This is a genomic window from Allorhizobium ampelinum S4 (genome assembly GCF_000016285.1).
In the GTDB taxonomy this organism is placed as follows: Bacteria; Pseudomonadota; Alphaproteobacteria; order Rhizobiales; family Rhizobiaceae; genus Allorhizobium; species Allorhizobium ampelinum.
Map to the genome: position 1 here is coordinate 2,864,606 of NC_011989.1, position 57,304 is coordinate 2,921,909.

At 57.4% G+C, this 57,304-nt stretch carries 55 protein-coding genes and 1 pseudogene (1 of these 56 only partly in view); 20 read left to right on the forward strand and 36 right to left on the reverse strand.

Going from position 1 to position 57,304, the window contains the following annotated elements; genetic code table 11:
* The 5 genes from AVI_RS13655 to AVI_RS13675 form a co-directional block, all read left to right on the forward strand.
* A protein-coding gene (locus tag AVI_RS13655) for an ABC transporter permease (RefSeq protein ID WP_015916892.1) crosses the window boundary here: on the forward strand, positions 1 to 688 show its 3' portion. The gene continues 179 nt to the left of window position 1, outside the view; the window shows 688 of its 867 coding nt (coding positions 180-867); its start codon lies beyond the left edge, outside the window; it ends in the stop codon at positions 686 to 688.
* Between the two features lie 32 nt (positions 689 to 720).
* Positions 721 to 1,713: an ABC transporter substrate-binding protein gene (locus AVI_RS13660; RefSeq protein WP_015916893.1), complete on the forward strand. Its 993-nt coding sequence runs from the start codon at positions 721 to 723 to the stop codon at positions 1,711 to 1,713.
* Positions 1,714 to 2,360: 647 nt separating this feature from the next.
* Positions 2,361 to 3,497 (forward strand): efflux RND transporter periplasmic adaptor subunit, encoded by a 1,137-nt coding sequence (locus tag AVI_RS13665; protein ID WP_015916894.1) that lies wholly within the window; start codon positions 2,361 to 2,363, stop codon positions 3,495 to 3,497.
* A gap of 12 nt (positions 3,498 to 3,509) precedes the next feature.
* The gene (locus AVI_RS13670) at positions 3,510 to 6,815 is read left to right on the forward strand and encodes an efflux RND transporter permease subunit (protein WP_015916895.1); all 3,306 of its coding nucleotides are present in this window, start codon (positions 3,510 to 3,512) and stop codon (positions 6,813 to 6,815) included.
* A gap of 368 nt (positions 6,816 to 7,183) precedes the next feature.
* Positions 7,184 to 7,873 (forward strand): Crp/Fnr family transcriptional regulator, encoded by a 690-nt coding sequence (locus tag AVI_RS13675; RefSeq protein ID WP_041696996.1) that lies wholly within the window; start codon positions 7,184 to 7,186, stop codon positions 7,871 to 7,873.
* Between the two features lie 171 nt (positions 7,874 to 8,044).
* Here the strand turns inward: AVI_RS13675 and aidB are convergent, their stop codons facing one another.
* The 6 genes from aidB to AVI_RS13705 form a co-directional block, all read right to left on the reverse strand.
* Positions 8,045 to 8,863: an AidB family quorum-quenching N-acyl homoserine lactonase gene (gene aidB, locus AVI_RS13680; protein WP_015916897.1), complete on the reverse strand. Its 819-nt coding sequence runs from the start codon at positions 8,861 to 8,863 to the stop codon at positions 8,045 to 8,047.
* A 1-nt stretch (position 8,864) separates the two neighbouring features.
* Entirely contained in the window at positions 8,865 to 9,476 is a 612-nt protein-coding gene (ureG, locus tag AVI_RS13685; RefSeq protein ID WP_015916898.1) for an urease accessory protein UreG, read from the reverse strand.
* A 54-nt stretch (positions 9,477 to 9,530) separates the two neighbouring features.
* A complete protein-coding gene (locus tag AVI_RS13690; protein WP_015916899.1) occupies positions 9,531 to 10,223 on the reverse strand; it encodes an urease accessory protein UreF in 693 nt (230 codons plus the stop codon).
* A 6-nt stretch (positions 10,224 to 10,229) separates the two neighbouring features.
* Positions 10,230 to 10,691, reverse strand: a complete 462-nt coding sequence (gene ureE / locus AVI_RS13695) for an urease accessory protein UreE (RefSeq protein WP_041696999.1) — start codon at positions 10,689 to 10,691, stop codon at positions 10,230 to 10,232.
* Positions 10,692 to 10,888: 197 nt separating this feature from the next.
* Positions 10,889 to 11,707 carry a GGDEF domain-containing protein gene (locus AVI_RS13700; protein WP_139191449.1) on the reverse strand — a complete coding sequence of 273 codons (819 nt, stop codon included), beginning with the start codon at positions 11,705 to 11,707 and terminating at the stop codon, positions 10,889 to 10,891.
* A gap of 338 nt (positions 11,708 to 12,045) precedes the next feature.
* On the reverse strand, positions 12,046 to 12,585 hold the full coding sequence (locus AVI_RS13705) for a peroxiredoxin (RefSeq protein ID WP_015916902.1): 540 nt from the start codon (positions 12,583 to 12,585) through the stop codon (positions 12,046 to 12,048).
* A gap of 21 nt (positions 12,586 to 12,606) precedes the next feature.
* Between AVI_RS13705 and AVI_RS30580 the strand changes: the two genes are divergently transcribed.
* A complete protein-coding gene (locus AVI_RS30580) occupies positions 12,607 to 13,083 on the forward strand; it encodes a hypothetical protein (protein ID WP_139192588.1) in 477 nt (158 codons plus the stop codon).
* A 120-nt stretch (positions 13,084 to 13,203) separates the two neighbouring features.
* Entirely contained in the window at positions 13,204 to 14,463 is a 1,260-nt protein-coding gene (locus AVI_RS13710; RefSeq protein WP_187152364.1) for a glycosyltransferase family 4 protein, read from the forward strand.
* Positions 14,464 to 14,577: 114 nt separating this feature from the next.
* Here AVI_RS13710 and AVI_RS13715 read toward each other — a convergent pair whose 3' ends face one another.
* The 15 genes from AVI_RS13715 to urtA form a co-directional block, all read right to left on the reverse strand.
* A complete protein-coding gene (locus AVI_RS13715; RefSeq protein WP_041697003.1) occupies positions 14,578 to 15,120 on the reverse strand; it encodes a hypothetical protein in 543 nt (180 codons plus the stop codon).
* 150 nt (positions 15,121 to 15,270) lie between these two features.
* Positions 15,271 to 16,983 carry an urease subunit alpha gene (ureC, locus tag AVI_RS13720; RefSeq protein ID WP_015916905.1) on the reverse strand — a complete coding sequence of 571 codons (1,713 nt, stop codon included), beginning with the start codon at positions 16,981 to 16,983 and terminating at the stop codon, positions 15,271 to 15,273.
* A gap of 2 nt (positions 16,984 to 16,985) precedes the next feature.
* Positions 16,986 to 17,630: a hypothetical protein gene (locus tag AVI_RS13725; protein WP_015916906.1), complete on the reverse strand. Its 645-nt coding sequence runs from the start codon at positions 17,628 to 17,630 to the stop codon at positions 16,986 to 16,988.
* A gap of 15 nt (positions 17,631 to 17,645) precedes the next feature.
* On the reverse strand, positions 17,646 to 18,056 hold the full coding sequence (locus tag AVI_RS13730) for a lysozyme inhibitor LprI family protein (RefSeq protein WP_015916907.1): 411 nt from the start codon (positions 18,054 to 18,056) through the stop codon (positions 17,646 to 17,648).
* On the reverse strand, positions 18,053 to 18,358 hold the full coding sequence (locus AVI_RS13735; protein ID WP_015916908.1) for an urease subunit beta: 306 nt from the start codon (positions 18,356 to 18,358) through the stop codon (positions 18,053 to 18,055). Before AVI_RS13735 ends, AVI_RS13730 begins: the two co-directional genes overlap by 4 nt.
* Positions 18,359 to 18,452: 94 nt before the next feature.
* The gene (locus tag AVI_RS13740; protein ID WP_015916909.1) at positions 18,453 to 18,707 is read right to left on the reverse strand and encodes a DUF1272 domain-containing protein; all 255 of its coding nucleotides are present in this window, start codon (positions 18,705 to 18,707) and stop codon (positions 18,453 to 18,455) included.
* A gap of 4 nt (positions 18,708 to 18,711) precedes the next feature.
* Entirely contained in the window at positions 18,712 to 19,014 is a 303-nt protein-coding gene (locus AVI_RS13745; RefSeq protein WP_015916910.1) for an urease subunit gamma, read from the reverse strand.
* A 23-nt stretch (positions 19,015 to 19,037) separates the two neighbouring features.
* Positions 19,038 to 19,874 carry an urease accessory protein UreD gene (locus AVI_RS13750; RefSeq protein WP_015916911.1) on the reverse strand — a complete coding sequence of 279 codons (837 nt, stop codon included), beginning with the start codon at positions 19,872 to 19,874 and terminating at the stop codon, positions 19,038 to 19,040.
* A gap of 4 nt (positions 19,875 to 19,878) precedes the next feature.
* The gene (locus AVI_RS13755) at positions 19,879 to 20,877 is read right to left on the reverse strand and encodes a CE1 family esterase (protein WP_015916912.1); all 999 of its coding nucleotides are present in this window, start codon (positions 20,875 to 20,877) and stop codon (positions 19,879 to 19,881) included.
* Between the two features lie 150 nt (positions 20,878 to 21,027).
* Positions 21,028 to 22,371, reverse strand: a complete 1,344-nt coding sequence (locus AVI_RS29170) for a CE1 family esterase (protein WP_015916913.1) — start codon at positions 22,369 to 22,371, stop codon at positions 21,028 to 21,030.
* 201 nt (positions 22,372 to 22,572) lie between these two features.
* Entirely contained in the window at positions 22,573 to 23,268 is a 696-nt protein-coding gene (urtE, locus tag AVI_RS13765; RefSeq protein ID WP_015916914.1) for an urea ABC transporter ATP-binding subunit UrtE, read from the reverse strand.
* 11 nt (positions 23,269 to 23,279) lie between these two features.
* The gene (gene urtD / locus AVI_RS13770) at positions 23,280 to 24,035 is read right to left on the reverse strand and encodes an urea ABC transporter ATP-binding protein UrtD (RefSeq protein ID WP_015916915.1); all 756 of its coding nucleotides are present in this window, start codon (positions 24,033 to 24,035) and stop codon (positions 23,280 to 23,282) included.
* 3 nt (positions 24,036 to 24,038) lie between these two features.
* Positions 24,039 to 25,199: an urea ABC transporter permease subunit UrtC gene (gene urtC / locus AVI_RS13775; RefSeq protein WP_015916916.1), complete on the reverse strand. Its 1,161-nt coding sequence runs from the start codon at positions 25,197 to 25,199 to the stop codon at positions 24,039 to 24,041.
* A complete protein-coding gene (gene urtB, locus AVI_RS13780) occupies positions 25,196 to 26,767 on the reverse strand; it encodes an urea ABC transporter permease subunit UrtB (RefSeq protein WP_234895281.1) in 1,572 nt (523 codons plus the stop codon). The genes urtC and urtB overlap by 4 nt, the downstream gene beginning before the upstream one ends.
* Before the next feature lie 143 nt (positions 26,768 to 26,910).
* Positions 26,911 to 28,200, reverse strand: coding sequence for an urea ABC transporter substrate-binding protein (gene urtA / locus AVI_RS13785; protein WP_015916918.1), 1,290 nt, complete (start codon positions 28,198 to 28,200; stop codon positions 26,911 to 26,913).
* Positions 28,201 to 28,480: 280 nt separating this feature from the next.
* Between urtA and AVI_RS13790 the strand changes: the two genes are divergently transcribed.
* Both AVI_RS13790 and AVI_RS13795 read left to right on the forward strand, forming a co-directional pair.
* On the forward strand, positions 28,481 to 29,062 hold the full coding sequence (locus AVI_RS13790) for a biliverdin-producing heme oxygenase (RefSeq protein ID WP_015916919.1): 582 nt from the start codon (positions 28,481 to 28,483) through the stop codon (positions 29,060 to 29,062).
* Positions 29,040 to 31,598: an HWE histidine kinase domain-containing protein gene (locus tag AVI_RS13795; RefSeq protein ID WP_015916920.1), complete on the forward strand. Its 2,559-nt coding sequence runs from the start codon at positions 29,040 to 29,042 to the stop codon at positions 31,596 to 31,598. The genes AVI_RS13790 and AVI_RS13795 overlap by 23 nt, the downstream gene beginning before the upstream one ends.
* A 93-nt stretch (positions 31,599 to 31,691) precedes the next feature.
* On the opposite strand, the gene olsC is transcribed toward AVI_RS13795, so the two are convergent.
* The gene (olsC, locus tag AVI_RS13800) at positions 31,692 to 32,522 is read right to left on the reverse strand and encodes an ornithine lipid ester-linked acyl 2-hydroxylase OlsC (protein ID WP_015916921.1); all 831 of its coding nucleotides are present in this window, start codon (positions 32,520 to 32,522) and stop codon (positions 31,692 to 31,694) included.
* Positions 32,523 to 32,819: 297 nt separating this feature from the next.
* Between olsC and AVI_RS13805 the strand changes: the two genes are divergently transcribed.
* The 4 genes from AVI_RS13805 to AVI_RS13825 all read left to right on the forward strand — a co-directional run bounded on the left by AVI_RS13805 (position 32,820) and on the right by AVI_RS13825 (position 38,637).
* Complete coding sequence (locus AVI_RS13805; protein WP_015916922.1) at positions 32,820 to 36,197, forward strand: hybrid sensor histidine kinase/response regulator; 3,378 nt, start codon at positions 32,820 to 32,822, stop codon at positions 36,195 to 36,197.
* A gap of 270 nt (positions 36,198 to 36,467) precedes the next feature.
* A complete protein-coding gene (locus AVI_RS13815; RefSeq protein WP_015916923.1) occupies positions 36,468 to 37,406 on the forward strand; it encodes a response regulator in 939 nt (312 codons plus the stop codon).
* A 27-nt stretch (positions 37,407 to 37,433) separates the two neighbouring features.
* The gene (locus AVI_RS13820) at positions 37,434 to 38,069 is read left to right on the forward strand and encodes an HAD-IA family hydrolase (RefSeq protein ID WP_041697007.1); all 636 of its coding nucleotides are present in this window, start codon (positions 37,434 to 37,436) and stop codon (positions 38,067 to 38,069) included.
* Between the two features lie 34 nt (positions 38,070 to 38,103).
* Positions 38,104 to 38,637, forward strand: a complete 534-nt coding sequence (locus AVI_RS13825) for an AAA family ATPase (RefSeq protein WP_015916924.1) — start codon at positions 38,104 to 38,106, stop codon at positions 38,635 to 38,637.
* 94 nt (positions 38,638 to 38,731) lie between these two features.
* On the opposite strand, the gene AVI_RS13830 is transcribed toward AVI_RS13825, so the two are convergent.
* From AVI_RS13830 to AVI_RS13845, 4 genes are all read right to left on the reverse strand, one after another.
* A complete protein-coding gene (locus tag AVI_RS13830) occupies positions 38,732 to 39,217 on the reverse strand; it encodes a hypothetical protein (protein ID WP_015916925.1) in 486 nt (161 codons plus the stop codon).
* Between the two features lie 670 nt (positions 39,218 to 39,887).
* Positions 39,888 to 40,196, reverse strand: a complete 309-nt coding sequence (locus tag AVI_RS13835) for a type II toxin-antitoxin system PemK/MazF family toxin (RefSeq protein ID WP_448800439.1) — start codon at positions 40,194 to 40,196, stop codon at positions 39,888 to 39,890.
* A 22-nt stretch (positions 40,197 to 40,218) separates the two neighbouring features.
* Positions 40,219 to 40,476: an AbrB/MazE/SpoVT family DNA-binding domain-containing protein gene (locus tag AVI_RS13840; protein WP_015916927.1), complete on the reverse strand. Its 258-nt coding sequence runs from the start codon at positions 40,474 to 40,476 to the stop codon at positions 40,219 to 40,221.
* A gap of 93 nt (positions 40,477 to 40,569) precedes the next feature.
* A complete protein-coding gene (locus AVI_RS13845; protein WP_015916928.1) occupies positions 40,570 to 41,550 on the reverse strand; it encodes a hypothetical protein in 981 nt (326 codons plus the stop codon).
* A gap of 129 nt (positions 41,551 to 41,679) precedes the next feature.
* On the opposite strand from AVI_RS13845, the gene AVI_RS13850 reads away from it, so the two are divergent.
* Positions 41,680 to 42,288, forward strand: coding sequence for a hypothetical protein (locus tag AVI_RS13850; RefSeq protein WP_049777232.1), 609 nt, complete (start codon positions 41,680 to 41,682; stop codon positions 42,286 to 42,288).
* 219 nt (positions 42,289 to 42,507) lie between these two features.
* Here the strand turns inward: AVI_RS13850 and minE are convergent, their stop codons facing one another.
* From minE to AVI_RS13895, 9 genes are all read right to left on the reverse strand, one after another.
* The gene (gene minE / locus AVI_RS13855; protein WP_015916929.1) at positions 42,508 to 42,768 is read right to left on the reverse strand and encodes a cell division topological specificity factor MinE; all 261 of its coding nucleotides are present in this window, start codon (positions 42,766 to 42,768) and stop codon (positions 42,508 to 42,510) included.
* A complete protein-coding gene (gene minD / locus AVI_RS13860; RefSeq protein WP_015916930.1) occupies positions 42,765 to 43,580 on the reverse strand; it encodes a septum site-determining protein MinD in 816 nt (271 codons plus the stop codon). Before minD ends, minE begins: the two co-directional genes overlap by 4 nt.
* Positions 43,581 to 43,712: 132 nt before the next feature.
* The gene (gene minC / locus AVI_RS13865; protein WP_015916931.1) at positions 43,713 to 44,513 is read right to left on the reverse strand and encodes a septum site-determining protein MinC; all 801 of its coding nucleotides are present in this window, start codon (positions 44,511 to 44,513) and stop codon (positions 43,713 to 43,715) included.
* Positions 44,514 to 44,741: 228 nt separating this feature from the next.
* Positions 44,742 to 45,857: a branched-chain amino acid ABC transporter substrate-binding protein gene (locus AVI_RS13870; protein ID WP_015916932.1), complete on the reverse strand. Its 1,116-nt coding sequence runs from the start codon at positions 45,855 to 45,857 to the stop codon at positions 44,742 to 44,744.
* 133 nt (positions 45,858 to 45,990) lie between these two features.
* Positions 45,991 to 46,344, reverse strand: coding sequence for a DUF6867 family protein (locus AVI_RS13875; protein ID WP_015916933.1), 354 nt, complete (start codon positions 46,342 to 46,344; stop codon positions 45,991 to 45,993).
* A gap of 54 nt (positions 46,345 to 46,398) precedes the next feature.
* A complete protein-coding gene (locus AVI_RS13880) occupies positions 46,399 to 47,127 on the reverse strand; it encodes an ABC transporter ATP-binding protein (RefSeq protein WP_041697011.1) in 729 nt (242 codons plus the stop codon).
* Positions 47,127 to 48,002: an ABC transporter ATP-binding protein gene (locus tag AVI_RS13885; protein WP_041697013.1), complete on the reverse strand. Its 876-nt coding sequence runs from the start codon at positions 48,000 to 48,002 to the stop codon at positions 47,127 to 47,129. Before AVI_RS13885 ends, AVI_RS13880 begins: the two co-directional genes overlap by 1 nt.
* Complete coding sequence (gene livM, locus AVI_RS13890; protein ID WP_015916936.1) at positions 48,002 to 49,393, reverse strand: high-affinity branched-chain amino acid ABC transporter permease LivM; 1,392 nt, start codon at positions 49,391 to 49,393, stop codon at positions 48,002 to 48,004. Before livM ends, AVI_RS13885 begins: the two co-directional genes overlap by 1 nt.
* Positions 49,394 to 49,397: 4 nt before the next feature.
* Positions 49,398 to 50,300 carry a branched-chain amino acid ABC transporter permease gene (locus AVI_RS13895; protein ID WP_015916937.1) on the reverse strand — a complete coding sequence of 301 codons (903 nt, stop codon included), beginning with the start codon at positions 50,298 to 50,300 and terminating at the stop codon, positions 49,398 to 49,400.
* Positions 50,301 to 50,364: 64 nt separating this feature from the next.
* Between AVI_RS13895 and AVI_RS31140 the strand changes: the two genes are divergently transcribed.
* Positions 50,365 to 50,535: a hypothetical protein gene (locus tag AVI_RS31140; protein ID WP_156535360.1), complete on the forward strand. Its 171-nt coding sequence runs from the start codon at positions 50,365 to 50,367 to the stop codon at positions 50,533 to 50,535.
* Positions 50,536 to 50,562: 27 nt separating this feature from the next.
* Here the strand turns inward: AVI_RS31140 and AVI_RS13900 are convergent, their stop codons facing one another.
* On the reverse strand, positions 50,563 to 51,189 hold the full coding sequence (locus AVI_RS13900; protein WP_015916938.1) for a TetR/AcrR family transcriptional regulator: 627 nt from the start codon (positions 51,187 to 51,189) through the stop codon (positions 50,563 to 50,565).
* Positions 51,190 to 51,506: 317 nt separating this feature from the next.
* On the opposite strand from AVI_RS13900, the gene AVI_RS13905 reads away from it, so the two are divergent.
* The 5 genes and pseudogenes from AVI_RS13905 (at position 51,507) to AVI_RS13930 (ending at position 56,912) form a co-directional block, all read left to right on the forward strand.
* Complete coding sequence (locus AVI_RS13905; protein ID WP_015916939.1) at positions 51,507 to 52,712, forward strand: multidrug effflux MFS transporter; 1,206 nt, start codon at positions 51,507 to 51,509, stop codon at positions 52,710 to 52,712.
* 520 nt (positions 52,713 to 53,232) lie between these two features.
* Positions 53,233 to 53,820 (forward strand): annotated as a pseudogene (cysC, locus tag AVI_RS13915) (adenylyl-sulfate kinase); the annotation flags it as partial.
* A gap of 73 nt (positions 53,821 to 53,893) precedes the next feature.
* The gene (gene cysQ / locus AVI_RS13920) at positions 53,894 to 54,676 is read left to right on the forward strand and encodes a 3'(2'),5'-bisphosphate nucleotidase CysQ (RefSeq protein ID WP_015916941.1); all 783 of its coding nucleotides are present in this window, start codon (positions 53,894 to 53,896) and stop codon (positions 54,674 to 54,676) included.
* 229 nt (positions 54,677 to 54,905) lie between these two features.
* Complete coding sequence (locus AVI_RS13925; protein WP_041697017.1) at positions 54,906 to 55,943, forward strand: DUF2793 domain-containing protein; 1,038 nt, start codon at positions 54,906 to 54,908, stop codon at positions 55,941 to 55,943.
* A 288-nt stretch (positions 55,944 to 56,231) separates the two neighbouring features.
* A complete protein-coding gene (locus tag AVI_RS13930; RefSeq protein ID WP_015916943.1) occupies positions 56,232 to 56,912 on the forward strand; it encodes a sugar transferase in 681 nt (226 codons plus the stop codon).
* The last annotated feature ends 392 nt before the right edge of the window (positions 56,913 to 57,304 follow it).

The window sequence follows — 57,304 nt, forward strand, 5'->3', positions numbered from 1 at the left end:
TATCCCCTCCATTCTGCTGCCCGCCCCCAGCATGATCTGGACCCGGCTGATCCATTCCCTGCCCATCCTCTGGGCCGATTTCCAACAGACATTTTTGAAATCGGTGCTCACGGGCTATGTCGCAGGCTGTGGCCTTGGCTTTATCGTGGCCGTGCTGATTGATCGCTCACCGTTTCTGAAACAAGGCCTGTTGCCGATTGGCAATTTCGTCTCGGCCCTGCCCGTGGTGGGCGTGGCCCCGATTATGGTGATGTGGTTTGGGTTTGATTGGCCCTCAAAAGTCGCCGTCGTGGTGATCATGACCTTCTTCCCCATGCTGGTGAACACCGTGCAGGGACTATCAGCCGCCAGCAATATGGAGCGCGATTTGATGCGCACCTATGCCGCCAGCTGGTGGCAGACGTTGATCAAGCTCCGGCTTCCCGCCGCCTGGCCGTTTATTTTCAACGCTCTGAAAATCAATTCCACGCTGGCGCTGATTGGGGCCATTGTGGCCGAGTTTTTTGGCACCCCCATCGTCGGCATGGGCTTTCGCATTTCCACCGAGGTTGGCCGCAGCAATGTCGATATGGTCTGGGCCGAAATTGCGGTGGCGGCGCTGGCGGGTTCGGTTTTCTATGGTTTGGTGGCGCTGGCTGAAAAGGTCGTCACCTTCTGGCATCCGTCTGTCCGTGGTGGGCAGCGCTGATAAAACATGAGATAACAAGAGAGGGAACGATCATGAAAAGCAAAATCACCACACTGCTTATGGCCACCAGCATTTCCATGCTGGCTATGCAGGCCCATGCCGCAGACAAGCTGACCCTGCAATTGAAATGGGTGACACAGGCACAGTTTGCTGGCTATTACGTCGCCAAAGACAAAGGCTTCTATAAGGAAGAAGGCCTTGATGTGGACATCAAGCCCGGCGGCCCGGACATTGCGCCCGCGCAAGTGCTGGCCGGTGGCGGTGCCGATGTGATTGTCGATTGGCTGCCATCCGCCTTGGCCACCCGTGAAAAAGGCGTGCCGCTGGTCAATATCGCCCAGCCGTTCAAACATTCGGGCATGATGCTGACCTGTCTCAAGGAAAGCGGCGTTAAGACGCCTGCCGATTTCAAGGGCAAGACGCTGGGCGTGTGGTTCTTCGGCAATGAATATCCGTTCCTGTCCTGGATGGCGCATCTGGGCATCAAAACCGATGGCAGTGCTGACGGTGTAAAGGTGCTGAAACAGGGCTTCAACGTAGATCCGTTGTTGCAAAAGCAGGCGGCCTGCATTTCCACCATGACCTATAATGAATATTGGCAGGTCATCGATGCCGGTATCAAGCCCGATCAGTTGATCACCTTCCCCTATGAGAAGGAAGGCGTCGCAACCTTGGAAGACGGCCTCTACGTGCTGGAGCCAAAGCTGAAAGACCCGGCATTTAAGGAAAAGATGGTCAAGTTCGTCCGTGCCTCGATGAAGGGATGGAAATGGGCTGAAAAAAACCCGGACGAGGCAGCTGGTATCGTGCTGGACAACGACGCCTCCGGAGCCCAGACCGAAAAGCATCAGAAGCGGATGATGAGCGAAGTGGCCAAGCTGACGGAAGGCTCCAAGGGCGCGCTGGACGAGGCCGATTACAAGCGCACCGTGGCCACCCTGCTCGGCGGCGGTTCCGATCCTGTCATATCCAAAGAACCCGTGGGTGCTTATACCCATGAAATCACCGATGCAGCGCTGAAATAGGCAGATCCAACTTTCAATTTTATCGTGTATTCGCCGCCAGGGGTCTTATCCCATTCCCTGGCGGCGGGGTTCCCATAGGCTGACTGAGCGGCCCCGCTGAGCTTGCCCTAACCCTTTTATTTCATGGGATTTTCATATTGGCACAGGCCCGACTACCGCGTGCGGGCAAAACCGGGTTTACCACACAAGCCGATCCGCGATCAGGTCGAAGCCGCGCGCTTTCCTTTAACTATTATTGCAATGCAACCTCTTCGCTGCACCGGCTCTGTCTGCAGCGGGATTGCGCTGAAACCGCCCCTGTCGTAACGTAACCCTATTAAAAACCCGGGTTTTCCGTTGATCGGCAAACCTGACATTGTATTTAAAGCCATTTCGATAATATTAGCGTATTGTGGGTTTTCCATAGATCCCCAGGGATTTGAATAGACATGTTTGAAATCGTATCGTCCCTGGTCACAGCGCGCCCCGGGAAAAAGGCTCGCGCCCACCCTGCCTTCATCCGCAAGGCCGCGATCCGGCGTGATAAATCAGGCATTGGGAGGATACCAGGGGTGACAGACAGTCGGGTTGGAACTTTGCGCGTCAGGCCAATCACCCTCGTTCTGACGCTGCTTCTGTCGGTTAGCCAGGGCGGTTTTATACCTGCCGTGAAAGCGCAATCTACTGAGCCAACAGCCAGCACCGATGCCCAGCTCCCGGCCATCGTCGTTGCCAAAGCCAGCACCCAGAGCCTGACCGACAAGGTGATCGGCACCGGAAGCGTCAAGGCCGTCGAGGAAATCTACGTCCAGCCTGAAGTGGATGGAATAGCCATTCGCAATCTTCTGGCCGATGTCGGCGACAAGGTGAAGGCGGGTCAGGTTCTGGCAACGCTGGATGGCGACAGCCTGATCCTGCAAAAGGCGCAGTATGCCGCCAACCAGGCCAAGGCCGAGGCCTCTCTTGCCCAGTACAAGATCCAGTTGATCGATGCGCAGGCCAGTGCAGCAGAAGCGGAACGCCAATTGGCGCGCGGCCAGTCGCTGGTCTCCGGCGGCACGATTTCCACCGCTCAGGTCCAGCAATACGAAACATCCGCCATCAATGCCCGCAACAAGGTGGACAGCGCCCGCCAGTCCATCGCCATTGCCGAGGCCGAATTGAAAGTGGTGATCAGCCAGGTCGCCGATCTCAACCTGAAACTGGCCCGCACCGATATCAAGGCGCCGTTCGGCGGGTTGATCACCGCCCGCAATGCCCGCATCGGCGCCATTGCTGCCGGCTCCGGCCAGCCGCTGTTCACCATTATCCGCGACAGCAAGATCGAGCTGGTGGCCGAAGTATCCGAAAGCGATATGCAAAAAATGCGGATAGGCCAACCGGCCGAAATCGCCATTGCTGGACAGGCAACGCCGATCAGCGGCCATGTGCGGCTGATCTCACCCGCCATCAGCCCAACGACCAGGCTGGGCGAGGTCCATATTTTGCTCGATGATAGCGATGCGGCCCGCCAAGGCATGTATGCCAGCGCCTTGATTACTATTACATCCGCCTCAGGCATTGCCCTGCCCTTGTCCGCAATCGACAGCGGCAAGGCCGGGAGCTTTACCCGCATCGTAGAGAATGGCGTGGTCCGCCAAGTGAAAATCGAGACCGGCATTATCGAAAACGGCTTTATCCTGGTGACATCTGGCGTCAAGCCGGGCGATCTGGTGGTGCTGAAAGCAGGCGCTTTCGTGCGCGATGGCGACAAGGTCAGGCCGGTGCTTGAAACCGTGAGCCAGACCGGCGCAATATCCAACTGACGAGGCAAGACGATGAATTTCTCCGCCTGGTCAATCCGCAATCCGATAGCACCCCTGTTGGGCTTCTTCCTGCTGATGGTGCTGGGCATCCAGTCCTTCAACAGCCTGCCCATTACCCGCTTTCCGAATATCGATGTGGCCGTCGTGTCGATCAGCGTCACCCAGAGCGGGGCGTCGCCGTCGGAACTGGAAATGCAGGTGACCAAGGAAATCGAGGATGCGGTCGCCTCGATCAACGGCGTCGATGAGATCTCCTCCAAGGTCAATGACGGCGTGTCGGTCACCTCGGTGGTGTTCCGCATCGAAATTCCCACCCAGCAGGCCGTTCAGGATGTCAAGGATGCGGTGGATCGGATCCGCAACGATCTGCCCGCTGGCGTCGATGAGCCGATCGTCAACAAGGTCGATGTCGAAGGTCAGGCAATCCAGACCTTTGCCGTCTCCGCCCCGAACATGACGCTTGAAGAATTGTCCTGGTTCGTCGATGACACAATCAAACGCGCGCTGCAGGGCCAGAAAGGCATTGGCCGCATCGACCGGATCGGCGGTGCCGACCGCGAGATCCGGATCGAGCTGGACCCGGATCGGCTGAATGCACTGGGCATTACCGCCGCCGACGTCAACAAGCAATTGCGCGGCACCAATGTCGATATCGGCTCGGGCCGGGGCCAGGTGGCTGGCGCCGAACAGGCGATCCGCGTGCTGGGCGATACCCGGAATGTCCAGGCGCTCGCCACCACCACCATTGCCATTTCCTCGGACCGCTTCGTCAAGCTTGCCGATCTTGGCCGGATCATCGACAGCTATACGGAGCCAAAAAGTTTCGCCCTGTTCGACAACCAGCCGGTGGTGTCCTTCTCGGTGTTCCGCTCCAAGGGTGCCTCCGATGTGGCCGTCGCCGAACTGGTGGCCAAAAGCCTCGATGAGGTGCGGGCCAAAAATCCTGATGTCGGCATCAACCTGATCAGCGATTTTGTCTATTTCACCTATGGCAATTACACCGCCGCCATCGATACCCTGCTGGAAGGGGCAATCCTGGCGGTCATCGTGGTGTTCCTGTTCCTGAAAAACTGGCGAGCAACGCTTATTTCGGCCATTGCCCTGCCGCTTTCCGCCATACCGACCTTCTGGATCCTCGAGATGATGGGCTTTTCGCTCAATCTCGTCAGCTTCCTCGCCCTGACACTGGCGACCGGCATTCTGGTGGACGACGCCATCGTCGAAATCGAAAACATCGCCCGCCATATCAAGATGGGCAAGACGCCCTATCGGGCCGCTATCGAGGCTGCCGACGAAATCGGCCTTGCCGTCATCGCCACCACCTTCACCATTGTGGCCGTCTTCGTGCCCGTGTCCTTCATGGGCGGCATTCCCGGTCAGTATTTCATCCAGTTCGGCCTGACGGTCGCCTTTTCCGTGCTGTTTTCGCTGCTGGTCGCCCGGCTGATCACCCCGATGATGGCCGCATACCTGATGCGGCCGGAAGACGGCCATGACGAGGACGAAGGGCAGGAAGGCCGTTTCATGCGGCTCTATACGCGGCTTGTCCTGACGACCACCAGCACATGGTATCGCCGCTATCTGACACTGGCGGCAGCGCTGGTGTTCCTAGTGGTATCTGTCGGCCTGCTGATGCAGGTTCCGACCAGCTTCCTGCCGCCAGAAGATGCCGGGCGCATCACGCTTTCAATAGAACTGCCGCCCAATGCCACGCTTGATGAAACCGAAAGCCGGGCCAGGCAGATCACCGAGACCCTGAAGCCGCTTGCCGGCGTGCAATCGGTCTTTGTCCAGGGCGGCACCTCGCCCAGTGGCGATCTGGAACTGCGGCGGGCGTCCGTAACCCTGCAACTCTTCCGCATCGAGCATTCGCTGGTCAAAACCGTGGTCAACAAACTGATCGGCGGCCTGCCGCTGATCGGCCCTTACCTGCCGAAAATGACCGTCGACGGCCGCACGATCCCGCAATGGCAGATTGAAAAACAGGTCTTTGCCAAGCTGCATGACATTCCCGATATGCGCGTCCAGAAAATGAACGATCGCGGTGCCCGCGACATGGCATTCTACTTCCTCTCCAAGAACGAAGAGGATCTGACAGAAGCAGTCAGCATTCTGGAGGCGAAATTGCGCACCGTACCGGTGCTGGCCAATGTCAGCGCCGATGGCTCACTGCCGCGCCCGGAATTGCAGATCCGTCCGAAAACCGATGAAATGGCCAGATTGGGCATTACCGCCCAGCAGGTTTCCGAAACCCTTCGCGTCGCAACCATCGGCGATATCGACGCGCAATTGCCGAAAATCTCACTGGATGGCCGGTTGATCCCGATCCGGGTTCAAGCGGCGCTTGGCCAGCGTCGCGACCTTGGTGCTATCAGGGCGCTGAAAATCAAGTCTGCGTCCGGTTCCATGGTGCCGCTCTCCACCGTGGTCGATATCGATTACACCCAAGGCATCAGCTCGATCAAACGCAATCACCGCGACCGTGTGGTCTCGATCGGCGCCGACCTGCCGCAGGGCGTGGCGCTCGATACGGCGACGGCAGCCTTCAAGCAGGCCGTTGCCTCCGCCAAGATTCCCGCCAGCGTCTATCTGAAGGAAACCGGCGACACCAAGGTCCAGAAGGAAATGCTGGCGAGCTTCGTCAACGCGATGATCCTGGGCCTGCTGCTGGTGCTGATCGTGCTGATCCTGCTGTTCAAGGACATCATCCAGCCCTTCACTATTCTGCTGTCGCTGCCGCTGGCTGTCGGTGGCGTGGCGGTGGCGCTGATCATCACCCATAATGCCCTGTCGATGCCCGTGCTGATCGGCATCCTGATGCTGATGGGAATCGTTACCAAGAATGCCATCCTGCTGATCGATTTTGCCATCGAAATGCGCCGCCACGGCATGGAACGTGTCGAAGCGATGGTCGAGGCGGGCCGCAAGCGCGCCAGACCGATCATCATGACCTCGATTGCCATGTCGGCGGGCATGCTGCCCTCGGCGCTGGGCGTCGGCGAAGGCGGCTCGTTCCGCTCGCCCATGGCCATCGCCGTGATCGGCGGCATCATCGTCTCGACAGTAATGAGCCTTGTCGTCGTCCCCTCCTTCTTCCTTGTCATGGACGATCTGTCACGCCTGCTGGGCGTCGTCTTCGGCAGGCTGGTCGGCGCCAAGGAACAGGAACGAGAGCCGCTCGACACCGCCACCCTCACCGATTTACACGACCAGACCGCGGCCCAGATCTCCACGCTCGAAGCCCGCATGGATGGCCTGGAAGCCGGTGCTGCCCATCCGCCAAGACGCCTCTCAGCGGGACCGTTCGGACGGGATTGATACGAAAACCATTGAAAATGACAGATCCCACAAGGCGATACGGCAGCCATAGCGTATCGCCTTGTGCCAGGTTCGGTTTTCCATCCGAAGCCCCTGCTTAATCCGTTGAACGGAGCTGCAATCACGCAAACCTGTGATTGTAATTGGCTATTGATCGAAATCAAACCATTGGCCCGATTTTCCCATTAGATTACCCCCATCGACCAGTGGCGGGGGCCGATGGTGGGAAAGAGGGCGCCGTCTTGCACCAATGGGAACAGCTATGATGTCCCACGCAAGACCGAGCCGTTGCGACCACCAATTCCCCTTATGAACCATACCGCTATCAGGCGGGCGCTGCTGCGCAAGGGCTGAAGGAAAAGGACGGTCTGGCCGTGAACAAGGTTTTGAATTTGAACAGTCGCGATCGCAATATTCTGGTAAAATCACCCCTGATGGCCACGCTCGGCCCGGGCTCTTTAAACCGGATGCTGGAACTGGCGACAGTGTTGAGCTTCGAGGCGCGCGATATTCTGTTTCGCGAAGGCGACCCTGCCGATTATTTCTATTGCGTGCTGACCGGCTATGTCCGCCTTTATCGCCTGAACAAGGACGGTCGCGAAGCCGACATCCGCATCAGCGGCGGTGGTGATACCTTTGCCGAAAGCCTGTTGGCCATGGGCGATACCTATCACTATAACGCCCAGGCGGCGGAGCATGTGACCGTGGCGCGATTTGACCTTGCCAAAGTACGCCAGCTTGCAGAGCAGGAAAACGACATTGCCCGTTCAGTGATCCGCTGCCTGTCCAATTATCTGCGCAGCACCATGGATTGCATCGCCAATGACCGACTGCAAACCGCTCCGCAACGCGTAGCACAATATCTGATCGACAATTGCCCCAATAGCGGCGGTGCCGTGTCGATCCGCCTGCCCTTCCAGAAAAGCCTGCTGGCCGGCAAGCTGGGCCTTGCGCCCGAAGCCCTGTCACGCGCTTTTTCCACCCTGCGGCACAGCGGCGTCACTGTGCGCGGCCGGATGGTCCAGATCAACGATGTCAACACACTCCGACAGATTTGACAGGCATAGTATCGCTGAAAGATGTCGCGAGAGATTTTCCAAAAGATCTGTTCCTGTCGCCTTTCCGATATAATGTCAGGTTTTGAAAATCGAAAATGGTGAAAGGGACAAGTTGAAAACGGGGCATATATCCGCTTTTGTCGCTTTCGCTTTTCCCGCCGTCCTCAAAGATCAGGCCGCGACGAGATGCCAGCCCTTGTCTGCTTTTTCCACCCGCATGAAACCGGAAACATGGCCGCCTGAGGCAGTCCAGCCTTTTTCGCTTGCATGGGTGAAGATGGTCCGGCGGCTGTTGGCGCCCTGTCTGGCATCCGCGTCGTAGATGAAGCAGAAATCGGGATCATCAAGTTGAAGTTTGGGCGCATGCACAAGATCGCCCCAAAGCACGAGCTTTTCCGCCCCCTCGCCAATCAGATAGCCGGAGTGACCAGGCGTGTGGCCGGGCATGGAAACCATCTCTATTCCAGGAAGTACTGGCCCTTCCGGGACAGGGCGCACACGATCTGGATAGATTTCCAGCAGGCGTGCAGCGATGTCGAAGCCACCACGCCGATAGACGGGGATGGTCTCCTTCAGCGCGACATTGGTAAAAAAGGCCAGATCCGCTTGCGGGACGACGATTTCCGCTTGCGGAAAATATTGTCCGGCGGCGTCAAAAAGGCCCAGCGCATGGTCGCCATGCAAATGGGTGAGGAGAACCCGGCGCACATCGGCGCGGCTTATTCCAGCCCTTTCCAGCGCAGCCCTTCCAAGCCCCAGTTCAGGACCCCAATAAGGGCCTGTTCCCGCATCGACCAGGGTAAGGCCGTCAGCGCTCGACAGCACGAAGAAATTGACGTCCATATCAATGGTGGGTGCCGGCCACGCCGCGACCGCTGCATTTCGCACCACGTCACTGCTGGCGTGATCCAGATGTTCAATCGGCGCTCTAAAAACACCATCGACCATGATCGTCACATCATAGCACCCGAAACGACGTATATCCGTCATGTCAAAGGCCTCCATGGCTTTCAAGGAAGCGAACGATGTCGGCCACGCCCTCGCCACGCTTCAGGTCGGAAAACACATGCGGACGGGCGTCGCGCATACGCGCCGCATCGCGATCCATCACATCAAGATCCACCTCGACATAGGGTGCCAGATCCTTCTTGTTGATGACAAGCAGATCCGAGCGGGTAATGCCCGGTCCGCCCTTGCGGGGGATTTCTTCGCCCTGACAGACCGAGATGACATAGATCGTCACATCAGCCAGATCGGGCGAAAAGGTCGCGGCCAGGTTGTCGCCACCGGATTCGATGAAAATCACGTCGAGATCGGGAATGCGCTCGTTCAGTCCGGCAATCGCCTGGAGATTGATTGACGCATCCTCCCGGATCGCCGTATGCGGACAGCCGCCGGTCTCCACGCCCACCACCCGGTCAGAAGACAGCGCTTGCATACGGATCAAAGCGTCGGCATCCTCACGGGTGTAGATATCATTGGTGACGACGGCCACCGAATAGCGGTCACGCATCGCCTTGCACAGCTTTTCCGTCAGTGCCGTCTTGCCCGAACCGACCGGGCCACCAATTCCGACCCGCAACGGACCATTTGCCGATTTCATGCTTTTCCCCTTGTTATTCTCTTGTTCTTATCCAAGCTTCTAAAGCTGGCGATATCACGACCGGAACAGTCGCACAGATTGACCTTCGTGGCGCGCCGAAACGATGTCTGCGGCAATCGTCGCGCTGCCAAGATCGTCCAACCCCGTCTGAACGGCACGGGCAGCCAATCTTGCCACAGGCGCCTCAAGCCGCGACAGAATGGCGAGGCCACCGGTCTGGCCGATCAGGCTGAGGCGAATACCCGCCGAGACCTGCTGCGACAGGGCCGCATGCAAATAGGCGGCAAGCACTGCCTCGCAACCTATCCCCTGACTGGCGCCGACCGCCCCAACCGCCACCGGATAGGCGACTGGATTGGGCGACAGAGCCGAAAGCGGGTCCGCCCAGGCGCGGGCCGCTTCACGAAACGCCGCGCCGAGCGCCGTCGTTTCCTGATAGCGCTCCCGAGAGCCGGCCAGCGCCAGCGCCAGATCCGACACCTCGGTTAGGGACTGCGGCACATTCCAAACCCGCCAGGCCTCAGCCAGAAGCACCGCATCGTTCCAAATTGTGCCATGGTCCAGCAGCGATGTCAGCCAGGCCAGCAACGCCTCTTGCCGCCCGGTCGCGGTCCCGCCACCATCAATCAATCCATCCTCGACCGCCTTTTCCAGTCCACCGGAATAGGCAAAGCCACCCACAGGAAAGGCCGGCGAGAGCCATGTCATCAGCCGGATCAGGCCGAGCGTGTCGAGAGCAATGGTCATGGTCGATCAGGAATGGGCGTGATGGGCATGTGACCCATGGCTGTGATAAGCGCCACGCACCGGCTGAAACGGCTCCACCACCTCACTGACCGTCGCGCCCAAGCCCTCCAGCATGGCGCGGATCACCGGATCACGGCCGATCAGGATGCGGTCCAGCTCGATCTGGGCAGGGAGATGACGGTTGCCGAGGTGCCAGGCCAGTTCCAGCAAATGCTGCCCGTCGCGCGGCTCAATCGCGTAGAGCCGTTCATCGGCGGCCTTCACCGCGATCTGGTCACCGTTATCAAGCACCAGACGGTCGCCATCGGCAAACAGCACCGCTTCCTTCAGGTCCAGCATCACCATCTCGCCATCGGCTAGATGCAGCAGCTTGCGACGCAAATGGCGCATGTCATGGGGCAGAACAACCGTCGACACCGCCGGATCAAGGGCATCTGAGGCCGGAAGATAAGAGATCACACGCAGCATCGGCACTCCATGACCCTGCGGATCGCCAATGGCTCCGCAACGCTTATATCGATTCACTAAACCGGATTTGGCCGACAGCCTTGGATAAAGCGACAGCCTTGGCAGGCGCCGAGTTTGCGCAAAACAAGGGCCGGGCGCAACAGGCAAATGGGCCTGTGCCGTTGTTATCGCAAATCTCAAAGCAATGATCGGGCAGTTTAGGAGACGGCCTGGATAGCCTGCTTCAACGGCTGCGGGCCATGGGTCATTTCATGCACGATACAGTTGCGGCCATTGGCCTTGGCACGGTAAAGCGCGCGGTCGGCCGCCGCATAGACCACTTCCGGCCGCCTTTCCGGCGAAATTTCAGCAACGCCGATCGAGATGGATGTCGAAATCAACCGACCGTCGAAATGCAGCCGAAGGTCGGAAATACTGCGGCGGATCATGTCGATCCGCTCAAACCGCTGCTGGATCGTGTCGCCTTGGATGATCAAACCGAATTCCTCGCCGCCAAGCCTGGCCGTGACATGCGGATCATTGGCGAAATGGCACAGAATGTCTGCCACGGCCCGAATGACGAAATCGCCGGCGCTGTGGCCGTAAGCATCGTTGATCGACTTGAACCAATCGAGATCGGCGATGGCCAGCGAAGCGTTCCCCTCCGTCTGGTCCAGCGCCTCCGAAAAGGCACGCCGGTTCAGCAGGCCGGACAGACCGTCAATCCTGCTCAGATGCTCGTATTTTGCCTTGGCGATGGCGAGACTACGGATTTCACGCGCCACAAAGACGCCGGTGAATGTGGCCACGAAACTGCCCAACAACCAACTCATCGCCACGCTGAGCTTGACCGCATCGATGATCGGCATCGGCACCAGACCCAGCACCCAACAGAACGGCAGGGCAACGATCTGAAAGCCAAGTGCCAGGGAAACGGACGAAAACATCAGATGCATGACAAAGCTGAAAATGTTTCCCCTTTGCGAGAGATCTTCAAATCCTCGGCGCAGCGAAAGCCAGTTCAATATTCGAATCAATTGCCGCCCCCTTCTCTGCTTTTCTCTGGGATAGGCCTGTTTTGTGTGTCGTTTCCTAAATCAATACCTAGAATTTTAACGATTGATTGTATGGGCCATCGCATCATTTCAATACACGAACAGCCAAAACAGATCATCCGGGCAAAGGCAGGGGCGCTACCGCATAAAACGATACAGCGAACTTTAGTACGCCATGTTGGATGGACGGCGCTGTAGCGGAAATACCAGCGGCCCGCGCATCACCGAAACGAAAAAACCCGGCACGCAGCCGGGTTTTTCTGGTCACGCAGACGTGTTTAATCGCGCCTACGAAGGTTTGGTGAAAATCAGTCGCCGTCTTAGGCCGCCTGCTTTTCCTTCAGCTTTTCCAGGATATTCTGCGGCGAAGACACACCATAAGGGTCGCTATCGCAATTGTCGGAATAGCCTTCTTCTTCGAACCACTGCTCCACCACGCCATCGTTGATGATAGCCGCATAGCGCCAGGAGCGCATGCCGAAGCCGAGATTGTCCTTGGACACCAGCATGCCCATCTTGCGGGTGAACTCGCCGGAGCCATCGGGAATGAGCTTGACGTTGGCCAGGCCCTGCTGCTTGCCCCAGGCATTCATAACGAAAGCATCATTGACCGAAATGCAGTAGATGTCGTCAATGCCGGCAGACTGGAACTCGCTATAAAGCTTTTCGAAATCCGGCAGTTGGAAGGTCGAGCAGGTGGGAGTGAAAGCACCCGGAAGCGAAAAGAGCACGACTTTCTTGCCCTTGAAGTAATCATCCGAGGTCATATCTTGCCAACGGAAGGGGTTTGGGCCACCGACCTCTTCATCGCGAACGCGGGTACGAAACGTGACGCTGGGCACTTTTCTGCCAATAAGCATCGCTGATCTCCTTTGATAGACATGATGAAGCGTAAAAATGATGAAAAGCGGCCTTTTACCGGGCCACCGGGATCAGCCTTTCGATTACCGCATAACCATGTGCGGCGCAGCATAAAACAGCATGCTGGACGCCGCAGCATGCCTGACATGCGCATAGTGCATGGCGGACCCATTAGGCATTGTATAATGATGGCCAGTTTCGCTTTTAAGGCGGCAAAAGCTCAAACCGGGCAAACCGGCCTATTGCGCGCGCTGTATAGAAGACCAACCGCGATGCATTGGCCACTGCTGCCTCGACAGCAACGTATGCAATCGATCACAACTTTAACAAAGCTTCATAATAGCACATTATTGCCCTATTTTAAGATCTATACCTTTAATGGTCGATGCAGAGGGCGATTATCACATAAAAAAACAGACAAAACAGATCTTGAAGCATTGCAAAAAACTTTGTTGCGTATTTTAATCCGGAAATATTCGACCTTAACGATTTGTTAAGAATTTGCACAAAATTCGGCATCGAAACAGGCTTTCGAATGCCAATCGCCGACAGAAGATCTTTTTTGGTATTGGGTAGGGTTGGAGACGGAAACGATGTTGAATGCGAAAAAGCAGCCTATGACTCGGCACGTATTGCCGGTCGTAGAAGACACCAATGGTACAGTGGGCAGAGCCATTGACCGGGACCCCTCCGTCAGAAATACCCGTTTGTCGGTGCTGGCACCGACCCGTTACCCCTGGCGCTTCAATTCACCGCGCCACAGCCGGCACATGATCGAAAATCGCAATTTCGTGCCGATGAACTACGTATCGCCGAAGCTGGAAGGCATCACGGTCCTGTCGCCATTTCCGCCGCGCCGGTTCGACCTCATCCATGCGTTCAACCGGATACCGATGAGCGCGACGCCCTTCATGATCTCTTTTGAATCCCATATGCCGCGCGGCTTCGGCATTGAGACCTCAGCACTTTATGCCTTCATGACCCGGCGTCTGATTTCCGACCGCTGTCTCGGGATCGGCGCAATTTCCGAACATGCACGCCGGATCTTTCAAAAGACCCATAGAAACAATCCTGCCTATGAGGCGCTGAACAGGAAGCTGTTCATGCGCTATCCAAATATGGAAATCGAAGAGCGAGCGGATACGTTCAACGACGAAAACCAGGGGCCGATCCGCGTCGTCTTCGTCGGAAATCACTTTGCCCGCAAGGGCGGTTGCGTTGGCGTGCGCATGGCCGAACTCGCCATGGAGCGCGGCATTCCGCTGGAAGTCGATATCGTCTCCACGGTGGAAGTCGGACCGATGTCCTGGACTGACCCGTTGGCGCCCGGTTACTTCGACCGTTACCGCAAATTGTTGAGCCTGCCGAATGTTCGCCATGTCCAGAACATTCCAAATAGCGAAGTGCTGAAAATCCTGCGCAATGCGCATTTCTCGCTGCTGACCACATTCTGCGACACATTCGGCTTCAGCGCGATCGAGTCCGAGGCCAATTACGTGCCGGTGATTGCCACCAAACAGGGTGCGCTGCCAGAATTCATCAAGCACCGGCAAAATGGCATCCTGCTGGATCTGGACACCAATGATATCGGTGAGTGGAAACACATTGCCGACGACCGCAGCACGCCGGAATTTGCCGAGATTCATGCCCGCGAGATCGAGCGACTGGCTGAAGAAAGCCTGAACGAAGTCGTCGCCGCCATGGCCGACCAGAATGCCTACAAAGCCATGCGCCAAGCCGCCTATCGCACTGCAAAGACGATGTTTTCGGCGAAGGACGCCAATGAATTCTGGGACGATTTTTACGTTGAGGCCCTGAATGAGTACCGGACGGGCCACAATTCCTCCGGGCTGATGCAAAAGCCGTTTTCAGGCTGAACCCGTTTCAGTGGCGATGCTGCCTGCCTTTGAAAGAGGGCGACGGGAGTGGGCGTTAAAGCGTCGCCGCCTCTTCAATTCTAATAGATTTAAAGGGAAGGTAGAGGTGGGCTATCAGCCCACCACATTCGCTTTTCCGCCTTCGATAACGATGTGCCGTCCTTCATTCTCCATAAAACGCCAGTCCTCGGCCTGCGAACCATCCGGGAAAATTTGCAGGCGATAACCACCTGACAATTGGAGATCAGCTCCACAATATCTGTCGCATGTTACGGACTGGACAATGAGATGATCCGTGGCATTTACAAAGGACTTAGTGGCTTCGTCGTAACCTTGCAGCAAGGCCGCAATCCGCACGAATTGCAACGTACCAAATTGAGGATCCTCGACGTTTACAGGAGCACCCTCCTCAGGCTCCATGAAACGATCTGAGGACCCTGTCACGATCCCATTCTCCGTGACAATCCGCCAGGAGCATTGGATATGGAGCGCATGAGATCCCGTCGTTCCTGGTCTTCCCCGTGTTGAATGATGGGGGCGAATGGAGCCAAAATGGAAAACTTTCATATCTGCCGCATTGCGGGCAATGCTTAAAGGCAGACCGACAAGAACTTGCAGACTGTCCTGCAAGAAGGCTTGATTTTCAGATTCAGACATCACCACCAGTCGCAATAATACCAAGGCTCTGACATGCTCACGCGTCCCCGCCTTAAAGAGATTGCAAATATCTCAAATGCTTGCACGGCTTGAGATATTTGCAAAAGGAATACGATGAACCATTTTCAATGACTCATCGTATAACTCCCATCAAAACAAGAAATACCGCTGTGCCATCGGCAAAACAGTGGCCGGTTCGCAGGTCAGCAATTCGCCATCAGCGCGCACTTCATAGGTTTCAGGGTCGACCTCGATATGCGGTGTCAGGCTGTTGTGGATCATCGACGCCTTGGAAATGCCGCCGCGGGTGTTTTTTACCGCCAGCAATTGCTTGGAAACGCCGAGCCGCGCCGCCAGACCTACATCCAACGAGGCCTGAGACACGAAGGTGACGGAGGAGTTGGTGCGGGCCTTGCCATAGGCGCCGAACATATGCCGGTAATGCACCGGCTGCGGCGTCGGGATCGAGGCGTTGGGATCACCCATCGGGGCGGCGGCAATCGAGCCTCCAAGCAGCACCATATCCGGTTTGACGCCGAAAAACGCCGGGTTCCAGATCACCAGATCGGCGCGCTTGCCGATTTCAATCGAGCCGATTTCATGGGAGAGACCATGGGCAATGGCCGGGTTGATGGTGTATTTGGCAATATAGCGCTTGACGCGCATATTGTCGTTCTCGCCGGTTTCCGATGGCAGCCGTCCGCGCTGGCGCTTCATCTTGTCGGCCGTCTGCCAGGTACGGATCGCCACTTCGCCGACCCGGCCCATGGCCTGGCTGTCCGACGAAATAATCGAAAACGCGCCGATATCATGCAGAATGTCTTCCGCCGCAATGGTTTCCTTGCGGATCCGGCTTTCGGCAAAAGCAATATCTTCCGGGATCGATGGGCTCAAGTGATGGCAGACCATCAGCATGTCGAGATGCTCGGCCAGCGTATTGATCGTATAGGGCCGCGTCGGATTGGTGGAAGACGGGATCACATTCGGCTGGCCGCAGATCTTGATGATGTCAGGCGCATGGCCGCCGCCTGCCCCCTCGGTATGGAAGGCATGGATGGTACGGCCTTTGATGGCGCCGATGGAATCCTCCACGAAACCGCTTTCGTTCAGCGTATCGGTATGGATCATCACCTGCACATCGTAGTCGTCGGCCACCGACAGGCAGCAATCGACGGCACCGGGGGTCGTACCCCAATCCTCATGCAGTTTCAGGGCGCAGGCACCGCCCAGCACCATTTCTTCCAACGCACCCGGCAACGAGGCGTTGCCCTTGCCCGCAAAAGCCAGGTTCATCGGGAAAGCATCCGCCGCCTCGATCATCCGGGCAATATGCCAGGGACCAGGCGTGCAGGTGGTGGCGAGCGTGCCATGCGCAGGGCCGGTGCCGCCGCCCAACATGCAGGTCAAGCCGCTCATCAGCGCTTCCTCGATCTGCTGCGGGCAAATGAAATGGATATGGCTGTCCATGCCGCCCGCCGTGACGATCTTGCCTTCCCCGGCAATCGCTTCCGTGCCGGGGCCGACAATGATATTGACGCCCGGCTGGGTATCGGGATTGCCCGCCTTGCCGATGGCAACGATCCGGCCATCCTTCAAGCCGATATCGGCCTTGACGATGCCCCAGTGATCGACGATCAGCGCATTGGTTATGACCGTATCGACCGCGCCGTCCACGCGCGTCGCCTGGCTTTGCCCCATGCCATCGCGGATCACCTTGCCGCCGCCGAATTTCACTTCGTCGCCGTAATGGGTGAAATCCTTTTCCACCTCGATGAACAGTTCGGTATCGGCCAGCCGCACTTTGTCCCCGGTCGTGGGGCCGAACATGCTGGCATAGGCGGCGCGGGACATTTTAAAAGGCATGGTCAGGCTCCTTGGGACAGGACAGGTAAGGGTGAAGGCCCAAGGCGCGTCAGCCGCCCGGCCTCGATATGTGCGTCGATCACTTGCCGTTCCGCAGCGAAAGGATGGCCGTCCCAACCCGTGTGCGAAAAGCCCGCAACGAAAATCCGATCTCCGGCAAAAGCCGGATCGTGAAGAACATGGCTCATCACCACCATGCCGCTGCTCGGCGTGACATAGAGACCGGGATCGTAGGGCTCGAGCGCCGCCACTGCAGCCTCGTGGGCCAAGGCTGGTAGAACCAAATGATCCTTGCCACCACCTCTGGCAAATTCGGCAAATTCGTCAGTGTGATCGTAGAAGAGATCCTCAAGTTCAGGAAAATGCGTCAGAACCTCCGGCTTCATCGCCTCGAATTTCGCGGGATCGCGCACCGACCAGATCGCGCCGCTGGTATCGACAGCCGGACTGTTGCGCCAGGCACAATCGGCCAGCATGGCTTTGGCGGGACGGCCAGTATTGCACACCGCCATCACATCGGTGCGGTGACCGGCCATGCCGAAGTTACGTGCGCCATTGAAGCGGATAACCATATCGGCAGCATCAATGGCGTCCGCAACCTCCTGAGGAACCTCACCATTGCCAATGATCATGATCTTGCGATCCATGTCTGTCCGATCCGCTTATCGAGTTTCAGCCAAGGATTTCAATTCCTTGGTCCGCGTTTTCGTCATCTCCGCCTTGCAGGCGGCAACCTCCATGGGCTCCATCGTGCCACCCCGGACATAAAATCCCTGGGCCTCACATTGACCGTCGCGGTAATCGATCCAGGCACGCTGGGCTTTCAGCAAGGCCTTTTCAGCCCCTTTGAGGTCATCGTCCAGCGTTGCATCCTGCTCGACGAAGACCTTGCGGGTGATTTTCCATTGGGCATTCATGGCCTTGTCCGCCGCGTCGAAATCCTGCACCGCGCAGGCGGTCATATCGCTCTGGGTTTTCGGGTCCTTGCAATCAAGCGCTTGCGCCAGAACACCATGGCCAGACGACATTACCCCAAACCCTGCCAGCATGATCAGCCGCGAAACAGGCGTCATAGCGGCCCCATGACCTTCTGGCGAAAGCCATAGACCTCGCGCTTACCGGCCAGCGGGATCAGCGTCACCTCCCGGGTCTGTCCCGGTTCGAAACGGACCGCAGTCCCCGCCGGAATGTCCAGCCGCATGCCGCGCACCTTGTCCCGGTCGAAGGACAGGCCCGCATTGGTCTCGAAGAAATGATAATGACTGCCCACCTGTACCGGACGGTCGCCGGTATTGGACACTTCAATCGTCACGGTCGGCTGACCGGCATTCAGCTCGATCTCGCCACTCGCGGCAATGATTTCACCCGGTTTCATCACTGTCTCTCCCGTCATCGGTTCCCGGCAGGCCGGAAAACCACATTGTCCATGCATGAAATAATACATCCGCAACGACCGGATGGATCACCGATCAAGCCGCTCGGCCGGGCTTGCAGCCTTCCGCCTTCAGAACCCGCGTGGTGGATGGCGGATTGTTGGCGAGCTTGCCCGCCGGGCGGATGGGTCTGCGCACCAGTTCGCCGCCGCAATTGGGGCAGATCCCGGCCAGCACGCCCTCAGCACAGGCAGCGCAATAGGTGCATTCGAAGCTACAGATCATCGCCTCGCGGCTTTCAGGCGGCAGATCGCGGTCGCAGCATTCACAGTTGGGGCGAAGCTCCAGCATGGCGTCAGCGGATCGGTTCGTGGACGGTCACCAGCTTGGTGCCATCGGGAAACGTCGCTTCGACCTGCACGTCATGGATCATTTCGGCAATGCCATCCATCACCTGATCGCGGGTGATCACATGGGCGCCCGCCTCCATCAACTCGGACACGGCACGGCCATCGCGGGCGCCCTCGACGACGAAATCGGAAATCAGCGCAATCGCCTCAGGATAGTTCAGCTTGACGCCGCGCTCCAGCCTGCGCCGGGCGACCATGGCCGCCATGGAAATCAGAAGCTTGTCTTTTTCTCTTGGGCTGAGATTCATGGGTGCTCCGAAAATGATGCCGGTTACAAGGTCCAGACTTTCGGCACAGACGCGCCGTCGCGCAAGGCCGAAATCACCGGAACCAATAATTTTCTAAGGGAAAATCCATCGCTGCTGATAAAACGGGCAACCAGCTTGTCATTCCACAGGCTTATGCCGACGTCACCAAGCCCCGACGGGCGGTCCGTCAACCGTTGCAGCGCCGCCATATGTGCCTCCGCCTGCCGTCCCGTATACAGCAATGTGGCAAAAGCGACCCTGCCGCCCAGCACCGCTTTTTCAGCGGTGAGATCGGCAATAGCGCCTGTTAGCGCCAGGTCTTCGGCATGAATGAGCCGCCCTGAGCGGCGGATGCGCCAGCGGTCGCGCACCAGACCCTGACGCATCGCTTCACCCATCGCCTTGCGACCCAGCAGAACGGCCTCGACACTGAGAAATTCCGCTGTCTCATGCAGATCAACCTCCAGCCTGCGAGTCAGGGAAGCCTGATCAAACAGGATGGATTCCTGCGGCAGCCAATGGACCGCCGCCCCCTCGCCGACCGTGATGCGGCTGCTGATCGACGCCGTATCGGCGGCAGCCTTGTAGATTTTCTCGCAGGCCTGGGTGGTCAGGGTCAGATGGGTGCCATCACCGGCGGTAAAGTCCCAATCGAGCTGGTCGCCGCCGGTCAGCCCGCCGGAGGAATTGATCAGCACAGCCTCCATCCGGCCATCGAAACTTTCGGGGATACGGATCTTGGCACAGCCCTCCTGGAAGAAGGTTTCCAACCGGCTGCGGCCTTGAAACAGCTTGGTGTCCAACCGCCCGCTCCCTTTGGCGCGTTGCGGCTTGATCTGTATGGCGGGCTGTATGGTCATGCCTTCAACGCTTCGATTTCGAGAAGAAATCCCACATCATATCCGTGGCATTCAGGTCGAAGGAGACCTTGCCGATCACCTTCTGGATCTTCAGTGATGCAGTGCTGCCCGGCCATGTATGGCCCGCCCCCGCCAAACGGTAGGAGGCAATGCGCGCACCGTCCGAGCATTGAGCATACTCGGTGGTCTCGACCCGGCCCTCGGTTTTCACTGTGGGAGATTTGCACCCGTCCAACTCCGCCCAGCGATGCAGTGCGGCATCGGCGCCGTAGCCCCAATAGGGCAGGCCCTGCCCGGCGATTGGGTTGATCTTGTCGTCCAGCCCGGCAAAGGCAATCAGCGACATCGGTTTTGCGGGTTTGCAGGTCGCAGCATCCGGCACGAAACCATCGCCTTCACGCTTCGGCGCCCCGGCCCGCAGGCCGACCACCAGACCGGCAGCGGCAAAATCGGTGTTTCCATCGCAAAGATATTGCGACACCATCCGTCCGCCGCCGGAATAGCCGGTGGCGTAGAAGCGCGCCGGATCAACACAGAAATTGTCTTCGACAGCCTTGATCACATCGCGGATATAGGCTTCCTCATCGGCCTCGCCTTTGGCGACGCCCGGCACATTCCAGGCGAAATAGCCCGCCCGCTTGGTGGGCATCGACCCTTGCGGCGCGACAGCGATAAAGCCTTCGCGCTCAGCCACCCGCTCCCATTCGCTCCGGTCCAGTTGCTCATTGGCATTGCTGTCGGACCCGTGGAAATCGAACACGACCGGCACCTTGTCCTGGCTGCTATAGCTGGAGGGAATGAAATAGGAAAACACCCGCTCATGTCCGCCAGAGGTCAGTGTCATATCATAACGACCCACATCCCTGGGCTGACCGCAACCAGCTGCCGATGCGGACCCAGTGGAAAGCGTCAGAAGGGAAACGAGTGTCGCAATCGCCACAACGGACAGAGTACCAACTCTTCGCAGAACGGGCTTTTCGCATTGATTTTCAATATTTTGCATATAGTCCTCCGCAGCGGAGCCACGGTAGCAAAAGACCGATACGATGCAAAATGAAAAAATCTGGCACATGCTGGATGCGCAGACGAGTGTCTGTCAGGGTCAGATCGAACCTGACAGACAGAACCTAAGGCATCTGTCTGGATCAGAGCACTACAGCGCGTCCGCCGACATCGGGCTTTCCACCGCCTGCGGCTTGACCTTGGCCTTCATCGTCACCGAGCAGGCAGGGTTTACAGAGGCCGTTGCGCCAGCAGCCGGTTTTGCGCCATCGGCACAGGCGTTTTTGGCGATATTGTTGGCGATCAGGCGACCATCGCCACTGTCGAAGAAAGCCCACATCCGTTTGGCGGCATACATGTCTTCCTGGCTCTTGCCATCGACGCTCTTGCCATCAACGGCCTTTGCCTTGGAATTGGCGGCAGCCAGTGAGAAGCCGATAGTCTGCGCGGGCCAGTCATGCGTCTGGTCGGCAATCGTATAGGACAGGATGCGGGCACCGCCCTTGCAGCGCTCGAATTCCGCCGAGGAAATTTTCGTCCCCTTGACGATCTTGCGTTCGCCCTGGCAGCCATCCAGCTCGGCCCAGCGATTGAGTGCCGCTTCGCCGCCATATTGCCAATAGGGCCTACCACCGCCCGCGTAAGGATTGGTATTGTCCTTCAGCCCCCAGAAGGCGATGATCGACACCGGACGGCCCGGACGGCAGCTTTGCGGATCGGGCAGCCATTTTCCCTGATCGGGGCCAACGCCCTGGCGCGGCGTCCCGGCCCGCAGGCTCATGACGAAACCGGCAGCGGAGAAATCCGTATTGCCGTTGCAGATATATTGCGACAGCATCCGCCCGCCACCCGAATAGCCGGACGCATAGATACGGTCGGGATCGACACAGAACTTGGCCTTGACCAGCGCCACTGTGTCGCTGAGATAAGCGGCATCATCCGGCCCTTTGGCTTCGGTTACTGTAGAGACAGATGTACTGGGCGCGGTCGAGCTTGTCACGCTCGCGTTGGTTACGGTCCCATTCGAAACTGTGGCATTTGGCGAAACTGTGGCATTTGGCACGGTCACGCCGGGTACGGGGACCACACCCGGCACGTTCCAGGCATGGGTGCCTTCCGCCTTGCCATTCAGCCCGCCCTGTGGGGCAATGACGATGAAGCCGTTTTCCCGCGCCACGTCGGACCATTGGCTACGACCCAGCTGATCGCGGGGAAAGCTGTTGGACCCGTGCAGATCGAACACCACAGGCACCTTGGCCTTGCCGGTATAGCCTTGGGGAATGTAGGCGACCGCCGTACGCTCAATGCCACCGGACGTGAATGTCAGGTCCTGTAACCCGGCCCGGACGGTCACGCCGCAGCCGCCCGCCGCGTAAGCAAGGCCACCCGGCACCATCATGGAAACGCCGAGTGTGAACAGGCACAATAAAGTCTGGGCAGATGTTCGCGCGAAAAAACCCGGCCGCCGCAGGCCAGTCAGTTCATCGAATGTCATGAGGTCGCCTTGTTATTAGCACTCGCCGGAAAATACCACATGTTGCGCAGGCTTCAACAGAAACCTGATCGCAAATGATCAAGGCTGACATGCGTCAAACACAAAGCGTGAATATACTATGAATATACTCGGTAATTCCCCAGTAAAAACAATATATTACGCTCCAAACCCGGACACCGCATCCCATGCCTGAATGCGACATTATACCGTAAGGTGGCGGCGAGCCTCGACCGTATCCAGCGTTTCTGCACCGCCTTCATGGACGATTTCGCCGCGATCCATGATGTAGACATGGTCGGCAAGCTCCCGGCAGAAGTCGAGATATTGCTCGACCAACAGGATCGCCATGCCGGTTGAATCCCGCAAGTAGCGGATCGCCCGACCGATATCCTTGATGATCGATGGCTGGATGCCCTCGGTCGGCTCGTCCAGCACCAGGATTTTCGGGCGGGTTACCATGGCTCGGCCAATCGCCAACTGCTGCTGCTGGCCACCCGACAGGTCGCCGCCGCGCCGCGACAACATGGTCTGCAAAATAGGAAACAGCGCGAAAATATCGTCCGGGATCGTCCGGTCCTTGCGCTTCAGCGGCGCAAAGCCGGTTTCCAGATTTTCCTTGACCGACAGCAGCGGAAAGATCTCGCGCCCCTGCGGCACATAACCGACACCGTGCCGCGCCCGATTGAACGGTGCCATGCCGTTCAACACCGTGCCTTCAAAGGCAATCGTGCCTCCAGACACCGGATGCTGGCCGGTCACGGCGCGCAAAAGCGAGCTTTTACCCACCCCGTTGCGACCCAGCACGCAGGTAATCTTGCCCATGGGCGCGGTGATATTCACGCCGCGCAGCGCCTGGGCGGCACCATAGTGAAGATTGAGATTTTCAACTGTCAGCATCTTCTTGTCCTTCACCGCCCCAGATAATTCTCGATCACCCGCGGATCGTTCGAAACAAAATCGATCGAGCCTTCGGCCAGCACCGAGCCTTCGGCCAGACATGTCACCTTGACGCCGAGATCGCGGATGAAGCCCATGTCGTGTTCCACCACCACGACCGAGCGGGTCTTGGAAATTTCGCGCAGCAGAATGGCGGTCTCGGCGGTTTCGGCATCGGTCATGCCCGCCACCGGCTCATCGACCAGCAGCAGTTTCGGCTCCTGCGCCAGCAACATACCAATTTCCAGCCATTGCTTCTGGCCGTGGGACAGGTTGGCGGCGAGGTCGTTTTTGCGGGCGGTGAGCCGCACGGTTTCGAGAATGGTGTCGATCCTCTCGCGGTCCTTGGGCGTCAGCCGGTAAAACAGCGTTGAAAACACCCCGCGCGGCTTGTTCAGCGCCAGTTCCAGATTGTCCCAGACCGTATGGCTTTCAAACACCGTCGGTTTCTGGAATTTGCGGCCAATGCCGAGCTGGGCGATTTCGGCCTCGTCACGCTTGGTGAGATCCACCTTGCCGCCGTCGAAAAACACCTCGCCGCTGTCAGGCCGTGTCTTGCCGGTGATGATGTCCATCATCGTCGTCTTGCCCGCGCCATTCGGGCCGATAATGGCGCGCAGCTCGCCCGGCTCGACCACGAAGGACAGGGAGTTCAAGGCCCGGAATCCGTCGAAGGAGACGCTGACCCCGTTGAGATAGAGGAGGCTGTTGGTGGTCTTTTCGGACATGACTTACTCCGCCGCCTGAGGGTTGCCATGAGAGGTTCTGGACGCTTCGGCCTCCGCCGCAGCCTTGTCCTGCCTGCGCCGGAGTAGGCTTTGGGTGACAGTGCCGACAATGCCCTTGGGCAGAAACAGTGTGACGGCCACGAACAGCCCGCCCAGCGCAAACAGCCAGGCATTGGGAAACAGGCCGGTAAAGATCGTCTTGCCGCCATTGACCAGCACCGCGCCAATGATCGGGCCGATCAGCGTGGCGCGCCCACCGACGGCGGTCCAGATCACCACCTCAATGGAATTGGCCGGTGAAAACTCGCCGGGATTGATGATGCCGACCTGCGGCACGTAGAGCGCGCCCGCCACGCCCGCCATCATTGCCGAGACCACGAAGGCAAACAGCTTCATGTTTTCCACCCGGTAGCCCAGAAAGCGGGTGCGGCTTTCGGCATCGCGGATGCCAACCAGCACCTTTCCGTATTTGGAGCGAACGATGGCCGAGACCAGCAGCAGCGAGCCCGCCAGAAACAGCGCAGAGAGCGAAAACAGCGCCGCACGGGTGCCATCCGCCTGGATGTTGAAACCGAGGATGTCCTTGAAATCGGTGAGGCCGTTATTGCCGCCAAAACCCATGTCGTTGCGGAAGAAGGCCAGCAGCAGCGCATAGGTCATCGCCTGGGTGATGATTGACAGATAGACGCCGTTGACCCGCGAGCGAAACGCAAACCAGCCGAATACGAAAGCCAGCAGACCGGGTGCCACCAGCACCATCAGGGCTGCAAACCAGAACATGTCGAAGCCGTGCCAGAACCAGGGCAGTTCCTTCCAGTTCAAAAACACCATGAAGTCGGGCAGGACAGGATCGCCATAGGTGCCGCGCGGGCCGATCTGGCGCATCAAATACATGCCCATCGCATAGCCGCCGAGCGCGAAGAACGCCCCGTGACCGAGCGAAAGAATGCCGCAAAAGCCCCAGACCAGATCGAGCGCCAAGGCCAGCATGGCATAGGTCAGGTATTTGCCAAACAGCGCCACCAGATAGGTCGGCATATGCAGCGCGCTGTCGGGCGACGTGGCAAGGCTGAGGATCGGCACCAGAATGGCGAGCGCGATGAGAATGGCGATGGCGACGAGGATCTTGGCGTCCAGCGAGCGCAGAAGAAATGCCGTGATCATGCTTCCACCGCCCTTCCCTTGAGTGCGAAGAGGCCGCGTGGCCGCTTCTGGATGAACAGGATGATGAGAACCAGAACCAGGATCTTGCCCAGCACCGCACCGGCATAGGGCTCAAGGAACTTGTTGAGAATGCCGAGAGAGAAAGCGCCCACCAGCGTTCCCCAGAGATTGCCGACTCCGCCGAACACCACGACCATGAAACTGTCGATAATGTAGGTCTGGCCGAGATTGGGCGACACATTGTCGATCTGGGACAGCGCCACGCCCGCCATTCCGGCAATGCCCGACCCCAAGGCAAACGTGAAGGCATCCACCCAGGGCGTGCGAATGCCCATCGAAGACGCCATCCGGCGGTTTTGGGTGACGGCGCGCATCTGCAAGCCAAAGGCGGAGCGCTTCAACAGCATCAGCAGCGCGAAGAAGACCGACAGCGAAAACACCAATATCCACAGCCGGTTCCAGGTGATGGTCAAGCCGCCCAGACCGAACGAGCCGGACATCCATGACGGATTGGCAACCTCCTGATTGGTCGGGCCAAACAGCGTGCGCACCAACTGCTGCAACATCAGCGAAATGCCCCAGGTGGCGAGCAGCGTTTCCAGCGGACGCCCATAGAGAAAGCGGATGACGCAGCGCTCGATCACCAGGCCAAAGATGCCGGTGACGGCGAAGGCGACCGGCAGGGCAATGGCCAGCGACCAGTCAAACAGCTCAGGCGCGTTCGCTCGGATTGCCTGCTGAACGATGAAGGTGGAATAGGCACCGAGCATGACCATTTCGCCATGCGCCATATTGATAATGCCCATGACCCCGAAGGTGATGGCAAGGCCAATGGCCGCCAGCAGCAACACCGAGCCGAGCGAGATGCCATAGGTGATGTTCTGCGCGGTATTCCACAGCGCCACATCGCCCTGGATCTTGGCGATGGCCGCATCGATATCACCCTTCAGGGCCGGATCGACTGTTGGCGCGGCATTGCCGAGAATGGAAATCGCATCCTGACCGCCCACAGCGCGAATGAGTGCAATGGCGGCGCGTTTTTCCTCCAGCGTATGATTGGAGGTGATGACCGAGACGGCGCGGGCCTGGGCCAGCAGCGTTTTCACCGCGCTATCCTGCTCCTTGGCAAGGGCGGTGTCGAGCAATTCGAGATTGTCTTCTGAGGGCGCCTTCAACAGCGCATCGGCCGCGGCAAGCCGCACCGTGCGGTCAGGGCTGAGCAGGGTCAGCCCGCCTTGTGCGGCGCGGATGGCGCGGCGCAACCCGTTATTGATCTTGATCTTGACCAGCCCGCCCTTGGCTTCCTTGCCGACCTCGGCACCGCTCAAGGGATCGACCAGCGTAAGCTGGCTGCCCGCGGGCTTGGCGATAAACACATTGCCATCGGCCTTGCGCAGATAGAGATCGCCACCGCTCAGGGCTTCCAGGGCCGGAACCACTTTGAGATCGCCAGTGCGTCCGAGATCGCCGACGATTTTTTCGGCATCGGTGAAATTGGCCGTGCCCAGCGCCTTGATCAGGCTAGCGGGGTCTTCCTCGGCACGTGCCGAAAGGGTCAAGGCCACCATCAGCAACAGCCCGGCAGCCAGCACATGCGACAGATGGTTCAAACAGGATCGTATCATACCGGCCCCTCTTGCGATTGCTCCCGACAAGGGAGAAAAAGCTGCGGATGCTTTATGCACCCGCAGCAAGTTTCAGGCTGGGAAGCTTAGGAGCCCTTGCCGCCGCACTTGCCGGACTTGACGTTGAAATTGCCGCAGTTCATCGGCAGGCGCCAATCGGCGATCAGGTCCTTGCTGTCGGGGAGGAAATCCGACCATTCGTCGCCAACCACTTCCGGTGTTTGCGAGACGATGTCGAACTGGCCATTTTCCTGGACTTCGCCAATCAGCACCGGCTTGGTGATGTAATGGCTTGGCATCATCGTGGCATAGCCGCCGGTGAGGTTCGGCACGGAAACGCCAACCAGCGCATCGATGACCTTGTCGGGTTCAGCCGAGCCTGCCTTTTCGACGGCCTTCACCCACATGTTGAAGCCGATATAGGCGGCTTCCATCGGGTCGTTGGTGACGCGCTTGTCGTTCTTGGTGAAGGCATGCCAGGTCTTGATGAACTCTGCATTCACAGGGGTATCGACGGACTGGAAGTAGTTCCAGGCGGCGAGATGGCCAACCAGCGGCTTGGTGTCGATACCAGCCAGCTCTTCTTCACCGACCGAGAAGGCCATGACCGGAATGTCTTCAGCCTTGACGCCCTGGTTGCCGAGTTCCTTGTAGAAAGGCACGTTGGCATCGCCATTGACGGTGGAGATAACAGCGGCCTTCTTGCCCGCCGAGCCGAATTTCTTAATGGCGGCGACTTCGGTCTGCCAGTCGGAGAAGCCGAACGGCGTGTAGTTGACCAGGATGTCTTCCTTCTTCACGCCCTTGGACAGAAGATAGGCTTCGAGAATCTTGTTGGTCGTGCGCGGATAGACATAGTCGGTGCCTTCGAGCACCCAGCGCTGCACGCCTTCGTTCTCCATCAGGTAATCGACGGCGGGAATGGCCTGCTGGTTGGGAGCGGCACCGGTGTAGAAGACGTTGCGTTCGCTTTCTTCACCCTCGAACTGCACGGGGTAGAACAGCACCGAATCCAGTTCCTTGAAGACGGGCAGAACCGACTTGCGCGACACCGAGGTCCAGCAACCGAACACGGCGGCAACCTTGTCCTTGGAAATCAGCTCGCGGGCCTTTTCGGCAAACAGCGGCCAGTTGGAGGCCGGATCGACCACGACGGGCTCCAGCTTCTTGCCGAGAACGCCACCCTTCTTGTTCTGCTCGTCGATGAGCATCAACATGGCGTCCTTCAGCGTCGTTTCCGAAATCGCCATCGTGCCGGAGAGAGAATGCAGAATGCCGACCTTGATCGTATCTTCAGCGGCAAACGCACCGTGGAAGGCGGTGGTGGACAGCATGGCGCCGACAAGTGCGCTCGCCAGTTTGGACTTGAAGTTCATTTCAGGTTCCCCTCTTTTTGAATTCTGGAGTGAGGGGACTATCGGCTGCTGCGCTGCAAAATCGTATACGTCAATTGACGTAGGTCACGGGGCAAAGCCACGATCTCCCTACAAAATAGGGGATTGTCCGCCTAAAACTGCGGACATAGGTTTATTATACTTGATTTTCATCAAACACGAACCCTAATACCTGACAAGGATCTCATGGAGAGCATCCTCATAGACCGCTCATATAGCTGATGTAGAATGGAGCGGCGGCAATCTGTTTCGAAAGTCATCCATGCCTTTTTCACCCCGGCGACGGCTTCTGAAGGAAGCGACCGCCGATGCTCATGCCGAACTCGATGCAGTGATCGGCGATTTTTCCTCTCCTGCCGCCTACCGCGCTTATTTGCTCGGAATGGCCCGTTTTCGGCTGCCATTGGAAGAGATGATTGCCCAACAGGCCCAGCGGGCATCCTTCACCACTTGGCCCGGGACTTGGCGGCCAGTGATGATCGGCAATGGCCTGCGGGCCGATCTGAAGACACTTGAGCTGGAGGACGAGCGCTGGCAGGCATCGGTTCCCCAGCCACAAAAGACCGAAGACTGGCTAGGCCTATTCTATGTGCTGGAAGGCTCCGCGCTTGGCGCAAAGCTTCTGGCAAAACGGGCCGCCCTGCTTGGTTACAGTCCCACCCATGGCGGGGCGCATCTTTTTGCCCAGGCCGGGAACTTTTCGAGCTGGCCCACGTTTTTACATCTTATGGAGGAACTGCGGGATCTCGATGAAGGGAAGCTCGTGGCCTTTGCCAATGCAACCTTTGCTTATGCCTACGCTGCCTTCGAAAGCCCCATGCATGCCTGCTACGCAGACCGTTGATCTCACCAATTGCGACCGCGAACCGATCCACATTCCCGGCAGCATTCAGCCGCATGGTTGCTTGCTAGCCTGTGATGCAGAGATGGCCGTTGTTCTGCGCCACTCCGCCAATGCCGGGGAGATGCTCGGCGTCAAAGGCGCGGTGAATGGTGAACAGGTGCATGTGCTTTTAGGTGACGACGCCACCCATGACCTGCGCAATGCTCTGGCGACGGCACCTGAAGCCTCACGCCCCGCCCTGCTTCCCAATCTGCGCCTCAGCTGCGGCCAGGTTTTCAACGTGAGTGTCCACCGCCAGCGCGCCACTGTGATCATTGAACTGGAGCCAGCCAAGGGCGAGCGCGATCCCTTGCAGTTGGCGCGGGAAATGATCGGGCGGATCAAGGACATCGACCATATCGACAAGCTGATCCGCACCTCCGCCAGGCTGGTGCGAGCCGTGCTCGGCTATGACCGGGTGATGATCTACCGCTTCGACAATGACGGCTCCGGCAAGGTGGTGAGCGAGGCCAAGTCGATGGAGCTGGAAAGCTTCCTTGGCCAATATTTCCCGGCATCCGACATTCCACAGCAGGCCCGCAAGCTCTATATGCAAAATTCCATCCGGGTGATTTCCGATGCAAGCGGCCACAAGGTGGCGATCGAGCCGGAACTGGATGCCTCCGGTGAGCCGCTTGACCTGTCCTTTGCACATTTGCGCAGCGTTTCGCCCATTCATCTGGAATATCTGCGCAATATGGGGGTCGGCGCGTCGATGTCGATCTCCATCCTGTTGAATGGCGAACTTTGGGGCCTGATCGCCTGTCATCATTACCGCGCAAAGACCCTGTCCATGGCGCAACGGGTCGCCGCTGAATTGTTTGGCGAGTTTTTCTCCCTGACACTGCTTGCCCTGAAGCAGAAACACAAGCTTGACCTGGCCACTGGCACACGCCAATCGCTGGACCGCTTTCTGCACCTTGCCTCCCACCACGAAAATCTTGAGGCGCTGTTTGGCGAATGCCTGCCGGAATTCAGCAGCCTCGTGCCCTGCGATGGTGCGGGCCTTTGGATGAACGGAACCTGGACGGCCATTGGCACCTGTCCGCCGCCTGCCGAAATCGAACCGCTGATACGCTTCGTCAACAGCGTTGCCGATGGACAGACCTGGGCCAGTCACGCCTTGTCCCAATTTCTGCCCAGAGCCGAAAGCTATTATGAGACGGTGTCCGGCGCTATGGTCGTGCCGCTCTCGGAAATTCCCCGCGATTACCTGTTGTTTTTCCGCAAGGAACGGCTGCAAACCCTCAATTGGGCTGGCAATCCCGATAAATCTTATGAGATCGGGCCGCTGGGCGACCGGCTGACACCCCGCAAGAGCTTCGCCATCTGGAAGGAAGCCGTCACAAAGCAATCGGACCATTGGAGCGAAAACGACAGGGAGGTCGCGGAAGCCATTCGCGCCGTCACCGTCAAGGTGGTGCTGCGCCACAACGAGTTGATGCAGGAAGAGCGCAACAAGGCCGACATCCGTCAACGCGTGCTGAATGAGGAATTGAACCACCGGGTCAAGAATATTCTGGCGGTGATCAAGTCGCTGATCGGCGTTCCGACGCGGCCGGAACACCAGTTGAGAGACTATGTCACCTCGCTGAAGGGCCGCGTCCACGCCCTGTCCCATGCCCATGACCAGGTGATCCGCGGCAGCGGCAGCGGCCAGCTGAGCGAACTGCTACAGGCCGAGCTTGGTCCTTACCGCACTGAGGGTACCGCCATCGCGCTTGGTGGCCCGATGGTCGTGCTCGACAGCCGCGCCTATGCCGTCACGGCCCTGGTTATCCACGAGCTTGCGACCAATGCGGCGAAATACGGAGCACTCTCGCGCACCGGAGGCAAGCTCGACTTGACTTGGCGCTGGACGGGAGAGGGAGATTGTGAAATTCTGTGGACGGAAAGCGGCGGGCCAACGGTGACCGCGCCGACACGCCGGGGCTTTGGCTCCGCCTTGATAGACCGTAGCATTCCCTATGATCTCGGTGGTAAGAGCACCGTGAATTATAACCCACACGGCCTGAATGCGTATCTTTTGCTTCCTGCCCGTTTCCTGTCCGGTTCTGGACACGAGCCGGAAACCACACACGCCCCGCCCCCGGAGACAGAGACCAGATCCATGGCCAATATCGACAAAACCCTGCCGATCCTGCTGGTTGAAGACCAGATGCTGATTGCGATGGATGCCGAAATGATGCTGGGCGATGCCGGCTTTACCACTGTCATGACAGCAGGCTCCGTGCCGGAAGCCCTGGCGCAAATCAAGGTAACAGTTCCTGCCGTGGCCGTGCTCGACATCAACCTTGGCAATCATACCTCCGTACCGGTGGCCCAGGAACTGCACCAGCGAGGCATTCCCTTTCTATTTGCCACCGGCTATGCCGAGCGGTCGATCATTCCGGAAGCCTTCGGCGACGTCACGATCATCAACAAGCCTTATGATGGAGAGGCGCTGGCCGATGCGGTGCTGAGCCTGTTGCGCCAACCGGACGCCACCACCAGCTAACATAGAGAGAAGCGAAAGCCTGTCTGGTTCAATCAGAACCTGACAGGCTTTCGCGGATATCCCGGACTATCGTGCGTATCGAAACGATGCCTGTCAGCCAGCCGTGCTGTTGCGCAGCTTTTCCGCTTCGGCGTAGAATTTCTTTTCCCACTCATTGTGGTTGTCCAGCCCCTCGCGGATGAAAGGCGTGAAGATCGCCATGTTCATCAGCGCCCAATTGACCAGTCGGGCCGGGAATTTCAGCGGTTTGGCGAAATCGACGAACAGCACGACGCGCGTCTTGTCGGTGTGGTTCCAGGCTTCATGCTCATAGGCATCGTCGAAAATCAACACCTTGCCCTCTTCCCAATGGCAGATCTGGTCCTTGACGCGGATGGCGATCTGGTCGCGCGGTTCCGGCACGATCATCCCCAAATGCAGGCGCAGCACGCCGTTATAGGGACCGCGATGGGCGGGCAGATGCTTGCCGGGTTCGAAAATCGAAAACATCACGGTGGTCAGGCCGGGAATGGCCTGCATGGCCTTCCAGGTTTCCGGGCAGGCCTTGATATTGGCCTCGGACTTCACGCCGAAACCAAGCAGGAAGAAGGTCTTCCAGCGATTGTCCGTGGAAATCGTCTTCACATCGGTGGAAATGTCCTGAAAGCTCGGCAGTTCACTCTGGCGCAGCAGGATCTGGTCCAGCTCGGCGCGAATGGCCGGATAGGCCTTTTCCACCTCTGCCACCCAGGGAAAGGTGGCATTGTCATAGACCGGCGGATTGCCAAGCTTGGCATATTTGAAATTCAGCTTTTCCGCCCAGGCGACGATACCCATAAAAAACCTGGTAATGCGGCTTGGCCGGTCCATAGGCTGAATGCCTGATGTGCCGAAGGTCTGTTTATTGTCCACACCGGTCGAAGGCTGAGAGGCTGGCATATCCATCGGTATCACTTTCTGATGCAACAATTGCGTATCGCGGTGCCGATCACACCGGCGCAGACGTTGAAAAACCCAAACGCCCGAAAAATGGAAAAATAGAGGCAAACCGGATTTCGTCCAGCCGCCACACCCCTGTCACCCCGCATCTTCTCGCAGCACTGTCACAATTCCAGTTTCCTGCGCAATGGAAAAACAGCAGGAAGCGGCGCGAACATCACCAAGCGCCCTTGCAAAACCCCCGGCTTGCCGTGACAGTATCCATCCATCCTGTTTCCCATCAGAAAGCGCCAGAATACCGGCATGGCCGCACGCCAACGCATCATTCCCGTCCGACGCCAATATAACCGCTGGGTGGCCGACCAGACGCTGGAAGATTATGCGCTGCGCTTTACCGCCAAAAGTGCGCGCCGGTTCTCCTCCAGCCGGATTTCCCAGACTGCCATCGGGGCGATCTCCTTTCTGGCGCTGGAGGCGATTGGCGGCACGATCACGCTGTCCTATGGCACCACCAATGCGTTTTTCGCCATTCTGGTCGCTGCCGTCCTGATGCTGCTGGTTGGCCTGCCGATCAGCCGTTATGCGATCCGCGAAGGCGTCGATATCGATCTTCTGACAAGAGGTGCTGGCTTCGGCTATATCGGCTCAACGCTGACCTCGCTGATCTATGCCAGCTTCACCTTCATGCTGTTTGCCATCGAAGCCTCGATCATGACCGGGGCCTTGGCGCTGGCCTTCGGCATTCCACCCTCGATCGGCTACATTATTTCAGCGGTGGTGGTCATTCCGCTGGTCACTTACGGCATCCAGCTGATCTCGAAATTCCAGCTTCTCACCCAGCCGATCTGGATCGTGCTGAATATCGCGCCCTTCGTGTTCATCGCCTTTCAGGACTGGGAAAAATTCGACCTTTGGCGGGCCTTTGCCGGCATTCACCAATCCAATGCCGGAACGCAGAGCGTAGCGCCGTTTCGTCTCGCCGATTTTGGTGCCGCCTCCGCCGTCATCCTGGCGTTGATGCCACAGATTGGCGAACAGGTGGATTTCCTGCGCTTCCTGCCGCCGGAGGGCGGGCGCAAGCTTCACCACCGTTTCATGGTGTTTCTGGCCGGTGCCGGCTGGGTGGTGCTGGGCGTGCCAAAGCTGCTGGCTGGTTCCTTCCTCGCCGTGCTGACACTCTCGACCGGCGTTAGTCTGAGCGAGGCCGCCGATCCCGCCCATATGTATCTGGCCGCCTTTGGCTATATCCTGCCCAATCAGACGCTGGCCATGCTGCTGATGGTCGCCTTCGTGGTGGTGTCGCAGTTGAAGATCAACGTGATGAATGCCTATGCAGGGTCGCTCGCCTGGTCGAATTTCTTCTCCCGCCTCACCCATAGCCATCCAGGCCGGGTGGTCTGGCTGGTGTTCAATGTCGGCATCGCGCTGCTGTTGATGGAGCTTGGCATCTACCGGCTGCTGGAAGCGACGCTCGGGATCTTCTCGATCATCGCCATGGCCTGGCTCTGCACCATTTCCGCCGATCTGTTCATCAACAAGCGGTTGGGCCTTGCGCCTGAGGGTATCGAGTTCAAACGCGCCCATCTCTATGACATCAACCCGGTCGGTTGCGGCACGCTGCTGATTTCGGCCAGCCTGGCGCTGGCGGCGCATTTCGGCCTGTTCGGGCCGTTGATGGCCTCGCTCTCCACCTTCGTGACGCTGGTCGCCTTCCTGATTTCGCCGCTGATCGCCTGGGGGACCAAGGGCAAATTCTATCTGGCCCGCAAGCCGCGCCATGCCTGGAAAAACCTTGGCCATATCACCTGTTCGATCTGCGAACATCCGTTCGAGCCTGAAGATATGGCATGGTGCCCGGCCTATGCCGCGCCGATCTGTTCGCTGTGCTGCTCGCTGGATAGCCGCTGCCATGACATGTGCAAACCGAAGGCCCGGCTGAACACCCAGGTCGGCACCGTCGCCCGCACTGTGCTGCCCAGCACTGTGATCGAAAAGCTGACGACCCGGCTTGGCCGCTATGCGATGACCAGCATCGGGGCGATTTCGCTGGTGGGCGCGATCTTGGCGTTGATTGCTCATCAGGTCTCCGCCGCCTCACCAGAAACCGAACTGGTGGTCAATGCGACGGTGTTGATCGTGTTCTTCGTGTTTTCGGTGATTGCCGGCATCGCCACCTGGTTCTACGTGCTGGCCCATGACAGCCGATTGGTGGCGGAAGAAGAATCCTACCGCCAGAACAGTCTGCTATTGAAGGAAATCGCCGCGCACCGCAAAACCGACGCCGCGCTTCAGACCGCCAAGGAAACGGCAGAAGCCGCCAACCGTGCCAAGAGCCGCTATGTGGTGGGCCTCAGCCATGAATTGCGCACCCCGCTCAACGCTGTGATGGGCTATGCGCAATTGTTGGAGCAGGACGACACCATTCCGGCTCCGCGCCAATCCGCCATCCGGGTGATCCGCCGCTCCGCCGACCATCTTTCCGGGCTGATCGACGGGCTGCTGGACATTTCCAAGATCGAGGCCGGTCGGCTACAAGTGTTTTCCGCCGAGCTGAATATTCATGATTTCCTCGACCAGATTATTGACATGCTGCGCCCGCAGGCCGAGGCCAAGGGTCTGACCTTTACCCACACCCGCGCCAAAAACCTGCCGCAATATGTGCGGGCCGACGAGAAACGGCTGCGCCAGATTCTCGTCAATCTGCTGTCCAACGCCATCAAATTCACCGATGCGGGTACGGTCACGTTCGACATCGCCTATCGCAGCCAGGTTGCCAGCTTCACCGTCACCGATACCGGGCGCGGCATTGCGCAGAAAGACCTGAGCCGGATCTATGAACCCTTTCAGCGCGGCGAGGCCGACACGATCCGTCCGATGCCGGGGCTTGGGCTGGGCCTGACCATCACCAAGCTGCTGACCAATACGCTGGGCGGCGAAATCGCCGTGGAGAGCGAAACGGACAAAGGCACGACCTTCCGGGTGCGGCTGATGCTGTCTTCCGTTGACCGGCCCAGCACAGCACCCAAGGCAGAACGCAAGATCCTTTCCTATGACGGCCCGCGCCGCACCATCGTCGTGGTCGATGACAACGAGGACCACCGCGAACTGATGCGCGAGGCGCTGGCACCCCTGGATTTCATCGTGCTGACCGCCACCGGCGGGCCAGATTGTCTGGCGCTGATCGAAGGTGTCAAACCCGACCTGTTCCTGGTCGATATTTCCATGCCCGGCATGAATGGCTGGCAATTGGTCGAACGGCTGCGTGACGCAGGCCAGAGCGCGCCGATCCTGATGCTGTCGGCCAATATCGGCGATGGCGCGGTGCGCGAGCCCGGCTCCGGTGGCCATAACGACGCTATCGCGAAGCCCGTGGACGTGAAAATGCTGCGCGACAAGCTGGCCCGCCACTTGAAACTGCGTTGGCTCTATGCCGAAGACATGGCCCCGCCCGCCCCCGCCTTGGCCGCTGGCACGCCACGCGATCCCGGCCTTGCCCACCGCGAGGACCTGCGCAAACTGGCCGAAATCGGCTATATCAGGGGCTTGGAAAACAAATTGCAGGAACTGGCCAAGACACCCGATATGCTGCCCTTCACCGAGGAGTTGCGCCCCTTCGTGCAGGCTTTCGATATGGCCGGACTGATCGCCTGTCTTGATCGCTATCAGGAGGGCGCGGCATGAGCGTGCAGAGGCCATCGCCCAACCGCCAATCCATTGCCGGTCTTGCGCCGAGACTGCCCCCAGCCGATCTCCCCACCCGAGGGGGAGATGGCCGGCAGGCCAGAGGGGGGCGACTTGGCGTAAACGCTTGTTTTATGCCACGCCTCACTCCGTGGTCTGGCTTCGCACCCCTCATCTCCCTGCCGGGATCTTCTCCCCGATGGGGAGAAGAGGAGTGCCGCCGCCCTCCCGCCCGCTTTCTTTTTCTCTGCCCCTTGGACATCACAGACCATGGCTGAACCGACCTCCCCCCGCGACATCATCCTCCTTGTCGATGACAGCCCGGAAGCGCTGGGTTTTCTAACCGATGCGCTGGAACAGTCAGGCTTTTCCGTGCTGATTGCCACGTCCGGCCAAGGGGCGCTGGGCATTGTCGAGCGGATCAGCCCGGACCTGATCCTGCTGGATGCGGTCATGCCCGGCATGGATGGGTTCGAGACCTGCCGCCAAATCAAGGCCAATCCGGCGGTGGCGCAGGTGCCGGTGATTTTCATGACCGGCCTTAGCGAAACCGAACATGTGGTGCATGCGTTGGAGGTCGGCGGCGTCGATTACCTGACCAAGCCGATCAATATCGATGAGCTGCGCGCCCGTATCCGCGTGCATCTGGCCAATGCCCGGTCTGCCCAAAGCGCCCGTGTCGCGCTGGATGCCGCAGGTCGCCACCTGCTGGCCCTGCGCGCCGATGGCAGCCTGCTGTGGTCCACTCCGCAGGCCAGCCGGCTGATCACCACCGCCACCGGACGTGAAGACGGGCTGGATACCGTGATCACGGCCATCGGCGACTGGATGCAGGCCCGTACAACCTCACCGCCTGCCGCAAGCCCCGCCTCCCGCGAGGCCGCCCTGACCTTGCCGCTTGAAAACCACCCTGCCCTGCAAATCGCCTATCTCGGTGCGATGGCCGCCGACGAATACCTGTTCCGCCTCAGCGCTGCCAACCCGCACCGCGAAGACGAACGGCTGCGCCAGGCCTTTGGCCTTACCCAGCGCGAATCCGAAGTCCTTCTCTGGATCGCCCGCGGCAAACCCAACCGCGACATCGGCGAAATCCTCGGCCTCGCCGCCCGCACCGTGAACAAGCATCTGGAACAGATTTATGTGAAGCTCGGCGTGGAGAACCGGGCGTCTGCGGCAGTGAAGGCGGCGGCGGTGTTGCGGGTGGAGTGAGTCAATACTCAGATCGGGCTATGAACTTTGACAGATATTTGCATCATATTTGATTTGGACGGCACGCTGGTTGACAGCGAAACCCTTTGCAATCAGGCTTTTATTGACCTTCTACCAGCACTTCGAGATCCAGTGGAGATATTGGCTGAAAGATATCGCGGCAAGAAACTTGCAAGCATATTCATTGATATCGAAAAACGAATTGGAGCTAAGCTTCCAAGCGATTTTGAAAAACAATACCGGCAGCGTGTGTCTGAACTTTTCGAGTCCGATTTAAAGCCGATACCCGGCGCTATATCCATGCTCGAACAGTCAAACTACGCAAAGTGTATAGCTTCGAGTGGTCCACCTGCAAAAATAAGACAGGCCTTAGAAATTACAGGACTTGCGCAGTATTTCGGAAATAACATCTTCAGTTCCTACGATATAGGGTCATGGAAACCAGAACCCGGCCTTTTCCTCCATGCAGCAAAGGCAATGGGCTTCTCGCTACATCAATGCGGCGTCGTTGAAGATAGTGATGTTGGGATAGAAGCGGCAATCGCCGCACAGATGCGAGTATTCCAATACTGTCGAGAGATCCCAAAAACCTCTCCTATGGCGGTAACAAGAATATCCGACCTATGCCAATTAAACGCACATATCAAACGGACTTGGCCCTGAACGACGTGTGCCCTTCCTGCAAACGAGTCCCCCCATGAACCGTTTCGTCATCCTCTCCGGTTGCTCTGGCGGCGGCAAGTCCACTTTGCTCTCAGCCTTGGCTGCAAAAGGCTATGCCACCATAGAAGAACCCGGTCGCCGCATAGTGGCGGAAGAACAGGCCGGAGATGGCAAAGCGCTGCCCTGGATCGACCTGGCCGCCTTCGCCCACCGTGCCATTGCCATGGCGCTGGAAGACCGGGAACGAGCGGCATCCCTCCCCGGCTGGGTGTTCTTCGACCGCAGCCTGATCGACGCCGCCGCCGCGCTGAAAGCTGCGACCGGCGATGAGACACAATTGAACGCGCTCAAGCAGCAGCACCGCTACCACGCCCGCGTTTTTCTCACCCCGCCTTGGCCGGAAATTTACCAGCAAGACACTGAGCGGCAGCATGATCTGGCCGCGGCAGAGGAAGAATATCAGCGCCTGCTCGAGGTCTATCCGGCGCTGGGATATGAGGTAATCGTGTTGCCAAAGGTGAGCGTTGTGGAGCGCGTGGAATTTATCCTGGCAATGCTTGCGGGTTGATGGGGCCGCTGAACCTGACAAACGCAAGAGTACCGGGCTGAGAGGTTAGAACTGGTTTTCGCTACCAACCAAGATCCTTTTTGCCCAACTGGACTTATTCTTTCGCATCCCGATTGGTGCTCTGGTCGTTTCGCTGGCTGGCGAGGAACTCTCGCCCGCGCCGAAGGGCAACCCCCGGATCGGACCCACGGTGATATTCCTCAAGGATGATCTGGGTGATCTGTTGCCGGATCTCGGCTTTGGCCAGATCGGCCCCGGAACTCTCTTGGGGATTGAGTGACCTGCGGGCATCCTCCAGCCGGTGTTGAAGATTGGTGGCGGCGTCGAGCAGCACATGGTCCACCGTATCGCCCGGCTCTGGCATATCCTCCGGTCTCGGTTGGAACTGCTGCGGTGGCGAAACATGGTAGACCCCGGAATGGACTGGACCATCTTCCCAGATCTTCTGCCTGTAGCGCAGCAACAGCGCCAAAATGGTCGCCACGAAAACCGGTGGCACAACGATAACAAGAGCTTTCACCCAGTCAGATGTCGATTGCCACGTATCAAAAAGATCAGCCCAGACATTATAATCCGCCATTGTCCACTCCTCCCACGCTGGAAAACGAGCGATCACCAGAGAACTGTCTCTGGTGATCGGGGAGTTCGTAAGCCGGTAAAAAAACGACCGCCCCGACCTTTAAGCCGAAGCTCTGGACATGCGCCGAGGCCTCCCCGACCATAGAGAATGGTAGAGAGCGAACCGTATAGACACAGTTCACCGCCTCAGCCACAAACCTATGGCTGAGGGGTGTCTTTTTAACGATCGACACTGACCGTTTTTACCGGGGTTACGACGCCCCAAGACCGGCTCGTTACAACCGATCTCACCCCTGTCTTAGCGCATAACGAGTGAGAAGGAAAAGAGGGGATTGGTGAGATTTTGAAAGGGGAAATTGCGGCGTTGTGCGTGGCGTTTACCCCCCTCTGTCCTGCCGGATTTGGCCCTTCGCATGGCTCCGGGCGTTCGTCAGTACAATCGATCCACTGGATCGATTGTTCGGCTGCGCCGACCCTTCCTCACCCCACCTCAAGGGGGAGATCGGATAGGCGAAACCGCCCGTCTCAACAGCTAGAGTTACGTCTTCCCCAACCTCTGAAAGGGCAATGTGAAGCAAGAAGCCTGCCTCGTGTCGATCTCCCCCCTTGAGGGGGAGATGGCTGGCAAGCCAGAGGGGGGTATCCTTGCGCCGAGATCCAAAGCCATCCCCTCACTCCAGAATCGTTGCCAGCCGTGCCAACACCTCATCGACAATCTCGCTTGGCACCGATTCCAGCTTTTTGCCCCTTCGCGCGGCCAAATCAAGCGCACGCGGCTGATCACAGCGCACGGCGCCCGTGGTGCGTAAACCAACCCCGCTCAACGACACAGCAAAACCAGCCGTCCTCGCAAAATTGCCGCCGCTGGTGATAGGCAGAACCACAGGTGTTTTGGTCAATCGATTAAACGCGCCGGGCGAGATAATCAGCACCGGACGTGTTCCCTGTTGTTCATGCCCGGATGTGAGATCAAGCGACACCAACCAGATATCGCACGCTCCATTACATCAACTCTCCACCGACAGGCCCGCCATCAAGCCACTCCCGATCATCCGCAGAGACTTCCGCCGACCCGTCGCATTGAGACAGCAATTCCTCCAGCGTATAACGAGGCCGCGCCTGCGGCTCGATCACCAGACGACCATTATCCACCGCCATGGAAACCGTTGCACCCGCGCTAAGATGCAAAACATCCAGCAGAGCAGGCGGAACAGCCACCATCACTGAACCACCAACTTTGCGCAGATTGGCTGTATGCATGAGGGAAGTTCCGATTTGTTATATTTATATATAACATAACTAGTCACCAATTTCAAATTGAAATAAGCAGTCATCTGCCAGCTTGCAATAACCCTAAGACGTAGGAGTTTCAGATATACCAACCACTATCATTCGACCTATGTCTCCCGCCTTATCTCTAACAAAATAGACCTGCACATATACTTGATCGCGATTCATATTATCGATCAAAGTTTTTTTTACAATTGGAAGATTGTCGTATGGAATGCTAAAACTTAATGTTTTAGTTCCGTTTTCTATTCTTATTTTACCCCATCCATTATCTTTATTGAACTGTACAATATCACCAAGTATCAATGTTGGTGTTTTGTCTACAATGGCGGTTTCTATTTCTGCTGCCATTTTTCGATTTAAGAACAGAACAGGGCGCGCGTCCTCATGAGCAGATGATCTGACTTCCAAAGTGTCGGCGCTTGTCCTAAATGCCGTCGCCATCTCACCTATCAAAGGCGCAGACATTGCAATCAATTTTTGGCTTTGGCTAGAAGTGATAAGCGATATAGCAACCTCATTCTCAGTTAGTCTTTTCTCGCGGTGAGACTCAGCAATCCGGCGCTTAACCAACTCTTGGGTCGGCTCTGCTAAGTTATCAATGATCACTTCACCCGTCATTACATCTTTAACTAAGTCGCTAAGTACGGACTTATCTCCTGACAGGGATGATGAAGCCGACTGAACCGATCCTATTGTTGATATGGATGTCGCTAGTGTCGGCTCATCAATTTTCTCAATCACTCGTTCGCTAACGTAAGCTACAAGATCCGCCAAAGATATATTTATAAACGGATTTTCATCTTGTGTTTGGCCTGGATCTTCTATGTTAATATTAAATGAACCATCAGATTGGCTTTTTAATTTGATACTGAAGTTGGATTTATTAGTAATGTTTTTTACGAATTTTCCCCTTTGTCTAAACTGCGCCAACTTCACAATTAGACGCGCAGCAGCATACTGAAAGCGGGCAGATTCATAGAAGTTCATTCTGTGCGAATCTGCTAAAGCACCTTCAAAATGAAACGTCAAAGTTTCCGACATTCAATTACCCCCTACGATCCCCAATGCAATCTTGCCACAACCTACCTTGCGTTGTATTTTTGCATATCACTTCAATCTAGTCCTATCTAGATGTAACCCTATCTAAACCAGAATAGAAAACGAGAAATAATGAACGAAATCAGCATAGGAGCCGTTGGCGCTGCCGCGATAGCAGGTTTGGTATCTCTTTTGGGGCTTGTTATTGGCAAAGAGCAAAAAGTCTCTGAGTTTAGGCAAGCATGGATAGACGAACTTAGAAAATGTGTGGTGTCGTATCTCGTAAATATCAACGCAGTATGTGACGCTTTAGGATTAGCAAGAGCGGGGAGAGCGATTGACGATGCAGCACTGCTCACAAATTATAAGTTACTCAATGAAGCCAGTCACGGAATTACCCTTCGGATAAATCCATCTGAAGAGACTGCAAAAGCACTTTTGAAGTCAATGCACGAGTTTGATGAAATCTCACGAAGCAACTCTAATTTAACGCCTGAAAAAATAAGAGAGCTAGAAAAGGGATTTATTGATTCATCGCAAAATCTCCTGAAATTTGAATGGGCACGTGTGAAAAAAGGAGAAGCCAATTTCGTTTGGACCAAGCGAATTGTTTACGTGATCATACTCTTAATGCTAATACTCCTAGCCTACGCGTGGTTCACTGGAAAGAAAACTGGAAGAGAAGCGGTAGATCCGCATTCGTTTCATTTGCTAGAGATGCAGGGAGCCAATTGCTTATGATTCACTGAGCGGATGAACGCTTTTTAGTAATCTAATGATAACTGCCTAAAAATTATCGCGCAGCTTTAGGTCACGATAATCTTTATCTGACTTACGGGAGCTAGAGTCGCCGAAATTGAGTGTGTGAATTGAAATACAAGAAAAGCCGCAAAGCATCCACTCTGCGGCTGTAAAATCTCACACTTACCTCAGCCAGCCAACCAGCCAGCCCTCACCCCATCAAGCCGCCAGCGCCTGCGCATCCCGTGGAATTTCCACATCGATCTCCAAAATCGAAACATGCTCGTCGCGGTCCACCTTGATGCGGACCTTGTCGGCATCGACTTGGACGTGTTTGGAGATCACGGCCAGGATTTCCTCGCGCAGGATGGCGACGAGGTCGGAGCCTTGGGCGGCGCGTTCGTGGGCGAGCAGGACTTGCAGCCGTTCGCGCGCCATCGGCGCCGAGGTTGGTCTGCGGAACAGGTTGAAGATGCTCATGCGGCCCTCCGTGCGAAAATCTTGCCGAACAGGCCGCGCTTTTCCTCGGGCATGGAAACCGGAATTTCCTCACCAGCCAGACGGCGGGCAGCTTCGAAATAGGCCTGGGCAGGAAGGCTCTTGGCATCGGCCAGCGTCACCGGCGCACCGATATTGGAGGCTTTCAGCACGTCCATGCTTTCCGGGATAATGCCGAGCAGCGGGATGGAGAGGATTTCCAAGACGTCCTCGACCTTGAGCATATCACCACGCTGGGCGCGAACGGCATCGTAGCGGGTCAGCAGCAGGTGCTTTTCCATCCGCTCGCCGCGCTCGGCCTTCAGGGTCTTTGAATCCAGCAGGCCGATGATCCGATCCGAATCGCGCACCGAAGACACTTCGGGGTTGGTGACGACGACAGCGACATCGGCGTGGCGCATGGCCAGCGTCGCACCGCGCTCAATCCCGGCCGGGCTATCGCAGATCACCCAGTCAAAATGCTTTTTCAGCTCGGTAATCACCCATTCCACGCCTTCCGGCGTCAGATTGTCCTTGTCGCGGGTCTGCGAGGCCGGCAGCAGGTACAGCGTATCGACCCGCTTGTCGCGGATCAGCGCCTGCGGCAGCTTGGCATCACCCTGGATGACATTGACGAGATCGTAGACCACCCGGCGCTCGGCACCCATGACCAGATCGAGATTGCGCAGACCGACATCAAAATCGATCACGACAACCTTGTCGCCGCGCTGGGCAAGTGCCGCACCAAGGGCAGCCGTGGAGGTCGTCTTGCCGACGCCGCCCTTGCCTGATGTCACAACGATGACCTTCCCCATTTCATTCTCCTGTCTTTCGCCGCACGCGGCACAAGCTTCGGGTCGCGCTGGACCAAATCTCCAGCGTATTAAACGTCAACTTTAACCAGCGGAGTCGGCGTCAAGCTGACTTGCCCGCGGTTCAAACCAGCATCAGGCCATTTTTTCAGCCTTGATGACATCGTCTTCCAGCCAGAGCTGGACGGGCTTGCCCAGCAATTCCGGCGGCATGTCCTCCGCCATCTTGTAGATCCCATCGATGGCCAGCAGTTCGGCCTCCATCTTGCGGCAGAAAATCCGCGCCGAGGCATTGCCAACCGATCCTGCCATCGCCCGGCCACGCAAGGCGCCGTAGATATGGATAGACCCACCGGCAATGATTTCGGCGCCTGAGGCAACCGAACCGATCACCGTCACATCGCCTTCGGTGAAAATCACCGATTGCCCGGAGCGCACCGGCTCACGCAGCAGCAAGGATTGCACCACGGAGCGGGCCTGCGGCGCAGTTATCATCGCCTGGGGAGAGTCAGTCTCCCCAATCTCGTCACTCTTGCCGGAGGCTTTGGTGGCTTTGCCAGTCTTTTTCTTCTCTTCCGCTGGTGGTGATTCAGGCTCGACCTTCGGCACGTCCACATCGGACACCGGACGGCCACCCTTCAGGATCGGCGGCATACCACGTTCCACCATCGAAGGACGCGCGCCCTCCAGACCCATGATGCTGACATTGCGGCTGGACAGTTCGGCGATCAGGGCCTTCAGCTCATCCCGGCTGATTGCCAGTTCCGCCACATCGAGAACCACCGGACGGCCAAGGAAGAACCCAGCCGAGCGCGAGGCCAGATCGTCCAGCCTTTCCAGCCAGTTATCGACTGGCAGGTCCGGCGACAGTACCACCGCCAGAAACGAACGGCCTTTGATGCGGATTGAGCGGGGTTCTGTTAGCACTTCGGTCATCTTTATGAACAAATCGTTGACTTGGTTTACGGCTGATTTGGTTAACAAAAGGTTAACGCGGCTCTTCAATCCGTTAAGACAAACGATATTGATGATGCTAATTGGTTATAATATTCAAATCGTTAGAAAATTAATTTTGCGGTTGCGCGCAAACACCACTGAAGCGTGCAATGCAAAAAGCCCGGCGCAAGGCCGGGCTTTCGTCTCCACTGGCAAAGTCAGCAGAAATCAGTTTTCGAAGTAGGAATACTTGCCGTCAGGGCCTTTCTTCCAAGTGTACATCACGTAGTCGGGACGGGTGATGTCGCCCTTGGCGTCAAAGCCGATCGAGCCGATAACGGTCGTGAACGGACCCTTGGCCTTCATGGTTTCAGCAACCTTTTCCGCATCGGTGGAACCCGCAGCCTTGGCAGCCTCTGCAATGATCTGCAGGGCAGCGTAGGAATACAGCGTATAGGCTTCCGGCTCGAAGCCAGCGTCGCGGAATTTCTTGACCGCGTCCTTGGCGTTCGGGTTGTTACGCGGATCCGGCGGGAAGGTCATCAGCGTACCATTGACGGCGTCGCCAGCAATCGAGGCCAGTTCGTTCGATGTGATGCCGTCGCCCGACATCAGGGTCGCCTTGACACCCTGGTCAGCCATCTGACGCAGGATCAGGCCAGCTTCCGTGTGCAGGCCGCCAAAGTAAACGATGCCGACGCCGGCTTCCTTCATCTTGGCGATCAGAGCCGAATAGTCCTTCTCACCGGGGGTGATGCCTTCGTAGATGACTTCCTTGACGCCCAGACCATTCATGGCCTTCTTGGTTTCGTCAGCAAGGCCCTGACCGTAAGGGGTCTTGTCATGAATGACGGCAACCTTCACGCCCTTGAACTTTTCAGCAATGTATTTGCCGGCAACCGCGCCCTGCTGGTCATCGCGACCGCAGGTGCGGAACGTGTTCCACATGCCGCGCTCGGTGAATTTCGGATTTGTCGAGGCTGGTGTGATCTGCAGAATGCCATTTTCGGCATATACGTCAGAAGCCGGGATCGACACGCCCGAGTTGAAGTGGCCGATCACGTATTTCACGCCGTCGGCGACGAATTTGTTGGCGACGGAAACGCCCTGCTTGGCATCCGACACGTCGTCGCCGAGCACGATCTTGATCTTTTCGCCATTGATGCCGCCAGCTGCGTTGATATCGGCAGCGGCCTGTTCGGCACCCTTCTGGAGCTGTGCGCCGAAAGCAGCGTTCGGGCCTGTCAGGGGACCGCCGACACCGACGATGATGTCAGCCCAGGCGGTGCCGCTGAAGGCAACCATGGCTGTCAGCGCCACGGCTGAAAGAAGCGACTTCTTCATTCTGATACTCCCAGTTTTTAGGGCGGGCTTATTTCGATCCCCCGCGCAACACCCACCTAGATTGCGCCGGAAAACTCTTCCACTCTTTATTATTGCAATTCCCCGGCCATCAGAGGCGAGAAAGACGGTGCTGTCAATCTTTCTTCTTCCAGGAAAGTGGGGAAGTTTTTTCATAGAGCCAGTAATAGTTACCGGCCATCTGGCGGGTGCGTCGCTGGCGGAAACCGACCATCGAAAACACCAGCAAAACGACAAAATCCATCGCGTAAAGACCGAGATCCAGCATCGGCCCTGCGAACAGGGCATGATGCAGAAAACGCATGACCAGCGCCAGCAGCAGCGTGTAGATCACCACCCGGCCATAGCCTTCCCAGTTTTCGGCAACGGCCTTGCCGGTGCGCCATGCGGTCCAGAAACCGAGTAGCACCACAAGGAAACGCAGCACCATCCGCACCTGGTCATCCGTATCGAAAAACAAACCCTGCATGTCTTTTCCCCTCCGGGGTCTTTTTATCCGCAGTTTATCAGCACGGCACGACGATTAATGCCGTCCGCCTTCGAGATAGGCAGCACGCACCTGAGGGTCGGCCAGCAATTCCCGACCGGAACCGCTCATGGTCACCAGTCCGTTGACCATCACATAGGCGCGGTCGGACAGTTTCAGCGCTGCAAACGCATTCTGCTCGACCAGGAACACGGTCAGCCCCTCTTCCTGGTTGAGTTTCTTGATCGCCTCGAAAATCCCCTTGACGATCAAGGGCGCCAACCCCAGCGATGGTTCGTCCAGCAGCAGCAGCTTGGGCCGCGCCATCAGCGCCCGGCCGATGGACAGCATCTGCTGCTCGCCGCCGGAAAGCGTGCCGCCGCGTTGGGCGTGGCGCTCTTTCAGTCGCGGGAACAGCGTGAAGATCTTCTCGACGTCCTCCTGGAAATATTTGAGATTGTCGAGACCGGCACCCATTTGCAGGTTTTCCATCACCGTCATGCGCGGAAAAATCCGCCGCCCTTCCGGTGATTGGGCAATGCGCTGGCGGGCGATCAGATGGGTGGGCATTTTGGTAATGTCCATGCCATCGAAAATCACCCGACCAGCCCGCGCCTGCGGGCTGCCGCAGATCGTCATCATCAACGTCGACTTGCCAGCACCATTGGCGCCGATCAGGCTGACGATCTCGCCTTTTTTAACCTCAACGCTGACACCGCCAAGCGCGCGGATATTGCCGTAATAGGTTTCGACGGCCTCAACCTTCAAAAGAGCTTCAGCAGTCATCACAATTTGCCTCCGGCCACGGCTTCCACATCGGAAATCGCGTCGTCCAGTTCTTCATCCTCGACACCGAGATAGGCCGCGATGACCCTCGGATCGTTTTTCACGTGGTCAGGCGTGCCATCGGAAATCTTCTGGCCATATTCCAGCACCACGACATGGTCGGAAATTTCCATGACCACCGACATATCGTGCTCGATCAGCATGATCGATGTGCCGGTTTCGTCCCTGATACCGTTGAGCAACGTGTTGAGCGCCAGCGATTCCCGTGGATTGAGACCGGCTGCAGGCTCATCCAGGCAAAGCAATTCCGGTTCCGTACACATTGCCCGGGCGATTTCGAGGCGCCGCTGCGCGCCATAGGGCAGATCGCCAGCCGGGTCGTCGGCCCGCTCGATCAGGTCGGCGCGCTCCAGCCAGAACCTCGCCTTGTCGATCGACAGTGCCGCAGCCTTCTTGTAGGCGGGCAAGCCAAGCAGACCGAGCACCGTATAGCCGGAGGCCTTCATCAGCGCATTGTGCTGGGCAACCAGCAGGTTTTCCAGCACGGTCAGGCCGGAAAACAACCGGATATTCTGGAAGGTTCTGGCCACCTTGGCCTTTTTGGTGATCTCGAAATCCGTCAGGCGTTCCAAAAGGAATTCCTTGCCGGCCTTCTGGCGCAGAGTGACCATCCCCATTGTCGGCTTGTAGAAGCCGGTAATGCAGTTGAACACCGTGGTCTTGCCCGCTCCGTTCGGGCCGATCAGCGCGGTAATTTCACCGCGCCGGGCCTCAAAAGAGAAGTCGTTGATGGCCATCAAGCCACCGAATTTCATCGACAGGTGCTCGACCGTCAGGATTGGGTCATTGCTCATGATTTGCGTCCCGGATGTCATCAGCCGTGACCCTCCTTGGTAAAGCTGCCGGAGACGGCCTTGCGTTCCTTCAGGAAGGCCGTCGGCTCTCTGCTGCCGACAAAGCCCCGCGGCTTGAACAGCATGACCACAATCATGGCAAGACCGAATAGCAGCATGCGATACAGTTCAGGAGTAAAATCAGGTCCGAACACGTGCTTCAGGAATTCCATCTCGCGCAGCAGTTCCGTGCCACCAACCATGACGATGGCTGCAACCGCGATACCGGTCAGAGACCCCATGCCACCCAGAACCACGATGGCGAGAATAACCGCCGATTCCAGGAAGACGAAGCTTTCCGGCGACACGAAACCCTGGCGGGCGGCAAAAAACGACCCCGCAAAACCGCCAAACATCGCGCCGATGGCAAAGGCCGTCAGCTTGGTCTTCACCGTGTCGATGCCAAGCGACCGGCAGGCGATCTCGTCTTCGCGCAACGCTTCCCAGGCCCGGCCAATCGGCATACGCCGCAGCCGGATCGTCACATAGGCGGTGAGCATGCACAGCCCCAGCGCCAGATAGAACAGGAAGATCTTGTAATAGGCTGACGACATTGGCAGGCCGAAGGTCTTGGCGAAGCCATGCGCCGAGGCATCGAAGGGAATGCCGAACAGCGTCGCCTTGGGAATGCCCGATACACCGAACGTGCCCTGGGTGACATCCGTCCAGTTGATCAGCACCAACCGAATGATTTCCCCGAAGGCCAGCGTAACAATGGCGAGGTAATCTCCCCGCAGACGTAGCACCGGAAAGCCGAGCATGATGCCCCAGAAGGCGGCCAGAATGCCTGATATCGGTAGCAACAGCCAGAAGGACAGACCGAAATGCTGAGACAGCAGCGCGTAGGAATAGGCCCCGACCGCATAGAAGGCGACATAGCCGAGATCGAGCAGCCCGGCCAGGCCGACGACGATGTTCAATCCCCAGGCGAGCATAACGTAGATCAGGATCTGGATGCCGAAATTATCGACATATTTCAGCGAACCCTGCGTACCGACCAGAAAGAGAATGACCGGCGGATAGAGGATCAGCGCCACAAGCGCGATCTTCAGGAAATGTGTCTTGAACAAAGACGGTCGGGCATCCGTGGCAGCGGCGGGCTTTGCAGCCGCCCGCGCCTTGCGCGACGCCGACCAGGGGCGCAAGACAGCGACCACGGCAAACCGGCCAATGGCAGCAATCGCCACGAAAATAGATAGAAGACCCCAGCGCGTATACCAGACCAGGGCATTGTTGATGTCCTGGTCGGTCTTGATTCCGATGAACAGTACGAACAGGCCGAGTGCCAGCAAGCCTGCGAACACGGCTTCTTTCAATGCCCGCGCCATCAGGCCGGGCTGCGCCTTGACGGTGGAAATGTCGACATTTGCCATGATCTCAGACCTTCTCGACTTCGGGACGGCCCAGGATGCCGGTCGGTTTGAAAATCAGCACAAAAGCCAGGATGCCGAACGTGGCGACATCCTTGTAGGCGATGGTGAAATAGGCCGACCACAGGGATTCGATCAGGCCGATCAGCAGGCCGCCGAGAACAGCGCCCGGCAAAGAGCCGATGCCGCCCAGAACCGCCGCCGTAAAGGCCTTGACGCCGGGAATGAAGCCATCGGTAAAAGAGGCAACCCCGTAATACATCAGATACATGGTACCAGCCACCGCCGCCAGCGCCGCTCCCATCACGAAGGTGACGGAAATGGTGCGGTCGACGTCGACACCCAAAAGGGCCGCCATCTTGCGGTCCTGCTCGGTGGCGCGCTGAGCACGGCCAAGCGGCGTCTTGTTGACAATATACCAGAAGGCCGCCAGCAGCACCGCAGTTACCGCAACGATGATCATCTGCTTCAACGACACCGTGATGGCGCCGAAATGATAGACGTCATTGACCAGCGCCGGAATTGGCTTGTTGCGAGGGCCTTGCGCGACCTGAATGAAATTGGACAGCGCAATCGACATGCCAATCGCCGTAATCAGCGGCGCTAGCCGGAAGGACCCGCGCAGAGGCCGATAGGCGACGCGCTCGATGGTCCAGTTCCACAAACCGGTCATCAACATTGATACAACCAACATGATCAGCAGCGCCAAAGCCACTGGAATGCCTGCAAAAAATGTCGTGAGAAGCAAAAAAACAATCAAGGCGGCAAAACCGCCGAGCATGAAAATATCGCCATGGGCAAAGTTGATCATGCCGACAATCCCGTAGACCATCGTATAACCAATCGCCACCAGGCCATAAATCGAGCCAAGCGTCAGCCCGTTGATAAGCTGCTGGATGAAATAATCCATACATTATCCCCCGGATGCCGATCAAACGCAGCATCCATATGTTGTCCCATTCGGGTTCTTCGTGTTGGAGGGATTTGATATCGGTTTCGACAAAAATGTGAAGCCTAAAAGCTTTGCAGCGCGTATTTTTCTGTCAATTGCTCAAGATATCGGCAGTTTTTGCACAAATTCAGCATTAAACCTGGAATTGCGCTCAAAAAGCGCGCAGATGACTCTGGACCAACTTGCCGAATGAAAAAAACGTGGATGGTTTCGTCGTTTTTTACGAAGGCATCAGCAGCCGCAGCGCCAGGTCGACACGCATGCGGATCTCGCTGTCAAGATCCTCTGCCTGCTTGCCGAACATCAGAACCTTCGTCTGTAACGGCCCCAGAACCGCCCCGACAAAGATGTCGGCAATATCGCGGCGATCAACCGCCTCGCATGCGCTGCCCGCGACGTGGAAATCTAGCTCCTGCGCCAGAAAGGCTCGAAAATTCTCGACACAATCCTCGTAAAACTGCCGGGTCAGGCCGGGATGCTTGCCCGCTTCGGCAATGATCAGCCGGGTCACCAGAATCTGGCGTGGCGACAGGACGAACCGCGCCAAAGCCTCGAGCGCCAGCCGCACTCTCTCACGCGGGTCCGCCGTTTGCCCACGCTGGCCGCCGATTTCGATCTGCAACTGATCATGAGACTGGATCAGCGCCGTGAACAAGCAGCGCTTATCGGGAAAGAACCGGTAGACGGTCTTTTTCGCCATGCCAGCCAGACGCGCCACCTCCTCCATGGTCGCATCGCCAAAGCCCATAGTGTCAAACACCACTTCGGCAGCCTTGAGAATACGCTCACGCCGCTCCTCATCCGGCATGACCGGCAGACGCATGACCATTCGCTGCTGTTCGGACATCGGTCTTCTCACACTTTCGACTTGACAAACGGAAACGAAAGCGTTTCCTGATCGTCGGGAGGAAACGACAACGTTTCCATGCTTACCGCATAATTAATCCTTCCGAAATGGTAAAAGATCAATTCTGCGGGATTCAAACATCTAGACGACTGCGCACACAACGAACCAAAGGCGAGCTGCTGCATGATTTTCTGAACCGCGACGGTTCAGGGTAAAAATCATGCAGCAGCGCAAATGCGTCAAGGGAAATGCATGGTGCTTCATGTGCAGCGCGGCAAAGATGTATGGCGGGCATGGTCAGATTCAGGAATTTGAAAATGAACCGAAAAACCCTCTTCCTAGCCATCTCGATCGGCATGATCTGTGCCATCGGGCCGCTCGCAACAGATATGTATCTGGGCGCCATGCCGCTGATGGCCACGAGCTTATCGACCACGGCCGCGACGATCCAGCTGTCCGTCATGACGTTCTTTTCCGGCTTCACCATCGGGCAAATGTTCTACGGACCGATTTCAGACAGGACCGGCCGTAAGCCGATAATTTATGTGGCATTGGCGATCTTCTGCCTGTCCTCGTTCGGCTGCCTGACCGCATCGACCGGCGAGCAATTGCTGGTATGGCGCTTCATGCAGGGCGTGGGCGGCTCGATTGGCATGGTCATCGGAACAGCCATCATCCGCGACACGCATACCGGCCCGGCAGCCACAAAGCTGATGTCCATGGTGATGCTGGTCATCGGCGTCGCCCCGATCCTCGCACCCTTTGCTGGCAGCCTCATTCTGAAAATAGCCAATTGGCAGATGATTTTTGTATTGCTCGGCTGCTATGCGGCGCTGTGCTTCGTGGTCGTTGCGCTCTGGCTTCCCGAAACCCGGTTGCCGGCCGACCGCGCTTCCAGTAAGCCCAGCCGCGCCCTCATCACCTATGGCGGCTTGCTGATCAGCCGCAATTTCATCCCCTATGCGGGCACCATGGCGCTCGTCCAGGGCGGATTCTTCGCCTATATCGCCGGGTCGTCTTTCATGCTGATGACGGTCTATGGGCTTTCGGCCATCAGTTACTCGATTATCTTCAGCACCAACGCAATCGGCCTTGGTATCGGCACGCAAATCTGCAACCGGTTTGCCACACGTTTTGGTGTCAAGGCCGCGGTACGCGGCTCCGTGCTGCTCTATACGGTTATCGCCCTGATACTGGTCGCCACCCAGCTGACCGGCACCGATAGCCTGACGGTCACCTGCATTCTGATGTTTATTCTCGTCATGTCCATCGGCGGCATCATGCCGGGTTGCAACGTGCTGGCAATGGAAGCCCACGGCTCGATTGCCGGAACTGCCGCCGCCCTGGCGGGAGGCCTTTCCTTTGGTGCAGGCGCCCTGTCCAGTTTTGTCCTTGGATTGCTGGAAAACGGCACCGCCCTGCCTCTGGTCTGCGTCATGGCCGGTTGCGGTATCCTGGCCGTACTTGTCACCCAGGTATTTTTCGAGGATCGGCAAGAGACAACAGTTCCTGAAAAAGCCTGACGAGGATCGGGAATTCTGCTCGAATGGTGGCACGGTAACTCCCTACATCTGCTACATAATTCTCGGCTTAAGCCGATTCAGCTTTAAGGAATTATGCAGTAAAACGAGAGGGCAAGCATTGCCGCTTGCCCTTGACAGCTCCTGTTTATTCAATCCTATTGCAAGCTAAAAAGCTGTGCGCATGCATAGCGATGCTGCCCGCCTTTTGCGGTATCGATCACAGGGTTCTGTGGAAAGAAATACGAGGCGTCCATTGAAAATGACCTTTCGTATTTAACTTTCAAATGCCTCAAACCACTGATAAGTTTGAGGTATTTTACATTGATCAAATCCGGGAATGCGGTCCACATTGAAGATGCCTTCCTAAGAAATGGCAATAAAAGGCACTTTCATTCATCGATTCAATCGTTATAAACTAAACTTAAGCAGGCAGACGGCAGAAAAATAGGGCCATCGTTTCGAGGGGAAACGCCGAAAGATGATAGCAGCGCATGACACGAGGACAATCGTGACGTCACAGCAAAACATCGTCGTCCAGCAATTGCAGGTTCGCCGGGAGGCGCGCGCTATCATCAAACGCCAGCATCCCCGGGTGATCTGGCTGACGGGGCTTTCGGGTTCGGGAAAATCCACTGTGGCCAACGCCCTGGAAAGCCAACTGCACGGCCAAGGATACCACACCTATATTCTCGACGGCGACAATGTCCGCCACGGATTGAACCGCGATCTGGGCTTTTCCGATGCCGACAGGGTGGAAAATATCCGCCGGGTAGCAGAAGTCGCCAAGCTGATGGCGGATGCAGGCCTAATCGTGATCGTCTCATTCATCTCCCCCTTTCAGGCCGACCGCGACATGGCCCGCGCCTTGATGGCAGACGGTGAATTCATCGAAGTTTTCATCGATACGCCCTTGCAGGAATGCATGCGGCGCGATCCGAAAGGCCTTTATCGCCGGGCGCTGATGGGAGAGATCAAGCAGTTTACCGGGGTCAGTTCCAGTTACGAGGCGCCACAACATCCGGATATTCATTTGAAGACCACGCAGGCCACTCCAACGGAAATGGCCAACCAGGTGATTGGTTATCTCACCGAAATCGCACCTGCCTGATAGAAAACATGGACAAATAGAGTGGAAAAATTGAACACGTATCGTGTAGCCTGCGTTTTTTGAGGAACATGACGTGATTGATTTGTTTGAAAAGGCGGCAATAGCCGCTGGGCGCGATATTATGGACGTGTTCCACAATGGCCCAACGGTGCGCACCAAAAGCGATGCCTCTCCGGTGACCGAGGCCGATGAGCGGGCGGAAGCGATCATTCTTGCCGCCCTGGCTGCGCAGTTTCCCGCTATTCCCGTTGTGGCCGAGGAAGCCGTTGCCGCTGGCAATATTCCTCAGACCAGGGGCCAGCCCTTCATTCTGGTCGATCCGCTTGACGGCACCAAGGAATTCATTCGCAAAAGCTCCGATTTCACGGTCAATATCGCGCTGATCGAGGCCGGTGTTCCGGTCATGGGCATCGTCTATGCTCCGGCGCGCGGCCAAGCCTATATTGGCGACCGTAATGGCGCCCTCAAGATCGAGATCGATGCCAATTTCCAACCGGTCTCGCGACAGTCCATCACGGTCCGTACTCCTTCGGGTACGTTGATTGCAGTGGCCAGCCGCGCGCATAGCGGCCCGGAAACCGAGGAATTCCTGGTAACCCACGCCATAACAGATACCCGTTCCGTCGGTTCCTCGCTAAAATTCTGCCTTGTGGCGGAAGGTGCGGCCGATGTCTATCCACGCTTCGGCCGAACGATGGAATGGGATACAGCCGCAGGCGACGCCGTGCTGCGGGCCGCGGGTGGCATGACAGTCGGACCAGACGGTGCACCGCTGCTCTACGGTAAACGCGATCAGCTGGATGACAGCGACTTCGCCAATCCCTCCTTCATCGCCTGGGGTGACAGACAGGCCTGAGCCTTCAGCATTCCCCGGTGAACGCGAAACCGGGAATTGCCTGAAAAATCATATCTCTCCTGCCGGTCTTATCCACGGTCAAACGCCCTCGCCGATAATGGCGCGAGCCCTGGAGCCTGGCCTACCGATTCCATCGGCTCAGCTAGGCTCCGGATTTTGACAGGATGCGATCTCCGGCCCGGTCTTGCGTGCCAACCGGATATCGCTCCACATTGATGGAGACGACACCATGGCAGACAATAGTCCACGCCTCGATTTGCCTTATATCCTGCCCTCCCAGGCCCAGAAACATGTCACCCATAACGAAGCGCTGCTGGTTCTCGATGCAGTAACGCAGCTTGTGATTGAGGGCACTTTTACCACGCCACCTACCTCCCCTGCCGCTGGTACCTGTTACTGGGTTGCCGCCACCGCGACGGATGCCTGGGCCGGCAAGGAAGCGCATATCGCCGCCTGGCAGGATGATAGCTGGGCTTTCCTGGCACCCGCCGACGGTTGGCGCGCTTATGTCCGTGCGACAGGCCGATTGCAGACCTATGACGGCACGGCCTGGCAGGATCTTGCCCTGCCCGACACGGCCACCTTTTCCCGGCTTGGTATCAATGCCACGGCTGATGATACCAACCGGCTGGCAGTGTCGAGCGATGCCGTGCTTTTCAATCATGCCGGTGGCGACAACAGGTTCAAACTCAACAAGGCGGGCGAAAGCAATACAGCAACGCTGCTTTACCAATCCAATTGGCAAGGCCGCGCCGAAATGGGGCTGGCCGGGTCGGACCAGTTCAGCATCAAAGTCTGCAATGACAGTGGCAGTTGGACCACCGCCTTGCTGATTAGCGGCGACGGAACCGTCACCCAGCCCGCAAGACCCGCCGCCAGGGCCGAACTGACCAGCCCGTCCCTTGCGGTTTCCGGCGGCATGGTCACCGGCTTTAACGGGCTGGCCATCAGTCAGGGCAATGTGCTGCTTGCCACCGCGACGGCAAGCGGCAATGGCCAGAGCCTGAAAGTGCCAGTCGCCGGGCTGTACCTGATCACTGTCACCCTCTCCACAACAGCTACCAACACCTATACCACTACCGTAGTGGATAGCGCCCAGACGAGCCTCGCAAAGATGACTGTCGGCACCACCGCCGCCGCTACAGAGACCCATGCGACAGCCCTGATCACGCTGGAGGCCGGAGCGGAAATCAGCCTTTTGCATAATGGCACGGCCACATTTTCCACCACCGGTGCGGGTGTAAAATTTTCGATATTTCTAATATGATGCACACTATCGTCGTCAAAGTGGCGTAGCAAAATGGCAACAATGTTCCGAATTGAGAAAATAGACCCAAGAAGAAACATTTTCTTCAGAAGGTTAACCATTCATTAAGTTTGTTCATGACGAGCGCCCTATTTGGGACTACATAAGCCACAAGAACTTTAGTCGGGAACAAATGGCGGTGCGGGAGCAGAGGAAATACACTCGGCTCGCATCTGCACGCAACCAAGAATCTGGAACAGTCGACACCGGTATAATCGGCTCGGCTGCTCCAGGAGGGACGAGGCTGGAATGGGTGTACCGCATGCACAGCAAGGCCTTCAGGCACGTCGCATCAACCGACGACGGACACGCCTTTCAAGACATCGGATTCATCTGATTGCAAAACGAAGCCTCGACATCCTGATCTCGATCAGTGCATTGACGGTCTTGCTGCCGTTTCTCCTATCGGTCGCAGCACTGATCAAACTCACCTCCCCCGGCCCGGTCCTGTTTCGGCAGATCCGCTGGGGCCGCGACCAGCAGAAAATCCGCATCTACAAATTCCGCACCATGTATGCTGCGGAATGTGACGATAGCGGCGTGCGGCAAACCACCGAAAACGACCCCCGTATCACTGTCGTCGGTGCGGTCCTGCGGCGCACCAATATCGACGAACTTCCACAATTACTGAATGTGTTGAAGGGCGACATGTCGCTGGTCGGGCCACGCTGCCACGCGATCGGCATGTTGGCCGCCGGCATGCCCTACGAGGATCTGGTTAGCGACTATCATCACCGTCATCAGGTCAAGCCCGGTCTGACCGGCCTTGCCCAGATGCGTGGCCTGCGTGGACCAACCGGTTCCGCCGCCAAAGCCCGCGCCCGGATCGCCGCCGATCTGTTTTATGTGGATAATTTTTCGTTCTGGCTCGATATCAAGATCATTCTCGGCACCATCCATTCCGAACTGACTTGCGGCAAAGGCTTTTAAAGAGAATGGCCTCACCTGATCTGGCCGAAATTATCCGATAAAAACACCGCCAACTGTGAGCGGGACTGCAAATTCTTTCCATATTCGACAAATTTGTCTCGAAAAAACGCAAGTTCACGACCCCCGCCCAGCGGCCAAGTCCGTCCAAACGGTCTCCTGATGCCTTTGATTCGCACAGCGCGCTGCCAAAATTCAAATCTTGTCAAGTCAGAACAACTGAGTGATCACAAATTATTAAATCCAAACCGTAGGATTTCATCGAAATCAAGATTTACACAAATTTTTTTGAGTAAAAATAGATCTCTGCTGATAGTTTAACGGCAATAAAGTTTGCGATAAACCCCATATATACATAGAATTTATGCATTCTCACTTACGCTCGGCTTGTCAGA

What these genes read in the sequence shown, in the direction of transcription:
- minE (WP_015916929.1), bottom strand. Translation starts at nt 42,768, where the DNA reads ATGAGCATCTTCAACCTGTTCCGCAGACCAACCTCGGCGCCGATGGCG.
- AVI_RS13790 (WP_015916919.1), top strand. Translation starts at nt 28,481, where the DNA reads ATGCCTTTTTCACCCCGGCGACGGCTTCTGAAGGAAGCGACCGCCGAT.
- AVI_RS13845 (WP_015916928.1), bottom strand. Translation starts at nt 41,550, where the DNA reads ATGTCGGAAACTTTGACGTTTCATTTTGAAGGTGCTTTAGCAGATTCG.
- AVI_RS13825 (WP_015916924.1), top strand. Translation starts at nt 38,104, where the DNA reads ATGAACCGTTTCGTCATCCTCTCCGGTTGCTCTGGCGGCGGCAAGTCC.
- AVI_RS13740 (WP_015916909.1), bottom strand. Translation starts at nt 18,707, where the DNA reads ATGCTGGAGCTTCGCCCCAACTGTGAATGCTGCGACCGCGATCTGCCG.
- AVI_RS13885 (WP_041697013.1), bottom strand. Translation starts at nt 48,002, where the DNA reads ATGACATCCGGGACGCAAATCATGAGCAATGACCCAATCCTGACGGTC.
- AVI_RS13930 (WP_015916943.1), top strand. Translation starts at nt 56,232, where the DNA reads ATGGGTGTACCGCATGCACAGCAAGGCCTTCAGGCACGTCGCATCAAC.
- AVI_RS13705 (WP_015916902.1), bottom strand. Translation starts at nt 12,585, where the DNA reads ATGCTTATTGGCAGAAAAGTGCCCAGCGTCACGTTTCGTACCCGCGTT.
- urtA (WP_015916918.1), bottom strand. Translation starts at nt 28,200, where the DNA reads ATGAACTTCAAGTCCAAACTGGCGAGCGCACTTGTCGGCGCCATGCTG.
- AVI_RS13660 (WP_015916893.1), top strand. Translation starts at nt 721, where the DNA reads ATGAAAAGCAAAATCACCACACTGCTTATGGCCACCAGCATTTCCATG.
- minC (WP_015916931.1), bottom strand. Translation starts at nt 44,513, where the DNA reads ATGACCGAAGTGCTAACAGAACCCCGCTCAATCCGCATCAAAGGCCGT.
- AVI_RS13850 (WP_049777232.1), top strand. Translation starts at nt 41,680, where the DNA reads ATGAACGAAATCAGCATAGGAGCCGTTGGCGCTGCCGCGATAGCAGGT.
- urtE (WP_015916914.1), bottom strand. Translation starts at nt 23,268, where the DNA reads ATGCTGACAGTTGAAAATCTCAATCTTCACTATGGTGCCGCCCAGGCG.
- AVI_RS13830 (WP_015916925.1), bottom strand. Translation starts at nt 39,217, where the DNA reads ATGGCGGATTATAATGTCTGGGCTGATCTTTTTGATACGTGGCAATCG.
- urtD (WP_015916915.1), bottom strand. Translation starts at nt 24,035, where the DNA reads ATGTCCGAAAAGACCACCAACAGCCTCCTCTATCTCAACGGGGTCAGC.
- AVI_RS29170 (WP_015916913.1), bottom strand. Translation starts at nt 22,371, where the DNA reads ATGACATTCGATGAACTGACTGGCCTGCGGCGGCCGGGTTTTTTCGCG.
- AVI_RS13870 (WP_015916932.1), bottom strand. Translation starts at nt 45,857, where the DNA reads ATGAAGAAGTCGCTTCTTTCAGCCGTGGCGCTGACAGCCATGGTTGCC.
- AVI_RS30580 (WP_139192588.1), top strand. Translation starts at nt 12,607, where the DNA reads ATGATGAAGCGTAAAAATGATGAAAAGCGGCCTTTTACCGGGCCACCG.
- AVI_RS13690 (WP_015916899.1), bottom strand. Translation starts at nt 10,223, where the DNA reads ATGACCATTGCTCTCGACACGCTCGGCCTGATCCGGCTGATGACATGG.
- AVI_RS13895 (WP_015916937.1), bottom strand. Translation starts at nt 50,300, where the DNA reads ATGGATTATTTCATCCAGCAGCTTATCAACGGGCTGACGCTTGGCTCG.
- aidB (WP_015916897.1), bottom strand. Translation starts at nt 8,863, where the DNA reads ATGACGGATATACGTCGTTTCGGGTGCTATGATGTGACGATCATGGTC.
- AVI_RS13905 (WP_015916939.1), top strand. Translation starts at nt 51,507, where the DNA reads ATGAACCGAAAAACCCTCTTCCTAGCCATCTCGATCGGCATGATCTGT.
- ureE (WP_041696999.1), bottom strand. Translation starts at nt 10,691, where the DNA reads ATGCTGCGTGTGATCTCTTATCTTCCGGCCTCAGATGCCCTTGATCCG.
- AVI_RS13880 (WP_041697011.1), bottom strand. Translation starts at nt 47,127, where the DNA reads ATGACTGCTGAAGCTCTTTTGAAGGTTGAGGCCGTCGAAACCTATTAC.
- ureG (WP_015916898.1), bottom strand. Translation starts at nt 9,476, where the DNA reads ATGAAATCGGCAAATGGTCCGTTGCGGGTCGGAATTGGTGGCCCGGTC.
- AVI_RS13840 (WP_015916927.1), bottom strand. Translation starts at nt 40,476, where the DNA reads ATGCATACAGCCAATCTGCGCAAAGTTGGTGGTTCAGTGATGGTGGCT.
- ureC (WP_015916905.1), bottom strand. Translation starts at nt 16,983, where the DNA reads ATGCCTTTTAAAATGTCCCGCGCCGCCTATGCCAGCATGTTCGGCCCC.
- AVI_RS13875 (WP_015916933.1), bottom strand. Translation starts at nt 46,344, where the DNA reads ATGCAGGGTTTGTTTTTCGATACGGATGACCAGGTGCGGATGGTGCTG.
- AVI_RS13745 (WP_015916910.1), bottom strand. Translation starts at nt 19,014, where the DNA reads ATGAATCTCAGCCCAAGAGAAAAAGACAAGCTTCTGATTTCCATGGCG.
- AVI_RS13725 (WP_015916906.1), bottom strand. Translation starts at nt 17,630, where the DNA reads ATGGATCGCAAGATCATGATCATTGGCAATGGTGAGGTTCCTCAGGAG.
- AVI_RS13715 (WP_041697003.1), bottom strand. Translation starts at nt 15,120, where the DNA reads ATGTCTGAATCTGAAAATCAAGCCTTCTTGCAGGACAGTCTGCAAGTT.
- urtC (WP_015916916.1), bottom strand. Translation starts at nt 25,199, where the DNA reads ATGATCACGGCATTTCTTCTGCGCTCGCTGGACGCCAAGATCCTCGTC.
- AVI_RS13815 (WP_015916923.1), top strand. Translation starts at nt 36,468, where the DNA reads ATGGCTGAACCGACCTCCCCCCGCGACATCATCCTCCTTGTCGATGAC.
- AVI_RS13795 (WP_015916920.1), top strand. Translation starts at nt 29,040, where the DNA reads ATGCCTGCTACGCAGACCGTTGATCTCACCAATTGCGACCGCGAACCG.
- AVI_RS13755 (WP_015916912.1), bottom strand. Translation starts at nt 20,877, where the DNA reads ATGCAAAATATTGAAAATCAATGCGAAAAGCCCGTTCTGCGAAGAGTT.
- urtB (WP_234895281.1), bottom strand. Translation starts at nt 26,767, where the DNA reads ATGGTGGCCTTGACCCTTTCGGCACGTGCCGAGGAAGACCCCGCTAGC.
- minD (WP_015916930.1), bottom strand. Translation starts at nt 43,580, where the DNA reads ATGGGGAAGGTCATCGTTGTGACATCAGGCAAGGGCGGCGTCGGCAAG.
- AVI_RS13925 (WP_041697017.1), top strand. Translation starts at nt 54,906, where the DNA reads ATGGCAGACAATAGTCCACGCCTCGATTTGCCTTATATCCTGCCCTCC.
- AVI_RS13710 (WP_187152364.1), top strand. Translation starts at nt 13,204, where the DNA reads ATGACTCGGCACGTATTGCCGGTCGTAGAAGACACCAATGGTACAGTG.
- AVI_RS13730 (WP_015916907.1), bottom strand. Translation starts at nt 18,056, where the DNA reads ATGACGCCTGTTTCGCGGCTGATCATGCTGGCAGGGTTTGGGGTAATG.
- AVI_RS13670 (WP_015916895.1), top strand. Translation starts at nt 3,510, where the DNA reads ATGAATTTCTCCGCCTGGTCAATCCGCAATCCGATAGCACCCCTGTTG.
- livM (WP_015916936.1), bottom strand. Translation starts at nt 49,393, where the DNA reads ATGGCAAATGTCGACATTTCCACCGTCAAGGCGCAGCCCGGCCTGATG.
- AVI_RS13900 (WP_015916938.1), bottom strand. Translation starts at nt 51,189, where the DNA reads ATGTCCGAACAGCAGCGAATGGTCATGCGTCTGCCGGTCATGCCGGAT.
- AVI_RS13735 (WP_015916908.1), bottom strand. Translation starts at nt 18,358, where the DNA reads ATGAAACCGGGTGAAATCATTGCCGCGAGTGGCGAGATCGAGCTGAAT.
- AVI_RS13750 (WP_015916911.1), bottom strand. Translation starts at nt 19,874, where the DNA reads ATGACCATACAGCCCGCCATACAGATCAAGCCGCAACGCGCCAAAGGG.
- AVI_RS13805 (WP_015916922.1), top strand. Translation starts at nt 32,820, where the DNA reads ATGGCCGCACGCCAACGCATCATTCCCGTCCGACGCCAATATAACCGC.
- olsC (WP_015916921.1), bottom strand. Translation starts at nt 32,522, where the DNA reads ATGGATATGCCAGCCTCTCAGCCTTCGACCGGTGTGGACAATAAACAG.